Origin of the sequence: Vibrio sp. Vb0598 (genome assembly GCF_033338935.1) — a bacterium.
Classification (GTDB): domain Bacteria; phylum Pseudomonadota; class Gammaproteobacteria; order Enterobacterales; family Vibrionaceae; genus Vibrio; species Vibrio alginolyticus.
This window is the reverse complement of sequence record NZ_JAWOTP010000002.1, coordinates 1-57,671: the sequence shown is the minus strand read 5'-3', so window position 1 is coordinate 57,671 and position 57,671 is coordinate 1. Positions and strand designations below refer to the sequence as shown.

The window sequence follows — 57,671 nt, the reverse complement described above, 5'->3', positions numbered from 1 at the left end:
GCAACAAGGCTTAATCCCTACCTTCCCCTCAATCAATTCGTTTGGGGGGAAGCAACCAAGTTATTAATGAATTAAAACAAGGATATAAAAATGAAAAAGACACTAATCACTCTTGCTCTAGCCCTAACAACAACGACTGCGTTTGCCCAAATGGATCATTCAAACATGGACCACGCGAACATGGATCATGGCAATATGAAGCATGAAAATATGGACCACGGCAGCATGAAGATGGACCACAGTAAAATGGACCATTCAAACATGATGGATATGCCGGGCATGTCGGCAGTAGGTATGCCAGCAAAAGGCGCAAAACCAGACAAGGTGGTACACGTTATCTTGGGTGATGACATGACCATCAAGTTCAAGAAAGACGTAAAGATTGAACCAAGCGATGTGGTGCAATTTGTCGTGATGAACACCGGTAAGATCAACCACGAGTTCACAATCGGTTCGGCTAAAGAGCAGCTAGAACATCGCGAAATGATGAAGACGATGAGCGGCGATCACATGCATGACTCAGGCAACGCAGTTACGGTAGAACCAGGTAAAGCGAAGCAATTACTGTGGCACTTCCACGGTGACAACAAGGTTGAGTTCGCGTGCAACATTCCGGGCCATGCAGAATCGGGCATGGTTAAAAAGATTGAACTGTAAGTAATTATCCAAATAGACAAAGGAGCTGATGATTCAGCTCCTTTTATTTCTGGATCAAACTATTCGTTAGCTCATGATAAGAAATTCTGAGCCAGTGTCTCTCGCTAAGATATTTTTGTGACCGAATCACCGACGTAATATATAAGCCAAACTACAGGCCTTGATAGCAACACTCTTCTCCCCATATTGAGACCGTTTAAGCGTATTGCAAAGAATCCTACATAAAATAGACATAGATTTAACAGTGTTTAGAGTATTGGCTCGTTATAGTTTACGTGACATCGCTACCGTGCGAACTAAAACTAAAATTGAAGAACACGATCCATGAAAAAGTTATTTTTGTTGGCTGGGCTAATGGTTTGCTCAACCCTAAGTTACGCGTCCCAACTGAATGAGGACATTTCTCTCCTCGAGCAACAAACCTCAAGCAGAATTGGGGTGTCAGTTTGGGATACCCAAGCAGACGAGCGTTGGGATTACCGTGGCGACGAACGCTTCCCACTCATGAGCACATTCAAAACCCTAGCTTGTGCCAAAATGCTAAGTGATATGGACAGCGGTAAGCTAAGTAAAAATGCGACCGCAAAAGTCGATGAGCGCAGTATCGTTGTATGGTCTCCAGTGATGGATAAGCTCGCAGGCCAAAACACACGTATAGAGCACGCGTGTGAAGCCGCTATGTTAATGAGTGATAATACCGCAGCCAACTTAGTATTAAATGAAATTGGCGGCCCTAAGGCCGTAACAATGTTTCTGCGAACAATTGGAGATAAAGCAACGCGCCTAGACAGAATAGAACCTCGCTTGAACGAAGCCACACCAGGCGACAGCCGCGACACAACTACACCTAACGCCATACTAAACACTCTTCGAACTTTGGTCGAAGGCGAAACGTTGTCTTATGAGTCTCGTGTACAATTAAAAATCTGGATGCAGGACAACAAAGTTTCAGACTCGTTAATGCGTTCTGTATTACCAACAGGTTGGTCTATTGCAGACCGTTCTGGTGCGGGAGGTCATGGTTCGCGTGGCATTAACGCGATTATATGGAAGGAAAATCATCGACCTGTTTACATTAGTATTTATGTCACAGAAACCGAGCTCTCACTTCAAGCTAGGGACCAACTCGTTGCGCAGATAAGTCAGTTGATTTTACAAAAGTACAAAGACAATTAAGTCTCTACTCACCTGACCCCATTTGTATCCTTTTCTAGCCCTTCTCTTCCAGAAGGGCTCATTCTGTACTTCCATCTTAAAAACACCACTTATTGAGTAATGACTTACTTATAAATAGGTATAAGATTTACTTATTTAGGGTGAGTTAACGCCCACATTAAGCAACCAAACGCACACAAACGGCGATAATTAAACCATACTCTTACCAAGAAGCACATTTTCTACAAAATAGCTTCACGTAATTTATTGTTGGTATTTGCAACATTGCCAAGGAGATGTCTATTGAGACTTGAAAGAACTTTTAACCCTGATGACTTATCGATGCAAAACATGGAAAGTCCGATATGTATGCCGATAGGGTTTGTTCACTTTTTAGCTCAATCGGAAACACTACAGCAAGTACTTGATACGGTGGCAGAATGGATAAATCGTATATTTAATTCTGACCGTGCGAGTATCACACTTTATGAAAACAATGATCATCTAAAGGTCTACTCTTTCTCTGGTAGTAAAGCGATTCCCGCTGAATTTTTAGTGCCCATTCATCAAGCGTTTGTTGGCCGAGTGTTCAAAAAGCAACAACTGATGATCTGCGATGATGTTACGCAATCTGATGAGATCGATTGTATGATGCTCGCATCCAATGGTATGGGTACGTGTATGGACGCGCCGTTAATGCACGGTAAAGTCTGCCTAGGAACGCTTAATGTTGCGCATCATCAAACGCACATTTACACAAACGAACAAGCGGCACAGCTTCAGTGCATCGCTAATTGGATTGCTTTAAACATTGCCCTTCATATACAGATTATGAAGATGGAGCACCTCGCCACGACGGATGATCTAACAGGTATTCCAAACCGCAGAGAGTTCATGCGACAAATCGAAAGCCGCCTAAATGAATACCGAACCCAGGGCATTGACTTCCATGTTGCTATTTTAGATCTCGACAATTTTAAAAGCCTCAATGACCGATTTGGTCATGACGCAGGCGATAAATCACTGATCCATGCAGTTAATACTATTAAAAGTCATCTACTTGATTGTGACTTACTTGCCAGAGTTGGCGGTGAAGAGTTTGCCATCGTATTAAGAAGTCGCTCATCACAGCAAGCTCTAGACACATTAGAAACGATTCGTAATGCACTAGAAACGACGACCGTTCAACATTCAGGTTGTGATATGAGCTTCACCGCGAGTATTGGGGTAACTCAAGTCTGTCGTCTCGACGACTCATTTGAACCATTAGTTAAACGCGCCGACTTAGCACTTTACAAGGCAAAAGAAACTGGAAGAAATCGCGTTGAGTTTCATATTGGTGAAGAAAGGTAGAAAAAATAAAAAAAGGTAGCGACTCATTGCGCTACCTTTTATCGATTCTAACCCGCTTAAAATAACTAATACGAACTTTAAGCCAGTTAAAAATAAGAATGAGCAAATTTAATTATGCTTTCTTAAGATCTTTAGCTGGGTAAGTTAGTGTTTTTTCGCCTGCTTTTACATGTGTGTAAAAACCGCCACTGCTTAAACCTGTAACAACCATTTCGCCAAGATCGATACCTTTAGTCGCTACTACTACGTCACCGATTGAAAACATATTGAATACCTTGTTTGTTTAGATTAAGACACTAAGTCGTTGCGCGGTATTTAATACGATATTAGGCAAAGCACCTAATCGAGTTTTTTATCGTAAAGATTAATTTATATTTGTCGTGAACTCTAAGTTTCCACATTGAAAATCACAGGATATTTTCCAAAAAAAGATGCGCTATTCTTGTGAAATACGGTAATATTTTCTAGCATCAAGTGCGGAGGTATTCTCCGCCCTCATTGGAGAAAAATGATGAAGAAAGGCCTAAAAATGCGTGCATTAGAGCGTTCTGATTTGCGCTTTATTCATGAACTGAATAACAACCGAAATATCATGGCCTACTGGTTCGAAGAACCTTACGAGTCTTATGACGAGCTCGAAGAACTTTATCGAAAACATATACATGATGACGCTGAAAGGCGTTTTGTCGTCGAAGATGAAGGCGGCATCGTAATTGGCTTAGTTGAGCTGATCGAGATTAACTACATTCACCGCAGCGCGGAATTTCAGATAATCATCGCCCCAGAGCATCAAGGCCGAGGTTATGCGACAGAGATGATTAATCGTGCGTTAGATTACTCATTCTCAATTCTTAATCTACGTAAAATCTACTTATTAGTCGCAGTGGATAACGAAGTCGCTATTCACTTATACAAAAAATGCGGCTTTATCGAAGAAGGTCACCTTGTAGAGGAATACTTTATTAACGGCGCTTACAGCGATGTTAAGCGCATGTATATATTAAAACACCAATACCAGAAAAAGATCGAAGAAAACAACTCAATTCACTAGTTCATTCTATCAAAGTAAAAACGCAGCTATTTGGGCTGCGTTTTTATTTATTCAAATTGATATTGATATGATAATACGATGCGCTTGTCTGCTTCATCCAAATAGGTGTTGTTGTCCATGACAAACGTCATTACGTTAAAAGAGTGGCGTTTGATCACGAGGTAACCAAGGCCGATACCACCAAAGAAGCCTTTGTAGTTCTCTCCTTCACTGTTTTCTGAGCCGTAAGTGCCTGCTGCGAAGCTGATTAACGTCAGCTCTTTGGTAAACGATTTCAGCGCAAATGCACCAACGTAACCGCTACTGCCTGAAGAGCTCATCATATTGAAGCCATTCTCTGCACTTGGCGTACCCGTAAAGTTAGGCTCGCTACAGAGACTACTTTCTGCACCGTCACAAACAGGAACATCACCAGTGTTGTACGTATAGCCTGCCATTGGGAAAATTTGGAAGCCTGCTGGCTCAATCCCGAAATAACTTAGCGGCATAAAGGTACCAACGCTGTAGTTGGTTTGATCCGCGCCGTTTACGTATTCATTTTTACCGAAGTTGAAGTTCACGATACCGACCGGAAACAGCCACGAGCCACCAATACGCCACTCGCTCGCATCATCATTGATACGCAGGTTAATTTTGCGCGCTTGGTCAAGCGCAAGTGAGCCCGAGAATGAGATGTTTTGATCATCAAAATCGTAGTTGTTTGCGTAAGACGCGCCAAATTTCGTGATGACTTTTGTTGGGTCATCCGCCAACTTGTTTTTATTGCCTTTTACTCGATGCTCGGCACCATCAGCCAACGTACTGACCAACAAAGTCGTACACACTAACGCTAGTTTGTTTTTCATTTTTTAGTCCTTTGAGATGTTGAATACCCGCACTTAGCTGCGCAGATATTTTTTGAATCATCACTCACTGGATGTGACAGAAGCGCCCTAACTACCTTAGATGGCGTGACAGCATCCAGTGCAGGTAGTTAGGGTAGAATGGCCTGTAAGGAAGGCGTTTTAGCGATTAGGAATGATTAGTTTTTCCAGTTGTAGCTCATGCTCATGAAGTACAGCGCAGGCTCATCAAAACCAGCTTGTAAGCGTGGCGTTTCTGACGATTCCATCAAGATCGCTTCAAACGCGAAACCAATTGAGTTTTCTGAATCCAATTTGTAATCAATGCCTGTACCAATGCGGTACGCCTTGCCAGTAGGAACGGTAATGTCACCGTTTGATTGACTTTCATACATGCTGGTATCGAATGCAAAACCTGCATTCCACATCATTTTTTCATTCAGTTTGTACTGAGTACCCAATGCGATTTGGTAAGTGTCTTGTGTCTCTACGTTCAGCGTGGTTGTATATTCGCTCCAGTCTTGCCAGTTCACGTTCCACATCACCGCTAGGTCATCATTCACTTCGTGGTAAGCACTGAAGATCAGTTGTTGTGGAGCAATGGAGTTACTATTGTCGAATTCAAATTCGGTTTCAGAAGAGTAAGACAGGCCAAGACGCGTGCCTGGTGTTGCCTCATAAAGCACACCTACTCGGCCGTTGACCTGAGTATCTTGGTCTTCGTCATTGAAGTTCAAGACTCCCTTCGTTTCCACTTCATACATACCGTACTGAATACCAAGCGCCGCACCCACAGACCAGTGATCATTGATGCGGTAAGAAGCGGAAGGTTGAATGGTTAAGGCTTGCGTCGTTGCTGTAGGAATATCTAAATGATTATCCAAAAGACCTTCGTACTCGAGGCCAAGGCCGTAGTTGCCATACAGACCAATACCCAGCGTCCATTTGTCGTTTACTTGTTGGCTGTAAAATGCCGACGCCATAGGAACAAAACCAATCACGTTGCCCGCATCGCCAGTCATCGTGTCTAGTTGCGCGTCACCGTAAAGGCCAATCAGGTTACCAGAGAAAGATTTACCAGAAACATTCGCCAGACCAGCCGGGTTTGCTGCCATTACTGAGGCATCTTGCGCACGAGCCGCCATACCAGCGGATGCCAAACCAATGTCCGATGCAGTTGTTTCGTAAAGGTATAACCCACCCGCTTGCGCAGCAGCACACGTCAGTAGAGAGCTCGCTACGACGATTTTTGAAAGATTTTTCATGCTAAAACCTATTATTGTTTGGGGAACCCACGCTGCGACGGTGGTTGTATATCAATGAAAGGCATTGGCCAATCGCACACAGCGTGGGGGTGTTGTGGAGTCAGTCAGTTGAAATCAGCGTTATTGCTCGCTCACCTCAAGTTCAGTGGGTTTCTTTCGCTTAAACTTCTCGCGCAGAGATTGCATCATCACGAAGAACACTGGCGTCAGTAACGTGCCTACAAACGTAGAGAGAATCATGCCGCCGAATACTGCAAAGCCCAGTGAGTGACGAGATGCCGCACCGGCACCCGATGCAATCACCAACGGGAATACCCCCCAAATGAAGGCGAATGCGGTCATCTGTACTGCACGGAAACGAATTCGAGCAGCTTCTTTGGCAGCATCAATGATGGATAAGCCCTTTTCTTCTCGCAGAACTTTGGCAAATTCCACGATAAGAATCGCCACTTTGGCGGACATACCGATCAAGATGACCACACCAATCTGCACGTACAAATCGAACGGTTGTCCCACCAGCAGTAGCGTGCCCATTGCGCCGAGAATCGCGACTGGAACCGCCATCATTACCGCAGCAGGAATAGTCCAGCTTTCGTACTGAGCCACCAAGAACAAGTAGGTGAACAGCAAAGACAATGCGAACGCGATTGGCGCCATGTTGCCTGCTTTCATCTCTTGGTAAGTCATGCCTGACCACTCGTACGAGTAACCACTTGGCAAAGATTCCGCAGCCAGTTTTTCAATGGCTTTTACAACATCACCCGAGCTGTAACCTGGCGCTGGCGCACCGTTCACGGTTGCAGAACTGAACATGTTGTAGTTCGATAAGGTATCAGGGCCGAAGATCGGCTTCACTTTCACTAGCGTTGCCAGTGACACCATTTTTCCAGAGCTTGAGCGAACAAACAGATGGTTGATGTCGTCGATATTGTCACGGTATTGCTCTTCTGCTTGCACTTTCACTTGGTACGAACGACCAAACAAGTTGAAGTCAGAAATGTAGGCGCCGCCCAACTGTGCTTGCAGTGTGCTGAAGATTTCATTCAACGGTACGCCCATCGAAATCGCTTTATCGCGATCAATATCGATGTAACGTTGCGGAATATTCGCACGGAAAATCGAGAACGCACGTGCCACTTCAGGCAGTTGGTTGATTTGGGCAACAAAATCAGCGGTTGTTTTTGCCAACTCTTGTGGAGAACGGCCCAAGTTGTCTTGCAGCACAAGGTTGAAACCATCTACCGCACCCATACCTTTGATTGCCGGCGTCGCGAAAACGAACGAAGCGGCATCTGGCATTGAGTTCAGCATTTGGTTAACTTTATTCATCAATGCGCGTTGGTGTAGCTCAGGGTCTTTACGTTTGCTCCAGTTATCCAGTTTGATGATCAACATGCCCGAGTTTGGAATCGACGCCATGTTAATTACCGAGAAGCCCGCAACCGAAACCACGTTCTCCACACCTTCCATCTGTTTTAGTTCATCAACGTACTTCTTCATTAATGGTGCAGTACGCTGCAATGCTGCTGCGTCTGGCAAACGCATTTCGACCATGAACACGCCTTTATCTTCGTTCGGTACGAAAGAGGAAGGTACGGTCATGAACGCAAACGCCAGCACCGCAATAAGCGCGCCATACACACCGATACTCAGCACAATACGACGGCTCAAGAGGCCAACTAAACCTTGGTATTTGCGCGTTATTGCTTCAAAACCTCGGTTAAACGCACGCAAAGGCGCAATAGGTTGCGAGTGAGTAGATTTCAACATCAACGCACAAAGCGCTGGCGTTAACGTTAATGCGTTGATCGCAGAGATCAGCACCGACACACAGATGGTGACTGCGAACTGGTTGAACATTCGACCGGAAATACCCGGCAATAGCGCAACCGGTACGAATACCGCCAACAAAATAAGCGTTGTTGCCAATACTGGCCCCGTCACTTCTTTCATAGCTTGGATCGTGGCCGGAATCGGGTCTAAATGCTCTTCATGGATAACCCGCTCCACGTTCTCTACCACGATGATCGCATCGTCCACCACGATACCGATGGCGAGGATCAAGCCAAACAACGAGATCGTGTTAATGGTCATGCCCATCACGCCCATGATTGCGAACGTCGCAATGATGGAAACCGGAATCGCTAAGGTTGGAATGATGGTCGCTCGCCAGTTCTGCAAGAAAACGTACACAACGAAGGTGACAAGAAGTACCGCAATCACCAGCGTCTCGTAAACTTCATCAATCGACGTCTCTACGTATTCAGTAGAGTCATAAGCGATGTCATAGACCAAATCATCAGGAAACGATTTTTCGTACTCCGTCATGGCCTCTTTCACGCGTTCCATCACGTCTAGCGCGTTCGCGGTCGGTAACTGGTACAAGGCCAGAACGGCGGCTGGTTCGTTATTCATACGACCATCAGCTTCGTAACCTTGTGCGCCAACTTCCACACGAGCCACATCTTTCAAGCGAATCAAAGAACCTTTCTTGCTCGCACGAATGATGATGTTCTCGAACTCTTCCGCAGAAGTGAGTCGACCTTTGGTTTGCAAAACATATTGATATTGCTGATCACCTGGAGCTGGCATACCACCGATCTTACCCGCCGCCACTTGGATGTTTTGCGTTTTAATTGCGCCAATAACATCGCTAGCAGAAAGCTTCAAGGTAGCCAGTTTATTTGGGTTCAACCAAATTCGCATTGAGTAGTCTTTCTTACCCAGAAGCGTAATGTCACTCATACCTTCGATACGTTTTAGACGCTCGACAATATTGAGATCCGCGTAGTTAGAAAGGTAGATACTGTCGTGAGACTGTTTCGGAGAACGCAGTGTGATAACGCCCAGCATGTCGGAAGATTTCTTCTTAACCGTCACACCGATTTGGTTTACTTCTTGTGGTAGAGACGACGTCGCCTGTGCCACCAAGTTGTTCACACGAACCTGCGCCATATCGCCATCTGCGCCCACTCGGAAGTAAATACGCAATGTGTATGAGCCATCGTTACCAATCACAGAAGACATGTAAATCATGTCTTCAACGCCGTTGACTTTGGCTTCTATCGGTTGTGCTACGGTCTTTTTAACCACGTCCGCGTTTGCACCCGGATACATGGTGCTCACCGTAATTACCGTTGGAGAGATTTGAGGATACTCAGAAATTGGCAAGACTTTCAGGGCGATCATACCCATCAATGTCATCGCCAGTGAGATCACCAAAGCAAACTTCGGCCGGTGAATGAAAAATTTACTTAACATCAGTACTCACTCAGCCTTGTTCACTCTGTAGTTCAACGTCTTTCACCGTTGCACCCGGACGCACTTTTTGTAGACCATTGACGATGACTTTTTCGTTAGCCGCCAAGCCAGTCAGCACAGCACGTTTCACACCGTAGGTCTGACCGAGTTCAACGTTACGACGTGACACCACGTGATCATCACCAACCACCATGACGTAGTCACCCGCTTGGTCTTGCTGAACAGCCGCCGATGGGATAAGCAAACCATCAATGGTTTTGTTGCGCAGCTTGATGGTCAAGTTGCCATATTCACCCGGCATAAGCGCGTAAGTTGGATTATCGAATTGTGCTTCTGCTCGAATTGAGCCTGTTTCTAAATCGATCTTATTGCCAACGGCGTAGATCTTGCCATCAAGCGGATACAATGAACCGTCTGAAAGGGTCAGTGTTAAATCAACATCCAGTTTGTCATCGTTACGATGAGCCACATCAATCGCACTTCTTACGCGGCGGTAGAGCTTCTCATCCACATCAAAGCCAAAGCGAATTGGGTCTACTTGAGTGATCGAAACAAGAGGAACGAGTTGAATTTTCGAAATACGGTCACCTACTCGGAAGTTGCTGAAACCCACACGACCAGAGAAAGGAGCACGCACAGAGCTAAATTCAAGATCGAGCCTTGCTGAAACCAGCGTCGCTTTCGCCTCTTCTACCGAAGCAATCGCTGCGGCGTGCGCAGCAATGGCGTCATCGTATCGCTGCTCACTGATGCTTTTATCTTTGATGAGTTTCTTCACACGTTCTGCATCACGCGTAGTTTGAACGAGTTGTGCTTTTGCTTTTTGCAACGACGCTTTTGCATACGCCAGTGCCGCTTTGTAAGGACGGTCGTCGATTTCAAACAGCAATTGGCCTTTTTCGACCATATCGCCATCTTTAAAATGAATCGCGGTTAATTCGCCACCGACTCGCGGCATAATATCAACGTCATTTACCGCTTCAGTTCGACCGATAAAATTATGATAAGGAGTGATTTTTGTTTCGGTTAGGGTAACGGTTTCAACAGAGGGTGCTTGGGCTGTTTTCGTTGCGATATCGCCAGTTTTGCATCCTGATAGTAATGCAGAAGATATAGCAATAGATACCAACGCAAATTTATATTTGGCTTTCATGATAAACCTACTTTATGTAGAAAGTGCTTTGGCCTAAATATTTAAATATATGGATAAACACACTTTCTATTCTGGAAATAAACGAGGGAGTTAGAATTGGTAGTTAAATTCGATGCGGTGATCACCATCACCGAAATTAACGTGATCATTCCAGTTTGCAAAGTAACGAATATTTGCGCGAGGATTAATTTGATAAGACAACGCAAACTCATGAGCCAAGATATTATCTTCACCCGCATAATAAGTATCTTTATATTGACTAGACCCTGACAACGTATGCATATACATTGGGTTGTAGTTAATCCAGATTTTATCGGTTAATTCAATTTTTGAGTACATACCCACAACAGTGAAAGTACCTGGAATTTCATAACCTTTGTCATCACCACTAAAATCATTAGCAATAGTGACACCCGCACCAGCTAAAGGAAATAGCTGCAACATACCAAACTTAGGTAGACCTTGAATAAAGCTATAAGATGCATCTAATTTATCGTTATCAACGTCGTAGTTTACATCTAATTGACGGCCTAGACCTTTTGCGACTTCTACTTGGAAATTACGTAGTCGGAAAGAGTCAATGCTGTCATCAACGTTGCCATATATTGGATCGTCATTGTCGCGAATGCCAAATAGCTCACCACCAATGCCTTTCATTTCAATGATGTTCATCGCCATGGTACCAGGCTGGCTAGATTGGTAAGTTTGACCGATTTTGATGTTCGCGCCTTTATCAGTAATACCAAAGCCAGCTTGGGTGTATACCGCAAGTGGGTCAGACATATCTTGTAGTTCTTCGTTATTGTTTGTCTGCGCATAGGCAGAAGACGCGAGTTGTAGGGCTGCAACCATAATGGCAACAGACGGTTTCACTAAATTCATAAAACTGTATCCATTTTAATGATTATAAAATTATTCACGTCATGAGGTCATCATAAATAGCAAGCAACACAACTCGCTTTGGATAACATAAATTATCAAAGCAAATTCAATAATGACGAAACATTCGACGCTTTAATTAAAATAAAATAAAGCATCGTAAAAGTTCAATCACCGCTACTTATATCTTATATAACTTGAAATTTGGTAATGCTAACGAAGAAGGAAATATTAAAACTTATTAAAATTCAATTATCATTAGAACAAATGATTAATTAATCTTACCATATAAATAGAGAGTGCAATGGATTTATGTGATCACGTTCAATGTTTCATTTCGATCGTACAACACTCTTCATATTAATTAGAAAATTATAATAATTTAAAAAAACCTTAGTTTGATTAGCCCCGCATCAGATTAGAATAGTAGCCCTATAATAAATAAAAAGGGAATCACTCTCTGTGATTCCCTTTTATTATCGAGCGATAAAGCGCCGATGCATTTCGATAACTAAAACGCAAACAATTCGCACTATTGCAGTTTCTCTATTCCCATATTGAACAGTGCAAAACTATAAATATCTGCATTTGTCTCAATTATTTTACGCGTTGGTGTGCCTGCACCATGTCCTGCATTGGTTTCGATGCGAATTAAGGTCGGATTTGAACCCGCTTGCTTCGATTGCAACTCAGCAGCAAATTTGTATGAGTGAGCAGGAACAACACGGTCATCATGATCACCGGTTGTAATCAATGTTGCTGGGTATTCCACCCCCGCCTTTACATTGTGCACCGGCGAATAACTTTTCAGATATTGGAACATCTCTTTACTTTGCTCTGCCGTGCCGTAGTCATACGCCCAACCAGCACCTGCGGTAAAAGTATGGTAACGCAGCATATCCAGTACGCCGACTGCTGGCAGCGCCACTTTAAACAGCTCTGGACGTTGCGTCATAACGGCCCCTACTAACAAGCCACCATTCGATCCACCGTTAATGGCTAACTTGTTTGATGACGTTACCTTTTCATCAATTAGGAATTCAGCCGCAGCAATAAAGTCATCAAACACATTTTGCTTTTGCATTTGAATGCCAGCGTTGTGCCATTCTTTGCCATATTCCCCACCACCACGAATGTTCGCTACCGCGTAAACACCACCAAGCTCTAACCAAGCCGCACGTGTCGGGCTAAAAGATGGCGTGAGGCTAATGTTGAAACCGCCATAACCATATAGGATGGTTGGTGCACTGCCGTCCATCGGTGTCCCTTTTTTATAGGTGATGATCATCGGCACTTTTGTTCCGTCTTTTGAGGTGTAAAACACCTGGCGAGATTCATACAAAGCAGGATCAAATGGCGCTTTAGATTTGTAGTACACCTCGCTATCACCGTCTTTGATGTTCAGACGATAGGTCGTGCTTGGCATCTTGTAGTTGGTGAAAGAATAGTAGACTTCGGTTTCTTCTTTTTTCCCCGAGAAACCGTATGCGCTGCCAATATCAGGCAATTTGATTTCTCGGATGAGTTTGCCGTTCATGTCGTATTGCTTCACCATCGAGATCGCATCAACAATATAGCTCGCAAACAAATTGCCACCCGCGGTAGAAACACGTAACACGTTCTTTGTTTCAGGAATCACATCTTTCCAGTTTTTGGGCTGCGGCTGACTCGCATCCACCGTCACGACGCGTTTGTTCGGCGCATTAAGGTTCGTAACCAAGTACAGTTTCGTGCCTTGGTTGTCTATCACCCAAGTATCAGAACTGGTGTTATCTAAAATGGTTTTCAGCGGGCTATTTGGCTTACTCAGGTCTTTGAAGAACAGTTTGTTACCCGACGTCGATACGCTGGCTGAGATAAACAAGTAGCGTTCATCTTCCGACGTGTAACCCCCAACGTAGCGATACTTTTCGTCCTTTACACCACCGAAAATTAATTGGTCTTCACTTTGTTTCGTTCCAAGTTTATGAAAGTAGAGCTTGTGTTGGTCTGTCTTCGCGGAAAGTTCACTCCCTTTTGGCTTGTCATAACTTGAGTAATAGAAACCTTGATTGCCGAGCCAACTGATGCCACTGAACTTAATATCCACCAGCGTTTCGCCGACGGGCTTTTTGGTTTCTGTGTCTAACACAATGACTTTGCGCCAATCGCTACCGCCTTCCGAAATGCTGTATGCAACCAAAGAACCATCACGTGAAAAGCTCACTCCCGCTAACGATGTGGTGCCATCTTCACTAAAAGTATTTGGATCGAGGAAAATTTCTGCTTCGCCATCACCTAACTTCCGATAAAGCACATCTTGGTTTTGTAGCCCGTCATTTTTGTAGAAATAAGTGAACTTACCCTCTTTGAACGGTTGGCTTTGCTTTTCGTAATCCATGAGCTTAGTAATGCGCTCTTCAATCTGCTCGCGGTAAGGGATTTTCGACAGATAATCAAACGTCACTGCATTTTGTGCCTTAACCCATTCTGCGGTTTCTGGGCTGAGATCGTCTTCCAACCAGCGATAAGGATCACTCACTTTTGTACCAAAGTAGTCATCGACAACATCCACTTTTTGTGTGGTTGGATACGTGATGGTTTTCGGGGTTACCTGTTCAACCGACGATTGCGCCGCTTCATTTGCATACGCCACAGACAACACACTTCCGAGTGCGAGAGCCGTTGTGAGTGCTAGGGTGTTCTTTTTCATGAAATTCCTTTTTATTTTTCTGTTGTCTTTTTGTGCAATACATCAGAACTCTACTATATATCGACAAAATGAATCTAATTTCATTAAACGAGTTGTGAAAGCCATCCTAACTCCCTCATTTCCTTCCAGTTCTACAAACTAGTAAGTGGAAGTGTAGAACTTGGGAACAATACTGAAGAGCCACGATGGCGTTTACTCTCTTTCGTCTAAGTCAGCTCGATTTGGCGCAAAACCCCAGACTCGGAAGCGAAATCTTGGTCGTGACTAATCAGAACAAATCCACCTTTGTATACATTTAACGCCTGACTAAGCATTATTTTTGACTCGAGGTCGAGATGGTTATCTGGTTCATCAAGCAGCAGCAAAGGCTGAGAATTTTGGTGGCTGACTATCAGCATCGCGAGCTTCATCTTCTCGCCACCGCTCAGTAGGCGCCCCAATCGAAACACTGCATCTCGACGAAAACCGATCCCGGCCAATAAGGTCCTCGCTTCACTTTCCGTCATCTCTTGGCAGCTCTCCATTACGTTCTCAAGTAACGAAAGATTTGGATTCACTGCACCAAAATGTTGGTCGAGATAATACAAAGGCGTATTCACTTGCAACTCACCACTCTGCAACGATAACTCGCCAAGCAACGTCTTTAACAAGGTTGATTTTCCGCAGCCATTTCTCCCTTTGAGATGGACTTTGTCGTTCGCAAAAATCTGCAACGTGATAGGCGTAGAATTCCCAAAAGGTAATATACCTTCTTGTATCGACAACACTTTTCGCGAACGGTTCGGATTATCTGTAAGATAAAGCTTTTGCGCCTTGAGTTGCTCATGTCGCGATTGCAACGCCTGTTCTTTGGCTTGTAAATGCGCTTGTCTGAGTTGCTCATTCTTATTGCGATTTGAAGCGCTGGCGGTCGCGCTATCCTTTTTTCCATCAAGCAAAATTTTGGGCTGACTGCCGTCTTTGCGCAGTTTGTTCCCTTGCGCGGCGCGTTGGTCTGCTTTTTCGCGATTTTTCTGGGCTTGCTCGGCTAACCGTTTTTTCTGTTTATCGACTTGCGCTAACTGCCTCTCGACCGCTTGCAGTTCAGTGCGTTTTTTCTCGGCGTACACATCGTAATTTCCACCAAAAGCCTGTAAACCTAGGCCCGATAGCTCCCAAATTTCCTCCATCTCTCGCAGCAGCTCACGATCGTGACTGATGAGTAAAATCGCACCGCTGAAATGCGTCATAGACTCTATCAGCCATTGTTTCGCCTCGGTATCGAGGTGATTGGATGGCTCATCGAGAATCAAAAGATCCGTTTCGTTTTCAAATAACTGCCATAACTGCAAACGCGCCAACTGACCACCACTGAGCCGAGCACAAGAGAAATCAGGGTCTTGCGGCAAGCCCATCGCAGCAAGCTGCTGTTTGAGTTTCAGTTCAATATCCCACTGTTCGCCAACCAGTTCGAACCAATGTTCAGAAACATCACCTTGTTCAATCTGCTTCAAAGCATGTAAGGCCGAGTCTGTTCCCAGAAATTGGGCGATCGATTGCTGACCTGAAAGCAGATCAGACGGCTGCTGGCGATACATCATGAAAGAAGAGGGAGCAGTCACAACACCGCTGGCAGGCTGAATTTCTCCCGCTAAAATGGAAGCCAAAAGCGACTTGCCGATGCCATTGCGCCCAACCAAACCAACACGTCGTTTAGTCATGGAACAAGAAATAGACTGGAATAGCGTATCGCCATTATCAAACTGATGGCTAACATTAAAAGCTTGTAAAACTGGCATAATTTGCCTCCTGTATGACAGGGACAACAGCCGTAGCTATGATTTGAAATGGCAACAAAACGCGTGCACAAACGCATTAAGCTCTATGTAAAGCTCGACGATATACGTCAAATCAAAAAGTCGTCTTGTTGCAAAGAAATATCGGAAAGTGAGCTACGCCTACTAACCCTGCAGATCCAAAAAATAAGTAAAAATATGGATGACAGGTTTAGTTCTTCATGTTGGCGTAATCTCCTAGAGAAATGATGCACAGAGTGTAGCCGCTTTTTTGTTCAAAAAGCAAGCTTTCTAACCAAATGTGAACAAAAAGAAAGTTTCACAGTAAGTTGTTATATCACATTAACTTTTTAACAAGTCTTTGAACAATTTCGAGATCTTAGCAACACAATTTTTATCCAAGCCATACTATGCTTAGAGTAAAGATAATCCACATAAGGGCGTGGTTATGAAATACAAACATATCCTTGTTGCACTCGAACTGTCAGATGAAAGCACCGTGCTTATCGACAGAGCGGTATCAATGGCAAACTATCTCGACTCCGATATATCCTTTATTCATATTGATGGTACGCACGGAGAAATCTATCGTGAGCTTGTAGACATCAAAGAAAACCCGGATCAAAGGCCGTTGAATGAGCATTCAATGGAATGTTTAAAAACATTTAGTGATTACATGGATTACCCACTTAAACATTTCTTCGTAGGTACTGGCGACTTGGCTGATAAATTAGAGGTCACCATTAAAGAGCAAGAAGTGGATCTTCTGATTTGTGGTCACCACCAAGATTTCTGGAGCAAGATTATTTCTTACTCCAGACACTTAATTAACAAGTCACCGGTGGATATTCTAGTCGTCCCTATTCATGATTAGTAAAACGTAACGCTTCCCAAAACCACCAATTTATTTGGTGGTTTTTTATTGATATTGAAACAGCTTAAACCGTTTTCCAAACTAGCTTGGCGATCATTTATGAGTTACATTTTCTAACCAACCCGCGCTCCTACTGGGCATGGTTATTTAGATAGCAAGGATCCCTATGGCAAATAAAAAAGTACTCATTCTCTTTGCTCATCCTTCCCAGCATCGTTCAGAAGTGAATACTCCACTTTTCAAAGAAGCTCAAAAAATTGAAGGCGTGACATGTGTTGATCTCTATGGCGAATACCCTCGTTTCGATATTAATATCGACCGTGAGCAGCAACGCTTACGTGAGCATGACGTGGTGATTTTCCAATTCCCACTATATTGGTATTCAACGCCTGCGATTTTAAAAGAGTGGCAAGATCTGGTTTTGGAATATGGCTTTGCTTACGGTACAGATGGCACAGCACTGCAAGGTAAGACCATGCTTTGTGTGCTGTCTGCAGGGGGTAAAGAAGAAGCTTATAAGGCAGAAGGCTACAACCACTTTACGATTCGTCAACTGCTTGCGCCTATTGAACAAATGTCCGCACTGACAGGCATGAACTACATTGCCCCTCTCGCGATGTTTGGCGCACGTACAGCAGATGAAGAAGGGCGAATCCCTCGTCATGTTGAGCGGTACAAGAGCCTGCTAACAGCTTTAGTCGAAGATAGGTTGGATGTTGAAGCTGCGGCGTCATTAATCAAGCTTAACAGCGCATTGCCAGAGCTCATTAAGGAGGCTTCATGACAGGGATATTCTTACAAGCCTTCGTATATTTGATTGCTGCTGTAATTGCAGTCCCACTTGCTAAGCGTTTGGGACTTGGGTCCGTTTTAGGCTATCTCATCGCAGGTGTGGTCATTGGCCCAATTATCGGTTTAGTCGGTGAAGAAACAACAACAATCCAGCACTTTGCCGAGTTTGGCGTGGTGATGATGCTGTTTCTCGTTGGTTTAGAGCTCGAACCCAAAATGTTGTGGGCGATGCGCAATCGCTTAATGGGTTTAGGAGGTCTGCAAGTCGGTGGTACCGTCGCGGCGATTATGGGTATTGCCTTGTACTTTGACCAGCCTTGGACCATAGCCTTAGCCATAGGTTTGATCTTCGCCCTCTCTTCTACTGCGATTGTTTTGCAAACTTTTAGCGAAAAAGGATTAACGAAGACGGAAGGTGGACAAAACGCTTTCTCCGTGTTGCTTTTTCAAGATATTGCAGTGATACCAATGTTGGCGTTCATTCCTCTATTGGCCTTACCTGAATTAATTGAACAGGCACAGTCCGCGGCTCAAACAGCCGCAGCGCACCATGAAGAATTAAGCCTCGTTGCGGGATTGCCAGGCTGGGCATACGGCATCGTAATCACAGCATCGATTGCAATCGTCGTCGTTGGTGGACACTTTTTAAGTCGACCTCTGCTCAATTATGTGGCTAGCTCTGGTTTGCGAGAAATCTTTACCGCAACTGCACTCATGCTTGTCATTGGTATCGCTGCACTAATGAGTTTAGTGGGCTTATCTCCTGCCTTAGGAACCTTCTTGGCTGGCGTTGTATTGGCGAACAGTGAATTCCGCCACGAGTTAGAATCCAATATCGAACCATTTAAAGGTCTATTGTTAGGTCTGTTCTTTATTACCGTTGGCGCAGGGATCAACTTCTCGGTCCTTTTTGGTGATTTCTGGTTGGTCATGGCATTGACCATTGGCGTGATGGTTTTGAAAGCCTTGGTGCTGTTTATTCTTGCACTGATATTTAGGGTGAAAGGCAGCAACCGCTGGCTGTTTACCCTAAGCTTGGCTCAAGCAGGTGAATTCGGCTTTGTGCTTCTAAGCTTTTCAGTGCAAAACCACGTCATCCCATTTGAACTCTCACAAACTCTTGCGTTAGTGGTTGCGATTTCGATGTTCCTGACACCAGGTTTGTTTATTCTGTTTGATAGAGTGATTCTGCCGCGCTTTGAAAGCCAGTCAAATGAACGCGAAAGCGATACGATTGAGGAAACAGGCACGGTGATCATCGCCGGCATCGGCCGCTTTGGACAAATAGTGAATCGCCTATTGGTATCAAACGGCGTGACTACCGTGGTACTTGACCATCAATCTGACCAAGTCGATAACATGCGCCAGATTGGCACTCGCGCCTATTTTGGCGACGCGACTCGACCAGATATGCTACATACAGCCGGCATTGAGCACGCCGCTGCGTTGGTTGTGGCGATTGATAACCAAGAATCGAGTGTAGAACTGGTGAAGTACGTTAAGCACACGTACCCAAAAGTAACAGTGATTGCACGTGCCTTTGACCGTGGACATGGCTATCTTTTGCGTCAAGCGGGGGCTGATATTATTGAATCAGAGACCTACCATTCTGCATTGGAGATGGGCGGTCACACAATGAAAGCCCTTGGCATTCACCCCTTCTTTGTTGAACAACAGAAGGCGACATATAAGCGTGTTGAAGCACGTAAGTCAGAAATACTTTACAAAGCTTGGGAAGATGATTCTGAAGGTGAACGCTATGACAACAATTTCCGACAACTGTTTATTCAGTTAGAGGAGAAAATGGCGGAAGAGATGCAAAAAGATCGTCATGACAAACTATCGCGGTCAGAACGTGGTTGGACACCGCCACCTAAAGGTTACGCAGATGACTTTAATGAAGATAACGTCCAAGAGCTAACACCACCAAGAGAAGAGCCTATCCAACGATAACGCACTCCATATTAAAAACCTCCCGCTTGGGAGGTTTTTATTTTTTCAGTACAGAGCCACACGCCGTGCAGGATAAAATGATCTTCTCGATATTACATAAGATCATTCATTAAAATCTCATACTCTTCGTTTGCTTCTTCCACTAAATGAGAAAGCTCTAACGCATCAGTAACTGCAAGATTGAACTGCCACGGAGTTGTGTCTTCTTTACCACAGATTCGAGTTTCACACCCACGACTCTCAAAAGACAAATCATCAAACTCTGTGGTGTGGCGCTCTTGAAGTTCAACAATCTCAACTTCTAATTTACCGACAGGATTGACTTTAACGTGGGCATGTAACTCCGAACTGTTAGACAAACAATAATCTCTATGAACCGCAATCATGGCCGCCTCCTTGGTCTGCCAACTGACAACTCAACATTGAGTGTAGACGAGGGATTTTGAACGTGGCGTGAAATAATAATGAAGATTGATCTGTCTCATTAGAACAGACAATTGTTGCCATGAAGGCATGAGCCAGTATGAATCTCATCTGATTTAAATTGTTCTGAGATCGTAATAGTTGGCATTTACCGAGACTTTCCCTATTATCGAAACAAAATTACTGTGGTCATTCTTTAGAGGTCAGTATGGAGCTTGAAGCCGTTGCTAAAGCACTAAAAGAGTTAGGGCATCCGACTCGTTTAAGTATTTACAAAGAAGTCGTCAAAGCGGGATACAAAGGTATCGCGGTAGGCGGCGTACAAGAAAAGCTTGGCATTCCAGCATCCACTCTCTCTCATCATATCTCTAGCCTTGCTTCAGCCGGTCTTCTCACCCAGCGCCGTGAGGGTAGAACCCTTTTTTGTGTTGCAGAATATCAGTGCTTAGATGACGTAATTGGTTTTTTAAAAGCAGAATGTTGCGTTAACGAGTGCTCATAAATTTCTAGCAAAAACGAGAGAGTTTGAGTTTATATTGAATTTCAGCAGAACGTGAATGACGATGAAAAACATACACACCGAAATTGCTAACCTCGGTGTGTACATCTTCTAGTTCGCGACGAGTAACATTGACGACTTAGATGGTACGATTAACTTACCGTCAGTTGGAATGATTTGTTCTGTCATCAAATCAACCCAATTACCATCGATTTTTAATGTCAAAGACTGTTGACGCTGTGATTTATTAAGCACCACAATACCTTTGTCACCTCGCTTAAGTACGAGCATGTCATCGTTACCTTCAAGAACACTCATCGGCTCGCCATGCGTCATATTATGGAACTGGATCATTTTTGCCATACTCGGATCGCTCCATGCACCCTGCCATCTTGGCTGACCATTTTTGCCTTTAATACCGCTGGTGTTTAAGTCGGTATAAATCAACGGCACACCACCATCTCGGCCTAGAATATAGGCATAAGCTAACCATTCGTTTTCCTCGTCCATGATGAGATCAAGAAAGACATCATTGTTAGGAATATCATGTGTGATAGCAAATGTAATCGCACGACCGGGGGACAAAGCCTGACCAAAACAATAGGGATCAATCAGAGACTTGAAGCTGCCCTTTTTAGCAAACGCCTTAAACATGGTTGAGAACAAAGGGAAATCGTACGCACCTAGGCGAGTTTCCTGTAGATACGGCTCAAGAAACAGCTGATACTCTTCTTCCGTCGCACCGCCATCGGTAATAATTTCACCAAATATATGCACATCCCGCGTGATGTCGTCTGTCCAAACACGCTTAAGATGCTCTAACGTCATGTGTTTCGCAGCGTCAATACGAAAACCTTTCACACCAATAGCTTTCAGCGCTTTTAGGTACGCTCGCTGCTGCTCAACGACATGGTCACAAACACGAAGAGTTGGCAAGCCAGGATCGGTTGGTCCACCTGTGATACGTCCGTTTTGAACCTGCCACTTATCTTTCCAGTCTTTGATGCCGAATGCTTCAACAAAGTCCTCTTCATCAAAAAGTGGTTGAGATAGATCGCCAAACAACGCTAGCGACTGATATTTCTGCTTGTTGTTCTGGTATTCCTCCAAGACCTCTTGTCTTGGGTACTGAAGGTCTCTGCGAAGGTGGGCCTCATTTGCCATATGGTTAAACACTACGTCGGCATAAACCCACACACCAACTTGCTCCAGTTCACGAACCATATGAATAAAATCTTTGGTATCACCCAAGGCATTATCGATAACACGATAATCTTGTGGTTGATAACGCTGCCACCAGCGCTCATCGTGTGCGCTTTTCATTGGTGGCGAAACCAACACAGAGCCATAACCAAGCTTGCGGATTTCTTTTGCTCGTTGGGCAATGTCAGCATACTTCCAATCAAACGCATGTAAGATAACGTTTGCACCGAATGATTGTGTTTCCTGTGAGCCACTCATGTTGTTCTCCTGCTCGTTTCCACTCACGATTACTTGTTTGCATTTTTTTGTGAGTGAATTCAATAATCGAAATTATAAAAGCTATTCATCAGAGGCACTCACCCTTTTAGCACTAACTCAAGGCTGAAATCGAAGGCGTAGCGACTCATCCATTGCACAGCGATAAATCGTTCTGAGTGAATAACGGGCACACAACATACAACCCAAATAGCCCAACACAGACCTAAAACATTGTTTTGCTTAGCAAAAACTTCAATTTAAAAAGATAGAACATAAGACCTATGTACGCCCTAAAATAGGCCCAAAGGATAAAAATAGCCAAGCCAACCCGTTGAGTAATCAATTGTTAATAAAACGAAACTGGCAGGTGGATCACGTTTGGCGCGTTTCAAAAATCCAGTAAATCACCATACCTAGTGTTAAAAGACTAAAGATTTCTGTTTGTATCTGTCCCGAAATGACTTCAAAATGCGAAACTTAGCTTATCTCTATGGGGGTATGCTCTACCTTGGAGGATAATATTGAATATCAAAGAATTTTCTGACCTCGTCGGGCTATCTGCTCATACTCTTCGATACTATGAAAAAATCGGTTTACTTAAACATGTCCATAGAAACGCGAGTGGACATCGAATGTATAGTTCGAAAGATCTAAACTGGATAAGCTTTGTTAAACGTTTAAAAGAAACTGCAATGCCACTTGAAGAGATTCTAGAATATGCCAAATTAAGGGAAGTCGGCTCTCAATCTGTACCACAACGTCAAGCCCTGTTAGAACAACACCAAGAAAACCTCAAACGCCACATTGAGCAACAGAAAAAGCACTTATCGGCTCTAGAAGAAAAAATTGCCTTGTATAAAAGCGGAAAAGTTCGTTGACTTAGAGTTAACTCTAACGATTAAGGTGTGTTTACGTTTATTCACTAGGAACATACCGATGGAACAATCACGCTTTAACAAAGGATTAGAACTACTCTCTCAAATTGATGGCGACGCTGGTCATAATGTCATCGAAACCTTACAAGATATTTGTCCAAATTTAGCTCAGTACACCATTGAGTATCCGTTTGGCGATATTTATGCTCGCCCGGGCTTAGACCTAAAATCGAGAGAAATCGCAACCGTCGCCGCGCTAACGGCAATGGGGAATTGCGCGCCGCAACTAAAAGTGCACTTAAATGCAGCGCTGAATGTAGGCTGTAGCGAGGATGAGATTAAAGAGATCATTTTGCAGATGTCCGTCTACGCAGGTTTTCCCGCGGCATTAAACGGCATGTTTGCATTCAAAGAAGTGCTAGCGGAAAGAGCAGAGTAATAACGACGTTGAAATCAATTTAACCGCAATTAAAAACGGCCCTTGGGGTTCGGGCCGTGATTAAAACAACGAGTGAATTAGCGCTCAGGAGTTTCAAGCAGTTTAACCGCGCAATCTACCGCGTTGTTAATGCCTTGACTGCTCTCCAACTTGCCTGAACTTGCAGGACCAAGGGCACAAGAATACAAAGCCAGCTGCTTATTGAACGGCAGATCCAACTGTTCATAGAGATTTTGTCGGATTCTTGCATGTTGTTCTGGTTCTTGGTTAGCAAGGCTAATCAACGTTTCATAAATAAGCGTTTTCATGTCTTTCCCTTTTCACTTTATTGCACGGGGTGCATATATATTGTATCCATTTGGGAAGCACAAATCAGAAGCTAGGTCACAGAACGCGTCGCTAAAAAAGTTTATGTGCGCGGTAAATTGCAATACAAACCTAAAGCCGTTTAGAAAAAGGGCAACTGATAACTCGATAGATCAGCCGATTAACTAGCATTCGCCGCTGTTTGTTTATAATCGTGTCCGATATAAACAAAAACGTCGCTGTATCAGCGACGTTTTATCTCGACTTTAGTCAATCGAATTTTTTAGTTGAAGTGCACTAGCATTTCAACGTCATCGCCTTGCTCTGGAGCCTGAAGAGCGAAGTGCACGTACCCTGCTTCAGTAACAGGAATCGCAAGGTATTCATTGCTGCCTGCATAGTTGGACGCATACTCGTGCTGCTCTACTGTAGGCCAATGCTCCCTACTCGCGTATAGATCGACATTACCAGTTTGAGAGTGAGCCGTTAGCCATACACGAACCTCTTCAACACCTTCAGGCACATAAACTGCTGCATAACGCTGCTTGTGAACGGTAAGCATTTTGGCTTCACCAGACTCTAATACCACAGGTGCTAAATCATCTTGCACCTGGGTTGGCGGTGTTTGCGCTTCCACTTCTAACGCAGCCACAAGATTCACTGAGTCATAGCTATCACGTCCAGTTAAGCTGATGTAGTAACGACCCGCTTTAACGTAACCATCTTGCTCTGGTTCAAACACAATCTCTTCATTGCTGCCATCAGCATATTGACTCATTTCGAAATCATAGTAATGCGCGACTTTGTTGTAGCTCATGTAAAGATCCGCATCACCCGCACCCTCAATAGATACATTGAAGTTAACGGTGTTGGCTGGAACATCAACGTAGAACAGTTTTTCGCTGTATGCTTCGCCACTGAGCTGAAGGCTTTGGTTCGCCGTCAATTCAGTCACTTGTGCTTCAGGGCTTGTTGGTTCTGTTGGCTCTTCTGGGTCTGTATCAGGTTGCTCAGGTTCCACTTTTAATGTGTCCAACCAACGTTCAAACTCAGCATCGTATTGTTGACCTAAAGACGTCACCTGCTGTGCCCATTGTTCGAACTGGCCAGAGCGCGACAATGCCAACAAGCTTTCGACGTCTTGTGGATGATTTTCTAACATGAATCGAACAGCTAGATAACCCCAACGATAGATACGATTGGTATCGTGAGAGTACGTGGTATCAAACACAGTGGAAAGGCTCAGTTTACCATCTGCAATCAGCTCAATCGCAGCTTGGTAACCTTGCTTGTAATGCATGTATTCAGCAAAACCTTCTAGCCACCAAACAATATGACCATGAGCCAAGTTATCGCTGAACGAACCGTATTGGTTAAATCGTGCATCTAAATAGTGCGTGTATTCATGTTCTAGGTTCAAGATAGAGAGATCTTCACCATTCGCGTAGCGATAAGCGACGAAACGCGCAGTATTGTCCGCTTTTGAAGGGTCACCTTCTAGGTACTGACCACCGTTGTCCGTTGTATTACCAAATAGGAATGAAGAGTAATCAACGTAACTAGTGTTACTCGCGAATACCGCCACTTCAACACGATCATTCAAATCATCAGCGACAGGTTGATTACCCGTATTCGCAACTCGATGGAAGTCGGCTTCTTTTGCCGCTAGCACTTCACACGCTTTCGCTGCTTGAGCATCGGTCAGATCCTCAGAGCGAATAATGGCAGGTCCCTGACATTCAAAACGATTTGGCATTACACGTGCAGCTAAATCTTGCTTGGCTTGCTCAATATTCAGACCATTTAGGCCTTCTGGTGCGTAGTAGCTCATCATTTCAACGGCAGCAAGCCATAGTTTGTCATGCTCACTACCCAGTGGATAACGCTGCATCACCTGTTGCATTACTGCCAATGCTTTGCGTTTGGTCTCCTGATCTGGGCTCGCGAGCAAACGACCAGTTTCACGTAATGCATTGAAAACGATAAAGCTTGCATCCGTATCTAATGCCCAAGCATTATCAGATGCGAATTTCACCAACGTATCAATATGGTGAGTATTGTTTGCCATGTATCGGTAGAACGCATCGTTCGCCGCATGGCCTGCCATAGAGCGGAACAAGTTGTTTAAACCATCGACCCATTGCGTGTCCTGCGCGGTTTCACGATTAAAGTGCATCAACGCGGCCATCATGCTATCCATGGTCAGCGGCAACTGCTTAACGTTATCAACCATCAAAGTCAGGCTCTTCATTGCACCAACTTGTTCACGACCTTGATCCAAAGCATGAGGATTGTTTAGGAATAGGTTCGTCGACTGAGCAAAACGCTGACTCAACGCTTGCGAAAACTCAGGTGTACCAGTACCAGCGTTGTAGCGAACGTAGTAGGCCGCTCGAATAAATTCGCCTAGGTTCTCTAGAATACGAGCTTGATCTGCTTCACCACGATAGCGAGCGATTTCTTGATCCAGCGCGACTTGGATACGGCTTAGGCTCGCTTCACTATAGATATCATTCAGCGTTTCTGAAGGTGCTGAAAACCAAGCGTGGTAGCAATCATACTCAGCACCAGAAACGGCAGTAGCCAGATCTCGCGATTGTTGTAAATCAGCAACAGCACACTGATTTTGTGCAAAAGAGAAGCCAGACACACTCGCTAGCATACAAGCAAGCGCCAAACGATGGCGCGGGAAAAAACGGATATGAGACATAACAACACTCATTGATTATTAACATACATTGAGTGGGGGTTTATATTCTTTACAGCTCAAACAGTGAAATCAGTGTCATAAAATTTATGAAACCGCTCCCAAAAATAGGTCTTTTACTCTAATTAAATGGGAGCAATCCCACTCCAAAAAAACTCACAATTACCAATAAAAACATTAATTTACCTTTTTCTAAATAACGACTTTATGAGGAAAATTGCCCTTAAACGCCCCCCTTAACTCTTCCAGATAGAGTTCACGACAATCAAAGGTTCTAAATTAAATTTTGATGCTTGATACCATCTATTTTTATTTGTGACTCATTCCCAATAAGTCACAGAGTGCATATCAAAAGGTTGGCATTAATGGTAAATTCTCCGCCAAATCAAACACATTTACTCCTCCAGTCATTGATGAGTGAATAAAGCAGATATTTGGCTAGGGATAATACATGTCACTTTGGGGATTTTGGGGAGCGGGGATTGCCTACTTCATGACAACGTTTGCCTTTGTTTTTGGCGGCATTTTTTGGTTATGTTCTGAAGGTAATACATTAAGAGAAACAAAGCGCCAATCATCAATAATGTCCGGGGTTATTGCTTGTACTATTGGAACTTGGGTGCTTGCTTTTGGTGTTTACGTTTACGGTTACTTTTGGGATAACTCTTCTCACTATTATTTTTATTTGCTCGCTCCATGGGGACTTGCCATTTTTGGGGTAAAACTTCGTAACCGCTGGGTTAAGCGATACGCGCGTGTAAAACACGCAAAAGAAGAACAGTGGCAAAAGCACTGGCGAGAATTATTAGGGGAAGATACTGAAGAGCTTCCACCATATACACATGATTACGAGCTCTACTCGGGCATTTGGCAAGCCAATGAAGCGCTCCAAGAACAGTGTTTTGCAGCCCTTCCTCACGGGAAAGCAGTCTACGAGAGAGTGAAAGCCTTCCAAACGATGGCCTCCCCCGCTGGTGACATAAACAATCAAGTTTTGCTGAGTAAACTCGATCAACTAGAGGATGAAATCATTCAAGTTCTTGAGCAACACTCGCAAAAGAAAGTAAGCATTGAAACTGGCGCAGGTACTTTACACAAAGAGTCAAAACGCAATGTTTATCACCATGAGAATGGCCCAACAGAAGAGCAACTGTACGACTCAATCAACCTCCAACATGATTTGGATCGAGAGCTACGCAACATTATCTATGATCGGCTCGGTTACGATGGCGAAGATGAGTACTTTTTCCTCCAAGCGCCACTCGAAGAGCTTACCGAGAATGAAACCGCAATCAACTGGATGCTCTGGGGGTTAGTAAGCAACCATTTTGCTGTTGACCCATACCAAACGGCGTTGGATCTCAGCCTAATGAATGCGGAACCAAGATGGGGGCAAAATGAACGGTTTGTAATGATTACGGCTCAATAAACGCAAGTACTAAGTCTAATTTTAATACAACCTATTCTGAGACCACCCTCGCGTTGGTTAACTTAGCCAGTAAGCGGCCAACGCGATCGCGCATTTCACGTCTATCGACAATCATATCTAGCGCACCATGCGCTAGTAAAAATTCACTTCGCTGAAACTCGTCTGGTAACTTTTCACGTACCGTTTGCTCAATGACCCGTCTTCCCGCAAAGCCAATACTTGCTTTAGGTTCACCAATATTGATGTCTCCTAACATGGCTAAACTCGCCGAGACGCCACCATAAGTTTGGTCCGTCAATACTGAGATATAGGGTAATCTGTGCTCAGATAAGTGGTTTAACGCGGCGCTGGTTTTTGACATTTGCATTAGTGCCACCAAAGACTCTTGCATGCGCGCCCCTCCGCAAGCGGAAAAACATACTAACCCAGATTTTGTATTAATTGCGCTTTCAATTGCTCGGACAAACTTCTCGCCAACCACTGCGCCCATCGAGCCTGCCATGAAAGAGAATTCGAATGCACACGCAACAACAGGCAGCCCCAATAACTTGCCCTGCATCACCACCAACGCATCTTTTTCTCCAGTCGTTTTCTGCGCTAAAGCAATTCGCTCTTTATATCGCTTTAAGTCTTTAAAACCCAAAATATCTTGTGGCTCCAACTCACTTGCCAACTCTTGTTGTGTTCCATGGTCCAGAAAAGAGAGCAACCTTTGACGCGCAGCCATTCTCATGTGATATGAGCATTTAGGGCATACTTCCAAATTTTCTTTTAACGCGGCACGATAAAGTATTTGTTCACACTCAGGACACTTTGTCCAAACGCCCTCAGGGATAGACGCTTTGCGCGAACCTATTATATTTTTATTCTCAAATAACCGTTCTAACCAGCTCATAAATTCACCACTATTGATTACGTTCTAGCGCGATATCTCGTTGTTTGTTCGCTTAAACTTGTAAATAAAATTGTATGTAACTTAGTACAGGGATAAAGTGCGATATGCTGGCTTGATAATCCAATAAAGTGGGATAATGAAATGTTTGATAACGTTGACCAAATCTGGTTAAAAAGTTTTCACTGTGTTTATGAGAACAACAGCTTTAAGCGAGCCGCTGAATGTTTGAATATACCAACATCAAATATCAGCCGACACATTGCCCTGCTTGAAGAAAAGTTAAACATTAGGTTGTTCAATAGAACAACAAGGCGAATGACGCCTACCGAGGCTGGAGAAGAGCTCTATAGCAGCACTCGTCCGTTATTGGAGCAACTCAACGCTGCACTAGAAACGGTAACGCGCCACTCGCACACGGTAACAGGGGAACTGCGAATTCTTATGCCAGACACACCTGTACTGGCCAAAGCGGTTGTCACCTTTTGCACGCAATACCCGTCAATCTCTTTGTCTTGCGATACAACGCTAAACCCTAAAGATGATGTTATTGACAGCTTTGATGTCATTTTGAGTTTTCATAGAGGGACTTTGTCAGACAGTAACTGGGTGGCGAGAGAGATAAAACGCTGGCCCAGTGCCATTTTAGCCGCGCCTCAACTAATTGAGAAATACGCCACCCCTTACAAAATTACGGATCTAAGTCATGTTCCCTGCATCACGACGCTTACCGCAGTAAATGGTGCACCATGGGTATTCAGAAACCCTGTTGGGGGCCATATTACTCAAACTGTGCAATCTTCATTCAAAGTAAACAGCGGTCATCTCGCCAGATATGGCGCGTTATTAGGGCTTGGATACGCAATATTGCCAATTGAGTCATGCCAAAATGAGATCAAAAATGGTGAGCTAGAAATCGTCACTCTAGAGTACGAACCTGAGGATTTAGTGCTTTACGCCTTTTACTCGTCAAGAAAACATGTAGCTAAGAAAATATCTATGTTTGTTGAACATTTAAAGCAAAACGCAAAACTCAACGCCTAGCTAAGCTTTACTCAACTAATTTATCGTATTCTGTTTTATCGTCTAGAAAGGACAAACACCGCTAAGCGATTTGAGACTCGATTTTTTCAAATAAAAAAGCCAGCAATTAACATTTACTGGCTTTTATTAAAGAGGGTCAGTTGGCGTTTAGATTCTAAACGCTCCTACGTGACGATCGAGTGTTCGCGATAGCTCCGCGAGTTGTTGACTTGATTCTTCTAGTTGCTCACTCGCTGTTAGCGCACTTTTCACTGAGTGGCTGACGGTATCCATGTTCATATTAATTTCGTTTGCTACCGTTGATTGCTGTTCTGTTGCGGTTGCTACTTGAGTATTGATATCTGAAATAGTCGTCACTTGTGCAGCTATTGCTTCTAAAGCCTGTCGAGCTAACTCAGTTTCTGCCGTTCCTTCTTCAATAAGAGTCTTACTATTACTCATTGAATTCACCGCACTTTGAGCTTCAGTTTGTAGCTGGTGAATCATATTGTCAATTTCATCGGTAGAATGAGCCGTTTTAGTCGCTAGGTTGCGAACTTCATCAGCTACGACTGCAAAACCTCGGCCGGCATCACCAGCGCGTGCCGCTTCGATAGCCGCATTGAGAGCCAATAGATTGGTTTGCTCCGAAATACCTCTAATCACCTCTAGAATACTACCAATCGACTGAGTATTTTCAGCAAGACTCACGATAATGTTGGAAGTGCTGTTCATCTCGTTTTCAAGATTAGTCATCGCCGTTTTGGTTCTTTCTAGCGTCGTGTAGCCATCTTGCGCTTCATTACTTGCTGCACTCGCAGCATTTGCCGCTCCGGCAGCATTGGAGGCAATTTCATTGACCGTCGCAATCATTTCGTTCATGGATGTGACAACCAGCATGGTTTGCTCGTTCTGCTCTTGCCCTCTTGTGAGCGCTTGTTGAGATTGCCCACGCAAAGCGACAGCTGAACTATTAAGCTCCACACCAGTATTTACAACTTGTGTAATAATCTCATGTACTTTCCCAACAAAAACGTTGAAAGCAGAAGAAATTTGCGCGACTTCGTCATTACCTTTCGCTGGCAAACGAACGGTTAAGTCTCCGTCTCCTTTTGAGATGTCTTGTAGAGCGTCTTTAAGCGCAGAAAGCGGTCTCATCAGTTTATTTAGCAGAAGTGACAGAATCAAAACACACATAACGAAGATCGCCACCATAGAGATCAACTGGTAAGTAATAATTCCATTCGTCGCTTGGCTCACTTCAGTAATAGGAATACCGATATCAAAAGTACCGTATAACTGACCATCCACATAAATTGGTGCCATGATGTCAAACACCCATACTTTCTGGACATCGGCATACCACTTTGAGTACTGTTGAACACCTCTCGTCGCGCCTTCAACAGTATATTCATCGTTATAGGTTTTGTTCAGCTTGTGCTTATCACTGTGGGCTACTGCCGTTACGTTACGGTCAATTACAACGGCATAACTCACGTCTGAACGTTGTTTCAGCCCCTCAACAAGCGATTGTAAATCTTGCATTGGATTGGCTGAGTTCTCCAAAATATAACTCGCATTTCCCGCTAGAAACTCAGCTTGAACTTGGGATTTGTTTAAGATGATGTCATCGATTTTCTGACTCGAAATTAGGTACGTTGATGCCATACTCGCCACGACAGCAATACCAAACATGGCGCAGACTGCTAATAAGATGATTCTTTTCATTATAATTGTCTCAATACAATTCAATTGATGCTCATTAATCGAGCGCTAAGCCTTTCTTCTCCAAAACCAACCAAACTGCATTTTGGGTCTGTTTGGCAGAGCAAGACATAACTTTATAACTATGTATCTGCTTGGTTCCCGATTACTTTAGACAGAAGGAAAAAAAGTCTTCAAAACGTCACATTTCTACGAGGTTTGGCGAAGGGACGAGTACGCAAAAGGAAACGTTTGCATAGTTAAATTTAACTATGCGACCAAATTGGTATCGAACATTAAAGAAAAGAGTTCTAATTAGCGTTTTGCCGTCGGGAGCGCTGTGGTCAGTGCTCCCGTTTTATCATTTAGTATCTCAGGTTCAGATATTAGAGCCACAATTGCAGCGGTTGTAATCCGAGATGCTTGGTGAAGCGAGAATGACTTGGTTTGTAGATATGGCAGCGATGTCAGATCGAGTGATTCTCAATCAAGAATCGGCAGCAAAATATGCAAACCAAGGCATGAAGCCATTGCCCATAAAAAAAGAAAGGAAAAAATCTTTACCACAGAGTTTAACTCGTCAGCGATATGTATCCATGCATACCCATGTATAAACCAACTGCACTGATCAAGACGCCCGATAAGTAGGGAGCTCGACGTGCAACATCATTCAAACCGCTCCATTTAGATGTCGCTTTTTGCACGCCCACTGCTGCCACAACGCCAACAGCAACCAGAGTCAAGGCTAAGCCAATACTGAATGACACAACTAAAGTCGCACCAAGAGTCATTGCCTTAAGCTGCAAACAGATAAGCAAAACCGTTACCGCAGCAGGGCATGGAATCAAACCGCCCGTTAATCCAAACAGCAGAATTTGCCCATTCGTCACGTCTCGATTCTCAAAGCGCTTTTGAATGTCTAAAGCGTGAGCGCGCTCGTGAGCATCTTGATATTCCTTATCTTCGCTTTCTAAATGAGAACCAGGACGGAAATGCACATCAAAGTCATGGGTATGATCATGGTGCCCGATGATCAAAGTGACAGAAAGTCCATTAGAGACTTCAATGCAAGACGCCGATTCCAAGTATCCATCACGCTCTATAAAGTGATAGATATCAGCAGGTTGATAACAATCACTCGATACCGAAACCTTGATACCTTCCGCAGTTAAAGGTTTACCGCTGAGTGTTCGCAACTGGAAACGGTGATGGTCCCCTTCCTGTGTAATCGAAAGCGAAACATGCCCATGTCCTGTATCCACAACTTGCGTCGTCCAGTCGCGAGCATGATCCTGAGCTTTGTTCCAAGCTCGCTCATCGCTCCATGTCCGCCAAAACATCCATACGCCGGTTGTCACGATAATGACCCCAGAGATAAGTTGCATCCATGGTTCAGCCGCTTCAGCGGTGAATTTCTGGCTAATATACATCCCACCAACAGCGATTAACCATACAATTGCAGTGTGAGAAAGTGTGGCAGCTAAACCCAGCATCACGGCTTGTTTGACCGTTCCTTTCACCGCGACAATGAACGCCGCCATCATCGTTTTAGAGTGCCCAGGTTCTAAACCATGCAAAGCGCCAAGAAAAATGGCACTGGGAATAAAGAACCACCCATTACCTTGTTGTAGTAACGCGACAAAATCCATTGTTGTTCTCTGTTGTTGATTCTAATTTATCGCAAACTATACTCCCCCCTAGTATTAAATACTACCCCCAGTATAAATTGAATGCTACATTATCAGTTAGAATAACTCGGCCCGTAACTTAAAGAAGATAAGACATGTCGCATACAACCAGAGATCAAAAGAAGCTCAACACTCGAGTCAGTAAAATACAGGGTCAGGTGAATGGACTTAAAAAAATGCTGGAAGAAGAGCATGAATGCCAAGATGTGTTGCAGCAGATTGCCGCTATTCGGGGAGCAGTAAATGGTTTGATGCGAGAAGTAATTAAAGGTCACTTACTTGAACACGTCGTACTTGAGGAAGACAAAACTCAACGTGAAAAAGATATGGAAGTCGTATTAAAAGTACTGGACTCTTATATAAAGTAACCCTACTTCGCTAGAGTAAAGTCACTAGGGTTAAACTCTAATATATCCTTTATAGGTAATCGCTTACTAAGCGGGAAATAACAATGGCAGAGATAGACTATACTACCTGCCATTTACATAACAATATATTCCGTAACAACCTCACTTAGTGCCGTAAATTCCCTAATAATGCTCACATCAATCATTCTGGCTGCAACTTTAACCAGAACCGACTTGATACACATAGGGGCAAAATCTATTCAGGTTGGAAAGTACTTATATCCATCAGATGGATAACTTTAACTCACACAAATTGAAAAAAGCCAGCTATCTAGCTGGCAAAAGGCATTGTGAAAATTTGAAAAGGCTTTTCTTGGGACTCAAACTTTATTTGTGAGCTCTTTTAATGTTTTACGCAATGTATTGATACCGAGAGCACCCGGTACAACCCACCCTTTATTGATAACCAACGTTGGCGTAGAAGTGATGTCATATTCTTGAGCCAACTTTCTATCACGCTGTATCTCAGCTTGTCGCTCCGGAGAAGCAAAGTCCTCAAGAAAATGAGCCTTATTCAGCCCAACCTCACCAGCAATTTCTGTAAGCTCGTCCAAATCACCAATATTTCTGTTTTCACTCATATGTGCATGTGTAACAGCATCAAAATAGTCCCAGTAAGCACTGGATCCTCCCTGTTGTTCAGCCGCCTTACATGCCACCAAACCTGGCGTTGAAAATGGGTATTCAAACGTCTGCTGACGCATCCCTTCTACGTTTACGCGCTTTTTATCGTCGGCACGCGCACATTGCTCCCAGTGTCCCAAAATAATTTGCTTCGCTTGTTTCATTGAGCCAAACTTGCCAATCATTTCTTCCCGTGAGGCAGACAAAGCAAATGCATGATGATGGATATCTAAATTAAACTCTTTTTCAAGCTGGCGTAGTCGAGGTGACAAAACATAACACCACCCACAAATGACGTCGTGAAAAAAATCGACTCTAATTTTTTTGCTCATTACTTTTCTCCAAGATTGAAAGTATTACTGGCTTACCAACTAATGACCGGTCCTGCTGGAACAATTCCATAAGGGTTAATGTGCTTGTGCGAGAAGTAGTAATGCAACTTCATGTACTCGATATCGATCGTTTTTCTGATGCTCTCATGACTGAGTAAATCCAGCATATACTGGTAAAGGTTATCGAAGGCTTTTAGTGGCTTTTTATTGGCCTTAAAGTGAACTTCATAAACGGCTTCAAACCTGACAAGTGTGGGTAACAGAAACAGATCCGATAGTGTGATATTCGAACCATACAGATAACGAGTTTGACTTAGCCTGTTGTTCAACTGCTCCATAGCATCAAATAAGGTGTCACTGGCTAGATCATATTCTGCCTGCTCTGTGGCAAAACCAACGTGGTAGACCTTTCGATTCACATTGACGTGTAACCACTCGTTGAGCTTTTCTATTCCTTCTCGCAGACTATCTGGAACCAACTCAACTTTGTTCTTAGCTAAAGGTAGCCAGTTGGTAGCAAGCTCCATTGCTATCGCAGAGGAATCATTACCTACAATTGCATGATCTTGTCTGTCCCATAGTATCGGTACTGTTACTCTTCCCGTGTAATTTGGATTTGCTCGTTGGTAAAGCTCTATCAAGTTTTGAGAGCCGTACAAAGGATCTGAGTTAGCATCGTCAAATAACCATCCGTCGGAATATCGCTTTGCTGCAACAGAAGAAACAGTTATTGCGTCATTCAATCCTAGGTAATTGATCACCAGATAAGGCCGATGGGCAAAAGGGCAAGCAAACGACATGTACAAGTGATAACGCCCTTGCTCAGCGACTTTTGGCAATTCAAAGCTGTCCTCATGAGACAGGTCTTTTACTTCTTTATTTGGATACCAAATCCCTTTTTCTAAAACAGCCATGGGGTGCACCTACATACTTAAATTAAGGAAACATATGTAATAACGCGAGCTTTCGCTCAACGTTACATTGTTAAGGTATACAGCGACGAATTTGACTCACAGCATTGAACGTAACATCCAGGCTGTTTTTTCATGCTCTCGCATTCGATCAGAAACCAATGAAGCAGAAGATTCATCATCCCCATCCTGAGCCAATTTCAGAACGTCTCGGCAAGTCTTGACCACTTGCTCATGAGAACGAACAAGAATAGACACCATTTGTTCTGCTGAGGGCACGCCATCTACTTCAGAAACTGAGCTAAGGTCGGCGAACGCTTTGTAAGTCCCTGGCGCAACTTCACCTAGTGTTCGTATTCGCTCAGCAATGTCATCGACGGCGATTGCCAATGCGTTGTATTGCTCTTCAAACATAAGATGTAGCTCGCGAAATTGGGGGCCAGTAACGTTCCAATGAAAATTATGCGTTTGCAAATACAAAGTGTAGGAGTCTGCCAGAAGGCGTTTAAGCGCTTCTCCAATCACAACACGATCCTGTTCGTTTATACCAATATCCACTTTCATACCTACGCTCCTATAGTGCGTTTTCAAAGGAAGACATCAGCGCTTCCAGTTCAACTTTAGTCGCTACGTCAAACTCACCATCGTGAATTTTCTCCTGATAACTCCCTAAACTGTAGATTCCTTTAACGTCGCCACCCCACCATGGCATTAGCTCCGCCATCGTTCTGAGATTGGTCGCACCGCCATTCGGTCCAGGAGAAGTACTGACTAAAAGAACGGGTTTCTTATCGTCACCAAAGAAGGATTTACCTGATTCAGCAACACGTGAAAGCCAGTCAATGACATTCTTTAAAAATGCGGGCATAGAGCCGTTGTGCTCAGGAGAAGCAATAATCAGCGCATCGTGTTCATTCATCATTTGTCTCAATGTGATGGCGTCGGCTGGTATACCTTTTGACTCTGCATCAATGCCATACATTGGCAAATCGAAATCTTTCAATTCGATGATGGTCACTTTAGTTTGGGTGGCTTTTTCAGCCAAGGAACGAATCAGAGTATTATGGATTGACTGACTGTGATTACTTCCCGAGAGCGCGAGTATCTTTTTCATGAGTTAGTCCTGTTAGGTATTTAAGGTCAACACCTCAGTGTTGGTGATTACAACAAATACTAATTGACTAGCATTGGTGAATAAACTATATGTTAGTAACTAAATAGTTTACTTTTGGTAAACAATAAGAGTTTAAATGAGGTCGAAGTGGATAAAATAAGGGCGCTAACCGTTTTCAGAAGGGTTGTGGAACTGGGAAGCTTCAAAGCAGCAGCTGAAGATTTAAGTCTGTCAAAAGCAGCCGTTAGTAAGAATATCAATGAGTTGGAAGACTATCTTAAAAGCCCTCTGATAAACCGAACTACGCGTAACATGCACATAACGGATAATGGTCAACTTTACTACAATCAGGTTTGCAACATATTAGATGATTTGAAACATGCTGATTTGTCAGTCATCGAGTCGTCTCATACGTTAAAAGGATCACTGAAAATAAGCGTTCCTATGTCGTTAGGAATTTTAGAAATTAACCCCATCATTTGTGAATTCATGCACCAATATCCTGATTTGTCTATTGAAGTTGTCATGAGTGACCAATATGTCGATCTCATCGACTCAGGCATTGATATAGCGATTCGAGGAGGGGGAGAATTAAGCAATTCTAGTTTAAGATCCCGAAAGCTTATCGATATGAGACGAGTGCTTTGCGCTTCTCCTGAATATCTTTCAAAATCCAGCGAGATTCTTAAGCCAGAAGATCTCGCTCATCATAAGTGCCTCATATACAGTTTTTCTTCGTCAGCAAGACGTTGGCTATTCAGAAATGAGGATGAAGTCAAAGAGATCGAGCTTCAATCAAGTTCTTATGTCGTAAACAATGGATTAGCGCTCAAGCAAACAGCGTGCTCAGGCCATGGTATTTTATTGCTGCCGGATTTATTCGTTAAAGGCGAGTTAGAATCTGGGGAATTAGTTGAGGTTTTATCGATGTGGCAAGCTGATAGGCATTCACTGTATGTTGTTTATCCTTTCCATAAAGAGCAATCTCAAAAAGTCAGAACTTTTATTGATTTTGTCGTTAAACACTTCGAAAACAAACAGCACTAGCCTTCATCTTCTCCTGTCAAATTGATTACCTGAGCATGAAAACGCAACCTTTGTGAGAAGGTGGCCAGATGTGAGAAGGTGGCCAGATTTTTCAACAGACTTGATTTCGCTCGGCCTGACTATTCGACACTTGCAATACCACAGTAGAAAGAATGGATAGTGCAATACCAGGATATACAGCTGTGGGTATACTCTTTCCATCAAATAACAACATGATAAAAGCAACAAATACAGGACTTAGATAAATATAAGCCATCACTTTTGCAGGCCCCAGTACAACGGTGGCTTTGTGGATGATAAAGGTTGAGAGCAATGTCGCAAACAAAGCGAGGTATAGCATGTGCAAGGTAAGCTCGGCATTTAATGCAAACCAGTCTAGTGGTTGATGGAATACAAACAATGCCAGCAACATCCAGAAGGCACCGCCAATCAGAGTACAAAACACGGTAACAATGGTTTCTTCTCCACGATGAAAAACTTTCATCGAGACAGAAAAACACACCATAGACATACACCCGAGCAAAAACAAAATATCTCCTTTGTTGAGGTTTAGTTTCAATAATGTCTCTAAATCTCCTTTCACAACCACCCAACATGTCCCGACAGTCCCTACCAAATAAACGCCAAGCATCTGAATAGATAATTTTTCCTTAAAGAGGAAAACACTAACAATGGCAGTAATAAATGGCACTAATGTATACAGTGTGCCTGTGTTTAATGCCGTGGTTGTCTGCAAAGCCCTGAACATACATATAAAAAAGATCGCAAAGAAAAGGCTCATGATAAGACTTCTTGGAAACACATCTTTTGCCATTTTGATGCGATGTTTCTTTGTCAGAATAAAAGGAAACAATACCAGTGCTGCAAGCAGGAATCTCAATAACGTTAAGGAGAATGGATTGATTACACCGGATAGTTTTTCTGAAGATAAAAAAGATCCTGCAACCAGCGCTGTCACTAATAAGGACAAAAGGTGATATTTAATATTTTTCACATCAAGGCCATCTATTTTAAGGGGATAAATACTCTACTAGTGCTCAAGCACTAAAGACTTAACCATAACAGCCGCATTGAGTAATTAAAGCTCCATTTAGTAACTTAACTGTTTACCAAAGAGAAATAGTTTGTAGTAATTGACTCCTTATTAATACACCTCCACATCGTCAGTTCACTATTGGTAAACAATTTGTTTACCTGAGTGCTGTTTATCTGATTTAGCGCGACTTCTACACTTAGGCCTGAAAACACAACTCATCGTCCTATAATCAAGCAGGAGACCGAATGATGAAAAAATGGATCAATTTAGTATTAGTGAGCATGATTGCCACTATGCCGATCGCACAAAGCGTAGCAAAAACAATGTCAACAGAGGGTCAGCTGACTCTGTCTTACAGTGATGGTAGAGCGCCAACTCAAGGCGTTGAGAAGGTCAACGAAGTGCTCAAAACTATTGGTGTGCGAGTTAGTACCGTTTCGCTGCCTGAAGAAGCCAAACCTATTCTGGAAATATCCAAAAAAAGAGCTATTACAAAGGAAGAAAGTGAAAAACTAATCTCACTATTTTCTATGCACCGTGGTGACTTACTGGATCAAATCGAAAAAGCTGGCCGATTACCAGAGGCACACAGAGGCGGTTTCCTATCGACGTCTGAAGTAGGCGTTGCTCCATATCCAAAGGTTTATGATATGAAAGCAATGACTCCAGAAGTTATGCACTTTCTACAAGAAAAATTCGGCAAGTTACATGTTAATAGCTCAGAGAATGGCGTAGGTATCGATGAAGTGATGACCATCGTGTCTGGTGGGCCATGGACTTGGTTCTTTGTATTACCAGACAATGTGATTGGTAAACTGACGCTGAGTCACGTCTCACTAGATGGTGATGCGTGGCGAATCAGCTACCCAGGTCTCGTACCTCATGGTGGGTTCTTAGATGCACCTTATGGCTTGGTTGTCGCTTATGCACACGGCCCTAAGAACTTTGTTATGCGTTATGAAGAGCCGAGTGTTGAAGGTACGGAAACGCTGGGTACTAACTCATGGATCGACTTCAGCGGCGATATTCCAAAGCTACTGGATTAATATCAAAAGTACGACAAACCAAGACTAACGAAAAAAATAACTCGGCTTACTTGCTGAGTCTTTTTTCATTTTTAGGGGATATCACTCCTTTGGTTAACGAAGTGTCCTTGGTAAGTATAACTTTTCTTTAACTAGCAACAGCTTAGCGATAGAAAAGCCAACTGTATAGGTAATAAGTGGGGATTGAGCGCTTCCAATATACATAGACCGTGCTGTGTACTTTCTGGCAGAAAACACATCCTTTTGTTTTCTAAATTACCAAATCACTGATTACATCTGGATATGGAAGCTCACTTCACTTTATCGCTGCTCGTCACTTGTCATCAAAAATCAAATTCACCGCAATTGCCATCAAAACTAAGCCTGAGATTGGTAGCAAGACACCCAATGGTGAGCGCTCTATGTAAGGCAAGTTTTCAGCAATCAATAAGCCCCACTCAGGTTCTGGCGGCTTAACGCCAAGTCCGATAAAACTCAGAGAAGTCAGGCTGAGCGTAATGTAAGGCAAACGCAGAAACGCATGACGAATCAATGGCGGCAGCACATAAGGTAACAAGTAGTAACGGAGTACTCGCCACTGACTGGTTCCCCAAATGGGCGCAAGATGCGTGTAAGGCTGCGCTTTGGCTTCCATCAACAAACTTGCACAGTGCGCCGCTAATGGTGCCCATGACACCATAACAATCGCAATCAAGGCACTGTTTGGGTTCATCCCCGTTAGACCAGCAATCAGCAGACCCGCCACAATGTATGGCACACCTTTGGTGATCTCAATTAAGCCTTGGCTATAACGAGTCACGAAGCCGAGCAACAAACCAATCACCAAACTTAGGAACGTTGCGATGATGCCCATTTTGATTGTCGACATCATACCGCCGCCAACGCGAGCAAGCAGATCTCGCCCGACCGCATCGGCACCAAACGGGGCTGCTAAGCTTGGCGATTCAAGGCGAGTAAATTGGATGGTGTAAGGATCGCGCATTAACGCCCATCCCGCACAACCAATCAGCAAGGCAAAGATTGTGGCACTGACGATGCGTTTGGTAGTGCTTTGGGTAAAACGGAACGTGCTGTGACTGCTGATCAGCTTGCCACTTGTGACACTGTGCCCGAGTAACCAACGTTGCAATAAGATGCTCGCACTGCTGATCAACATCGAGAACACCAGCAACACCAACAAGCCACCTTGCAGCATCGGCAGATCTTGTGACTTCGCCGCGCCTAAAATTAGTCGTCCGATACCTGGAATGGAGAACACCTGTTCCACAGCAACCGCACCGCCGGTTAAACCAATCACCGTCATTGCGATTTGAGGAATCAAGTTACTAACGGCACGCCACAAGGCAAAGCGTAAGATTTGAAACTGACTGACGTTAGCCGATAGCCAAGTGATCACCCAAGGCTCATCTAGTACACGCTTGAGGCTGTCATTGAGCAAGCGCCCGAACAAGCCAGCAGCAGGCAATGCCATTGCCAAACTGGGTAGCCAGAGGTTTTGCACACCTTGCCAACCATAAGGCGGGAACCAGCCCAACCAGATGGAAAACACCATGATCAGCAACGAAGCAATCACGTATTCAGGCAATGAAACCAACACCGAACTGAGCGTGTCATGATGCTTGTCTAAACGATTCTGTTGCCAACGACGCACAGTGTAAAGCACGCTCGCCATGCACATTACAAATGCCATGCCTAGCGCTGTAAGCATCAGTAATAGTGACGTTTTTGCAGTTTGTTGAACGCTCTCCATCACGGATGCGCCACTCACCCAAGAGACACCTAAGTCACCTTGCATGGCAAGCGTCAACCAATCCCACAGTCGCTCAGCAGCGCTGCGGTCAAGTCGAAGATCTTCTCGAATTGCTTGCAGAGCTTCTGCCGTCAGCAATTGTTGAGCACCCGCACGAGCACGGAGGATTGATTGGCTTGGATCGATACCGGCAATATCCGGCATCAAACCCACCAGCACAACCACTACCCCGAGAGACAGGAAGCGCGACAAAAAACGCGTAAACCATTCAGGCATACAAGCGCTCCAACGAGAGCGCATGTTGGCAACAGACGACATCGAGTTAGTTCACCTCAGTAAACTGGTCGATCAGGCGACGCTCACGTGGGTCACGTTGTGCGTTCTTCACGCGAACACTCTCACCTTGGATTACACGCTCGTGAAGCAGTGGAATCACAGCGTATTGCTCAAGGATTTTGCTTTCTGCTTCGATGATCGCTTGTTGGCGTTTCTCACCCAAAGGCTGACGATCAGCGTGTTTCAATGCTGCGTCCACTTCTTCAGAGCAGAACTGACCTAGGTTGTAAGAACCTTTACAGCTAAAGTCACTTTGCATGTACGCCACTGGGTCACCAGAATCCAGCACCGTTGCACGTGACAACAAGAATGCATCGAACTTACCTGCTAGTGCATCGTTTTCGATTTGTGCGTATTCACGAACATCTAGTTCAACCACAAAGCCAGCCGCTTCAAGTTGTTGCTTTAGTAGCACCGCCACTTCTGGCAACTCTGCACGGTCGGTAAACGTACCAATGGTGATCTTCTCACCATTCGCGTGGCGCATTTCCATGGTTTCCATACGAGGGTTCGCGTCACGAATTGGTTGAGCCCATGCCAATGCAGGACCTAACAAACCTTTCGCTGAGTCGGCGTGGTTCTCGTAAACCGTTTTGATGATTTGCTCACGGTTAACCGCTTGAGCCGCTGCTTTACGCAAACCGAACTGGCTAAACACATCTGATTTATTGTTTAGGTAAAGCGTGTTGGTACGTGGCATTGCGACTTCGTGCAGCTGTGAAGATTCCATCATCGCTATTTGCGATACAGGAACGGCTTCAACTACATCCGCCTCACCGGTACGTAGTGCCGCAGCACGAGCAAAACCGTTTGGTACGTATTCAGCAAAGATACTGTCTACTTTTGCTTTTTCGCCCCAGTAACCGTCAAAACGCTTCAATTTAGCGCTGGTTGTACCGTTGATTTCTGTCAGAACGAATGGACCCGTACCCGCATTAATTGGCACAACGCGACCGTTTTCTTGATATGCAGCACCAGAAAGGATCGCTAGCTGTGGGCTAGATAGACGGCTTGGCAACAATGGATCGTTAAAGGTCGTTTTGATTTCAACAGTGAAGTCGTCCAGTGCGCTAACTTGCCATTCGATACCATCCAAAATGCGTGGTTTTGGTGCAGCATCTAATGCTTTTTGTAGAGAGTTCACAACCGCATTGGCATCAAGGTCAGAACCATCGTGGAATTTCACGCCTTTACGTACCGTAAACTGCCACGTCATCGGGTCAACTTGTTCCCACTCTGTTGCCAGCATAGGTTCTGCTACCGACTGATCGTTTAGGTTCACTAGCGTTTCTGCCGTGCTCCAACGTGACAGTTTGAACGCGTCATCTGAAAGTGGCGATAAACCTGTGCGTGGTGGTTGCATCATGGCAACGCGAATTTCCGTTGCTTGCGGTGCAGCTGCTTTTTCCGCTTCTGGCTTGCTTTCGCCAGAGTCAAAACAACCCGTCAGCAATGCGCTTAAAGCCAGCGACAAAGCTAACTTGGGAGTACTAAGGTGCATAAGAAACCTCTCCAATGGTTTTTGTGAATTCATTACTTTTGTGTTGAGCGCTCATCAAGGCTCTCGTGATCAAGTGTGATGGGTTATTTGTCACGTTCTGTGCTGTGCCGTGCTCGACAACGCGTCCTTTGTCTAACACTAGGATTTCATCGCATAGGGTTTGTGCCGCATCGAGGTCATGAGTCACCAAAATCAGGCGCATCTGACGACTCTTTTGAATGCCTGCCAACAATTCGAGAATCTGTTTACGACTGACGGGATCTAGGCTGCTGGTTGGCTCATCGGCAACCAACACACAAGGCTCGACAATCAAAGCTCTAGCGATAGCCACGCGTTGGGCTTGCCCAACTGATAATTGCTGCGGGTTACGATCCAACAATGTGAGATCCAAACCGACATCCGCCAACACCTTTTCCACCTTCTCGTTGAGCTCTTGCGTCAAACCAATGTTGCTTAGCGGCTCCAGTAAGATCTGGCGAACGGTGTAGTACGGATTCAAGCTCGATTGCGGCTCTTGCGGAATCAATTGAATGTGCTGACACAACTCTTGGCGCTGCTTAGCCGAACTACGCGATAGCGGATAACCACACACATACACTTCACCAGATGTGGGTTTACGAAGACCAAACAGAAGTTCAATCAAGGTCGATTTACCCGCACCAGACGGACCAACAATCGCAATGTTCTTTGTGTCGATGGCAAGATCCAATTGTTCGAGCGCTTTGAACGGTTTGCCCCCTAACCAACTTGGTTTGGAGTAATAGTGAACACTGGCTTGCTCAAAGCGAACTTCCGCCGATTTAGGCTGCGTGTGCCCGCTCAAGTTGTGCTTAGTCAAAATAGGCTCCAGAGATGAGGTTAAGGCAGCAGTTTCGCAAGTTGTTGGCAGAAAGGATGCGAACTTTGCTGAATGGCTTGCCATGGTGCGCCATAAGCCACCATGGTGTTGTCCGCAATCACCAAGACTTTGTCACACGCCAAAGCCGCAGATAGATCGTGCGTGATCAACAAACCACTGATGTTGCGTTGCTGAACACTACTGCGAAACAACTCAAGGATCTCCGCTTCGGTGATTGGATCGAGCGCACTGGTGGGCTCATCAGCGATGATCAAGTTGGCACTACCAAGCAACGCAATCGCAATACAAATACGCTGGCGCTGACCACCAGATAACTGGCTTGGATGCTGCGCCAATGCTGCTTTTGGATCTGCAAATCCGAGTTGAGACAACAAGGTCGTCACCGTTTCTCGGTTTGCTGAAGACAAGCGTGTTTTGTTGCCCGTCAATGCCAAACACAGTTGTTGCTCGACAGACGCCAATGGATTCAGCGCTTTAAGTGCATCTTGGAAAATGACCGCGGGACGCTGGGATTGACTCCGTTGCAGCATGGCAGTTTGTGCGACTTCACTGCTGTTAAGCTGGATACTTCCGTCTACCCAAATATCTGACGGCAAAAAACCTGCGACGGCTTTCGACAACATGGATTTACCAATGCCGGAAGGTCCCATAATGGCAAGAGCTTCACCTTGAAACAGCTCAAAAGAAATGTCTTTGAAGAGTGTGCGTTCTGAGTCTGTAAGGCTGAGATTATTAACGGAGAGTATTGGTTGAGAAATCACGGCATCAAACTAAATGTAATAATATAACATCACAAATAATATCATGCGGGTTAAAGCAAGGAAACCAGTCGGAAAGGTTATTTCATCACCTTTTTCAGATTTATCAGCAAGGGCAGATGGCTCCACCCTTGTCATAAGAACATCTAAATTAGGTCGTTTGTGACAGTGTGAATTAAAGACACTTTTGTTTAACTTGACCGAGGTATGGGAACAAGAAGACAAAACGCCCAACGTAGAACAAAGTGAATGCCAGCCACAAACCGTGATTGCCCCAATATTGCACCGCAATAAATTGGGTCACTAAGAACAACACCATGGTTAGAAAGGTAGAGTTACGCACTGGTCGCGTCGTCCCTGTACCGGTAAAGATGCCGTAAAACGTAAGACCAAAACCAGCAACCAACGGAAATGCCAATAACCAAGGGCTCATGTCTAGATACAGCTCAACAAGGTTTGGCAAAGTGGTAAATAACGACACCACTTGATGTTTGAACAGCACTAACAGCAAGGTCAAGACAACAACGAACGCCGCGGTCCATTGCGTGTTTAGCTTAATCACGTTATCAAGCAATGTCGGATTCTTCTGGCCTACGGCTTTACCTGCGAAGACGCTCGACGCATTCGCCACACCATCGAACATGTAGCTGACGATAAAGGTCACTTGCATCAAGATTGCGTTCGCAGCAAGCACATCAGAACCAAGCTGAGAGCCTACACGCGCCATCATGTTGAAGAACACCAATAGACACACAGTGCGAAGCAGCAGATCCATATTGGAAGACGCGATAACTTTGAGATCTTTACGCGTCATTTTCTCGGTCTGAATGTAATCAAACAGCGGGAAGCGACAGGTTTTCAACACCAGCACCGCACCAATAACAAACGTCGAAATTTGCGCGATAAGTGTCGCTACCGCAACGCCAGCAATGCCCATATCGAAGTACAACACAAAGACGATATCCAGCACGATGTTCAGCACGTTACCAAACACTTGCGTGAACAAGGTTTCTTTGGCTTTCGCCTGTCCCATCAACCAACCAATCACGGTGTAGTTCAGCAGTACAAACGGCGCACCAAAGATCATGATATCGAAGTAAGTCTTAGCGTTTTCTGCCACGACTGCATCAGGGGAGATAATCAGCTCTGCTCCCATCCAAATCACGGACTGCAACGCAATGAAAATCAAGCCAAGGCAGAGCGAAAGCACGAAAGGACGGAATAAGCTGCTCGCTTGATCTTCTGGGCTATTTTTACCTAATGCGATTGCACTTTGCCCGGTAGTACTGACGCGGAAGAAGCCAAACAGCCAATACAAGGTATTCATGATGACGGTGCCGATCGCTACACCACCAATCATCTCAGCCACACCGAGTTTACCGATCACCGCGGTGTCCACCGCCCCCAATAATGGTTGGGTTACCGTAGAAACGATGAAAGGAAATGCGATTTTAAAATAGTCTTTATGAGTCAGGGACATCTTAAATTATGAACAGGATTAATTTTTATAAGGTCGCTATCATATGCGAATGGCGCCCGAACATGAACCAAAGTTCACCAGCAAGGAATAGCATTGATAATTGATACAACCAGCCAACGTATTCTCATACCAAAGCTTGAAATAGGATAACGACTTATGAGAAAAGCCAAGTTAACTGCATATAAATGAGTTTCTAGTTTGGAAAGATTAGCGTTTGGTTGAGCATGGCAGATCAGAATGTATCTGCCATGTCATAACGGTAGTGATTGGTGAAAAGAGACCGTACAGATGATATTTAATGCTTGTGGGTTTCATCTGACAATGTTTAGGTCGATACCAAGCCTTATGTTCTGTAAAGCACCTTTACAACATGCCAACCGAACTTGGTTTTAACTAGATGCGGCGTTAACACTTCGCCAGAAAAGCACACTTTGTCGAATTGAGGTACCATTTGACCACGGCGGAATTCACCAAGGTCACCACCGCGTTTGCCTGACGGGCAAGTTGAATACTTCTTCGCTAATGTCTGAAACTTTGCGCCTTTTTTCAGTTGCTTGATTATGTCTTCCGCTTGCTCTTTGTGCTTCACAAGAATATGTAATGCGGCTGCTGTATTTGCCATTGATCTATCTCTCACTATTCTGGTCGCGCAAGTGTACCCAATCCTTTTTAACAGACCAAACATTTCTTAATAATAGCTCAGCGGTAAAGGCCCAAATACACGAGGAATATAAAATCGTCTACATAATGAGTTTAAAATACAAACAAGTTTTGCTCAGTTAATCACTATGTCTCTAAAAGATTGTCTAAAAAGCTCACATTTGTCTCTCCGATGGTTGAAGCCTTCGTCTGATAAGATTAGATTAGACACAATTCGGTGGTGTTTATAAGGTTATTTTCATGGCAAAAGTCATTAGCAAAGCGAATCAATCTCAGGGCATGTTGATGTTTAAGCTCACCCTGCAACAGAGTTTCGCTATCGGTACGCTAAAAGTCCGTGAAATCGTCCCGTACATGCCAACGACAAAGATCCCTTACTCGCATCATCACGTCATTGGAACCGTTACGATACGTAACTTAACAGTACCAGTGATCGATATGTCAGCGGCTGTTGGCTTTCGTCCTATAAGTGAAGAAGAATATAAAAGCTGCTACTTGATCGTGACAGATTGCTTGCGAACCGTGGTAGCTTTTATGGTTCGTAGTATAGAGAAGATCATTGAGTGCGATTGGAAAGCTATTGAAACGCCACCTCCGAGCGCTGGAAAAAATATTTTCGTGACTGGAATTACTCGCTACGAGGACAAAACTGTTCAAATGCTGGATGTGGAGCTGCTACTTTCCAAAATTTATCCGCAGTACGAGAATTCAAAGATCCCAATGCTGACAGATATTGAGCGAGAACGCCTAAAAGCACTCAGTATTCTATTGGTGGATGACTCTTCCATCGCTCGTAAACAGCTGTGTGACGCACTCGATAGCATCAATATTGGGTATCAAATCTGTAAAAATGGTTTAGATGCATTGGAACTGATGAAAAGTGACGCTGCGGCTCATCGCCCAATTGATATTCTGGTCAGCGATATTGAAATGCCCGGATTAGACGGTTATGAATTAGCATTTGAAGTTCAGAATAATTCCTCTCTGAACCATTCATACCGCATTTTACATACATCGTTATCGAGCGAAATCTGTGTAGACAGAGCTCACCAAGTTGGCGCGCATGAGGCACTTGAGAAATTCAATGCAGGAGAACTAATCGAAGCGATGCTTCGCGGAGCAAAAGAGCTAGAAGCCAAAGCTATGACTTCTTAACTCTTATTGGACGAGTTGATTTGAGAATATAATGCAGTACTTGTCCTATCCCTGATGCTCACATCCGCTAATTTCTCAGCTCACTTCTTTGGCATCGCGTAACTACGAGAAACGAATTCCGTCTCTTTGACTTGGTGAGCATGATTAATATAAGAAGCTAGGCTGTAAAGTACATTCGCTAATAAGTTCGCGTAACGAAACAAAATAGGTGCGGGCTGCTTCTTACCTGTATGTTCAACGGCAACTAATGCTCGTACCGTTTTTTTAGCTTGGCAACGGCACAAATGCAATTGACTGGCTGCCGGGTGCCCTCCGGGTAGAACAAAGCCTTTGAAGCCGCCATCAATACGTTGCTTGAGCAAAGCATAATCGGCCTTTAACTCTTCAACTTCCGTCTCTGTAATCGCTAATTTTCCGCGAACCGAACCATTTAGATGATAAACATTAGGCTGCATTCTTGTCAGTATATCGCGGCTAAACTCGTCCAACTCCATAGCGAGAACAAGGCCAATACGACTACAAAGTTCATCTGCTGTAATTTCAAAGTCACAAACCGGACTGTCCTCGTAAATAAACGGATAGCAAATCTCGCTCAATTCCTTGCTTACAGGTTTCATGCTTTTGTTCCAATATAAAAAAGGGAGTCAGTATAACCTAACTCCCTTTAAACGTTCATTATGCCAAATGATCGACATTCATATGATCGGTTTACAATCAGGCACTTTCGACTTTCTTGTGACCTTCTTGAAGGTGAACAAAATCTACTAAATCATCACCAGACACTTGATACGCCTGACCAAAACCTTTAACAAATAGCCCCGATTCTGGCTTTAAGTTGAACAAAACGAAATCCTCTAGCTGGCTTAGACCATCAATAATCTCACCAAAACGCTCTTTCATTTGTCCAACAACTTGTTGCCACATCTCTGTGTCTCGCTCAACTACATTTGCTACCGCATCAAAAGTTAAGCGCTTACGAGCAAACAGCTGCTTTGAAGACTCTTCATCTTCGATCATCATCAATGAAACATTTGGATTTTCTAAAAGGTTACGGGCATGACGAGCGATTTTAGAAATGAGAACGAAATAACCTTCCTGGTTTTGGACATAAGGCGCGTAGCTTACATTCGGGCGACCTTCTGCATCGACAGTTGCAAGCTGAAGTGTACGACGATCCTGACGGAACTCTTTGATCTCTGGCCCTAAACGACCTTGCAAACGCTCTTGTTTAACTTGTTGATCCATATTGATACCTGACTTTACTAATTAGTATTCGAGTTAAGCCTCGATTATGTTTGTGATTACTTTTTTAATTCGGCTTGTAGGGCGCGAAATGCGGTGACTTGCTCTTCAATCAACTCGCGCTTTTCGTTACGGCCTAAATAAACCTTGAAAATATTGCTTCCGCACTCCGAGAAAAAACCAAAATAGTGACTCTCTCTACCCATAAACGGTTTACTGACTAATGCGACATTTTTAACGTTATCTAATTTAAGGTGGCCGTGCAGTTCACCTTCTCTACCCATTAAATTGTAATAGCCACGCGCCACTTTTCCTTTTGGAAACGGCGCTTTAACTTCAAAGATAGAACCAAAAGAGTGGACGATGGTCGTCACCGGGCCAAAACCAACCAAACTTTCTAAGATGCTTTGCGCTTGCTCTCCTGGTGCAATAGCCACCATTTCCTGAGGTAGAGCCGCAACAACCTCAAACTCGGAAATGCCAAGACGCTCTGCCATCGCAGCTGGCAATAATTGTGGTTCTTGCTCTAGTAATACTTCAACTTGTTGCTTGATTGATTCCATTGTGTCTTCCGTTTTTGTTCAATTTGTTTTCATTAATTATTGGATGCTTTCGGTACGGTTTCGTTCATCTCTGATGTGAGTACCTGAATACAACTTTGAGCCAATGACACTGCCCAGAAGCTGCCTGCAAGAGTAAGGACTGCGCTACGTTCATGTAGTTGTACTAAGCCTTTCGCTTGCCACACTTTAAATAGAGGCAATAAAAACCCGAACGCGTCCTCTCCCATAAATGATGGAAGTTGATTTGCTTGAACAATGCCACGGTCAAACGCAGATTTGAGTGCAGAAAAAAGTGGTTCTAGAGGGCTTTGCTTCATCATCATCGCGATGGTGCTTTGACCTTCTTTGACCGCTTTAATATAGGTCTCTAGTGTGCGGTGTTGCATCATCCCGTAGCCACCGATATTACCTCCAGCACCACAGCCAATTGGCAATACCTCTGCATAAGTCTTGGCTAAACTATTGTATAAACTACGCTCGCGGTTATCGATTGCCCAATGGTTCACGCTAAGTTGCTTCATATGGTGTTTGGCCATAAAGTTCACACCGAGCTCGTACATTCCCGCTTTTTCTGGTGTGGTCGCAGGTGGCGGGATTTTTCCCTTTTCTACGAGGTTGAGCATGGGAGCTGACCCACCAACCACTAACTGATACAAATCCAGTCCGTGTGCGCCAGTCGAGAGGAAATCATTTAAATCTTGCTCTAACACTTCTTTGGTTTGATAAGGTAAGCCATAGAGTAAATCGATAATGACCGGAATTTTGTCTTCTTTGGCGATCTCGCTCACTCGTTTGAGGACATCTTCTCTATCATCTAAACGTTTTGCGCTGCGGCGCACTTGTGTATTAAAACTTTGCACACCAAAAGAGAAACGATTAAACCCACCCTCTAAAGCGCCTTGATACAACTCATCAGAAAAGCGATTGATGCGGCCTTCTAAGGTGATTTCGCAGTCTGCGGCCAAAGGAAAGTGGTCTCGGATAGCCTGGCCTAACACACGAATCTGTACTGGAGATAAATCCGTTGGCGTTCCGCCCCCGATATATACGGCGTGAAAAATACCATTTTGTGTCCAAGGTAATGCCGCTTTCTCTCTAAGCTCCTGCATTAATGCTTCAAAGTACTCATCAACCAGTGTGCGACTTGCAGCATTTTGAAAGAAGTTACAAAAAGTGCAACGAACGCGACAAAACGGAACATGAATATAAAGACAGCGTTTATTGGTCGCTTTAATTGAGTTAGCCGTAATACTCGAAAAAATCGCCTGTTGTTGAGACGAGGGCACAGGTACGCTCGCTCCCCCGGCATGTGCAGAATGCTTCTTAACAAAAGCAAATCGCAATGGATCAGGACTATCACTGCCCAACACTGATTCATCAAGCTTATCGATATCGACGCTCATATATACTCGCTTAACTCCCATCATGTAAGGGATGGAAGCTGATCTTAAAAATTCTGCAAGAATCATAATTTGAGCGTAATGATAATGCAATTGATAATTGATCTTATTTCCATTGTAAGTAATAATCTGCCCAAGTTTTCATAGTTTCCCGAGATATTCCGTGAACGTACAAAGATATGTCATTGCAGGAGGTGCTTCCCTTGCCATCCATGCCGCACTTCTTTTTGTTTCTCAAGAGACAAAGGTGTTCGCGATGCCGGCTGGAAACCCAGCAAGTTCGGTAAGTCTAAATCTTGTGTCTGCTCCTCCAGCTGTCGAAAAATCTACACCAGAAAATGTAGCACCACCAAAAGAGCAGCAGCCTCAAGACCAACCTGAACCAGAAAAGAAGATTGTAAAAAAACAGGTCGTCAAGAAAGACGCTGTTAAGAAGAAGGTAGTAGAGAAAAAACCTGAACCGGTTAAACAATCTAAACCTAAAGCGGTCGAGCCCACCAAAACCGTAACAAAGCAAAAGGTTCAGCCCGAAGCGAAACCAAAGAAAAAAACGGAACCAGTGAAGAAAGAGACGGTAGCTCAACAATCCGCACCTGCGAGCCAATCCAAAGGGGCAACGTCTCAGCCTGTCTTGGTAGACAAACCAACGTTTGTGAGTCAACCAACACAACCCCGTTACCCAAGGTCTGCACAAAGACGCGGTATTGAAGGTGTAGCCTTGTATGAGATATGGCTAGATGAGAATGGTAACCAGATTAAACAGGTTTTGATTGAGTCTTCCGGCACAGAGTCGCTAGATGCCTCAGCACTTCGTGCGATCAAACAGTGGCAATTTACACCACATATTTCAGGTGGGCTAAAAGTCGCTCACCGAGTACAAGTACCTGTTCGTTTTAAGTTGGATGGATAATGGAACAACTACAAGAATTACAAACTCAATTTGGGCTGATGACATGGCCTTTGATCATTTGCTCAGCTCTAACCGTGATGATCATCGCCGAGCGATTATTCCATGTGTTAATTAGCCTTGGTGTAGGAAAACGAGCCATTCGCCAAAAGCTCACAGGATTAGACCCAACAAATGGGAGCGCGCTTGAAGCACTTGCTGAAGAGTTGTCGAATAAGCGGCCGCTTCTGTACCGTGGTGTTGCGATGTTGCTTGCTCATCATTCTTTCTCGAAATCTTTAAGAGAAGATGCCGCAGGTATTTGGCTGCAAGAAAAACGCCATCAGCTGCATTCCGGCCTTCGTTTGCTGACGCTGATTGGTGTCATCAGTCCTTTAATTGGCTTGCTTGGTACGGTACTTGGCCTAATTGACATGTTCAAAGGCATCGCGGTTTCAACGGGGAATATCACTCCGAATGATTTGGCTGACGGCCTAGGTCTTGCTATGCGCACCACTGCCGCGGGTCTCATTATCGCACTTCCTGCTATTTCAGGAGCGCAGATCATTGGTTTGTGGGCGGATCGTGTAATCGCCAAGCTTGAGCACACTTTAAACTACGTCAACTTATGGCTTGAAGGTATATCGTTACAGCATGTCTCGCCAGACCACTCAAAAGTAACACTGCGCTCTTCTGGGAAGATTGAGGCCGCAACTCAATGATTAAAACACCACAAGAAAATAGTCGTAACGGTTTAACCCCCGATTTAACACCGCTGTTAGACATTATTTTTATCGTCATGGTTTTCCTGATGTTAACCGCGGCGGTCAAACTCGATTCATTAGACGTCAATTTACCGAGCACAGAATCTCAGGCTGTTGCAGATGTCGATAAGCAATCCATCACGGTAAATATTCTTAAAGACGAGCCTTACTGGGCTATTAACGGCAAGACATACATCGATTGGGACAACTTTACCCTCGCGCTGTTAGAAGAGAGTAAATCAAGCGATAAACCAATTGTAATTGGAGCAGAAAAAACCGCGAATATTCAGTCGCTAGTACAACTTCTCGGCTTTTTACAAGAAAACGGAATTCAAGCTACTCAGTTACTCACTGAAGAGCCATCATAAAAATAAGTAAGATAGAGATCCTTTCAAAATGAAGAACACACGCATCACTATTCATGCTGTTGTCACGGCAGCTATTTCCCTACTTGCGAGTAGTCAACTTTTTGCCAATGAAACGCCATCCTCAGAGCGCGTTGTTAGCGCAGGCAGCGCCGTCACTGAACTCTTGCTTGAACTCGACGCTAAAGATAGCTTGGTTGCTATCGACGTCACCAGTCAATTACCAAAAGGAATGGAACTGCCTAAAGTGGGCTACCATCGTCGTCTTTCAGCGGAGGGGTTGCTCGCCTTACGTCCGACAAAAGTCATTGGTTCTGATGAGATGGGGCCGAAAACAACATTGAGCCAATTGAAATCGGCTGGCGTAGATGTAGAAATCGTTAATACTGATGCAAATGTCGAGGGCCTTTATCAACGTATTGATCAAATTGCGAACCTTATGGATCGCAAAGCTCAAGCTGAAAGCTTAAAGCAAGATGTCCAGGCGCAAGTACAAGCACTCAATGCAAACCAGCCTGATCAAGCAAAGAAAAAGAAAGTGCTCTTTCTGCTGATCCATGAAGGGCGACCTGCAAATGTTGCGGGCTCACAAACGACACCCGATGCAATTATTCAACTCGCCGGCGGACAAAACCCAGCCGCTACACAACTCTCGTCTTACAAGCCTCTATCCACAGAAGCGATGGTAGAGATGCAGCCTGACGTGATTCTTGTTAGTGGTCGCAGCTATGAAACGTTGGGTGGTGCCGATGCAATTTTAAAAGCAATGCCGCTTCTTGCTGCAACACCCGCTGGAAAGAACAAAGACATCATAACGATTGATGGCCATGCTCTGGTAGGTGGTTTGGGCCTTAAAAGCCTTGCAGAAGCTAAACGCTTGAATGCACTGCTTTACCCATAGAGACATGACATGTTGTTAAGACGCATCCCCCTTTCAACGACGTTATCAGTGCTTAGTGGATTTTTAGCATTTATTGCTATCGCCTCTATTACCGTGGGCCCAATGAACATTAGCTTTGCTGACAGTTTGCGTAGCCTAACGGGAGGCAGTTCTGATCTCGCTCCTCACATTCAGTTGGTCATTAACGAAATCCGATTGCCTCGCACCATTTTGTGTATGTTCATCGGCGCCATTTTGGCAATTTGTGGTGTGGTTATGCAGGGCTTGTTCCGTAACCCATTAGCCGAGCCAGGTATCATTGGTGTGTCTGCTGGCGCTGCTCTTGGTGGTGCATTCGCTATTGTTGTATTTGCTGAATTTAGCCAAAACTATCCGCAACTAATGAACTTAGCGGCTCTGCCTCTTTTTGCTTTCCTTGGCGGTGCACTAACGACTATTCTCGTTTATAAACTCGGCACAAGTAAGTTTGGTACCTCAGTTACAATTATGTTGTTAGCCGGCGTTGCCATCAGCGCGCTCTCGGGTGCTGCGATTGGCTACATGAACTTTATCGCAGATGATCAGATGCTGCGAGACTTGACGCTTTGGTCGATGGGCTCATTAGCTGGTGCAAATTGGTCAGGGATTGCTCTATCTGCTGTAACACTCGTCATCCTATTACTCTGGTTCCAGAAGAAGTCGATGGCGCTGAATGCTCTGTTGTTAGGGGAATCAGAAGCAAGACACTTAGGAGTTCCGGTTCAAAAACTCAAACGTCAGCTTATTTTACTTTCTGCACTGGGTGTTGGTATTACGGTGAGCATCAGTGGTGCAATTGGCTTTATTGGGCTCGTGATTCCTCACTTAGGGCGCATGCTCGCTGGGCCTGACCATCGAACGCTATTACCAATATCTGCCTTAATGGGAGCACTGCTTCTTACTGCCGCAGATATGTTTGCTCGTGTTGCCGTGGCACCAGCTGAATTACCAGTTGGAATCGTGACCGCATTGATTGGCGCGCCCTTTTTCATCTACTTATTGTTCCAGCAAAAAGGGAAGATTTTGTAATGAACCAGATCGTTTTATCGGGGAAAAACATTTCGATGACGTATGGCAACCGTGTGGTGCTCGATGACATCAACATTGATATCCGAGCTGGTGAAGTGACCGCCCTACTCGGCCCCAATGGCGCAGGTAAAAGTACTTTGCTCAAGCTTCTATGCGGTGAGATCTCTTCGAATCATCACATCACCTACTTCGGTAAACAAAAGCATGATTGGGAGCCTGAAAAAAGCGCCAAACATATTGCAATGCTCCCGCAGCACAGCACCTTAACCTTCCCATTTCTAGCCAGAGAAGTAGTAGAGCTGGGGGCAATACCGCTATCACTGTCCAATAAAGAAACCACTAAACTGGCTTTACATTACATGGAACAAACCGACGTATTGCATTTAGCAGAAAGCCTGTACCCGTCTTTATCTGGTGGAGAAAAGCAACGACTGCATCTAGCACGAGTGATGACACAACTACATCAATCTGGCGAAAAACGAATCTTAATGCTTGATGAACCTACCTCAGCGTTGGATCTCGCCCACCAACACAACACGTTAAAGATTGCTCGTGAAACGGCAAAAGCACAAAACGCAGCGGTGGTTGTGGTGTTACATGACTTGAATCTAGCCTCTCAGTACGCAGACCGCCTTGTACTCTTGCATAACGGGAAACTAGTTTGTGATGACACGCCATGGAATGCACTAACGTCAGAGCGCATTGAGCAAGTTTATGGCTATCGATCTATTGTGACAAAACATCCGACGCTAGACTTCCCTCAAGTGCATGCCGCAGCATAAAGCGTATCTCCTCTAAGCCGTCTCTAAAACACTTCGATACGACAAAGGCCCGCAATATGAGAGTTGCGGGCCTTTGCTTTGATAGTGGCAGAATTTGGTGCTTTAAAGGCTATTACTTGCTCATTTGGATCAATGATCGACCAATCAACCACTCAAGCTCTTTGTCACCACCCGCACCAAACTGGCTTTCAACCATTTTGTATAAGCGGTCAATACCATTAGCAGCAAATTCTTGCGCATTTTCAGCGGTGACAATGTGATGGAATAGCAGTCGTAAAATCGCGAGAAACTCAGCATCTTCCAGCGCTTTAATCCAACTTTGTGAAAATGCATTTAATCCTTTATCAAACTCTAAGTGTTCAATAAACATTTTAAAGATACGGCCATCCAGTGCGGCGGTGAAGTCCGTTTTCTTAGGGAAGTGATGGCTAATACCGGTACGCGATATACCTGTCTGCTGGCTTAGCGTCGTGTACGACATTTTGTCGTAACCTAATCTGAGTAGCTGATCAATAACGGCATCCATGATCTTTTGGATAGTGATTTCGGTATCTTCTTTACTACGCTTTGGCATATTTTAAGCTCTTCTCTTTGTAAATCCATCTAACTCACTATTAAATGAGGCCAGAATGAAATCATTCTTAGCATTATACCCGGCTCGCCGATGCGGTTCGATTAGCGAAAACCTAGAAATCAGGTTGCTAAGCGCTGCACTTGAAAGCGCTTTGGGTATATGTATTGCGACTATTTAATATCATGTCGAGTTCCAAACCATAACGTCTTTACACTGCGTAATGTGTAATTTTCAGTTATGTTTTTGTCAATACATGCTACTCAAAATAAGGCGAAAAGTTAGTCTCATCAAAACCTTGCGCCAATTATTCATCGAAACTATTCAAAGACCAAGAATGATAATTATTAAAAATAATCAATCAAGAAATAGTCTTATAAATTAACCATTAGTTCAACTGGACTGAGCAAAATCTCGTCACTATGTTCGTTAATTGATTTTAAATGTTGATATATATCACATTAACGTTCTTGATGATTTAGTAATCCAATCTTTAACCCTTACTTAACAAGTGCCTATTCTGTTCCTTTTTTACGCAAAAGTCGTCATTTTTGTAGATACAGATCAAATACCTGATAGAATACCCTTAGTATTTACAAGAGGATTCGTTATGAGTGTCGAATTAGAAAAAAACCAAGTATGTGAGGCCTGCGGCTGTGCTGGCGAGATTGGCTTTATCATCAAAGAAGGTGACGAAGTTGCCGACGTAACGGTTTTCGCACAGACAAAAACAGAGCTAGAGTCTGAACTACAAAAATACATCGAGCTCGCTAAATCAGTATGTGCTGATGTTGAATACAATGTTTCAGAAATAACCGAAGAATCGAACCAAGCGACGGCTCGATTCAAATTTGAAGTAAGTGCTGAAAAACTTATCTTTGAATTAAAAACTCGCTCACTCGCGCGTTAGTAAATTACCACCTTCTAAAGAAGGTGGCTTTGTGTGAGCCCCCTAAAAGGGGGCCTTTGTTTAGTCCAGCGCCAAT

55 protein-coding genes (1 of these 55 running past the window's edge) are annotated in these 57,671 nt (G+C 44.2%); 24 read left to right on the top strand and 31 right to left on the bottom strand.

Going from position 1 to position 57,671, the window contains the following annotated elements; all coding sequences use genetic code 11:
- The 4 genes from R7Q38_RS02825 to R7Q38_RS02810 all read left to right on the top strand — a co-directional run.
- Positions 1–14, top strand: partial view of an efflux RND transporter permease subunit gene (locus R7Q38_RS02825; RefSeq protein ID WP_318114030.1) — the end only. 3,157 nt of this gene lie to the left of the window's left edge; 14 of the gene's 3,171 nt are visible here — the last part of the coding sequence; the start codon falls outside the window, past its left edge; the stop codon is at positions 12–14.
- A gap of 76 nt (positions 15–90) precedes the next feature.
- Positions 91–657, top strand: a complete 567-nt coding sequence (copI, locus tag R7Q38_RS02820) for a copper-resistant cuproprotein CopI (RefSeq protein WP_318114027.1) — start codon at positions 91–93, stop codon at positions 655–657.
- A 324-nt stretch (positions 658–981) separates the two neighbouring features.
- Positions 982–1,833: a carbenicillin-hydrolyzing class A beta-lactamase CARB-42 gene (locus R7Q38_RS02815; protein WP_005375420.1), complete on the top strand. Its 852-nt coding sequence runs from the start codon at positions 982–984 to the stop codon at positions 1,831–1,833.
- A 282-nt stretch (positions 1,834–2,115) separates the two neighbouring features.
- Entirely contained in the window at positions 2,116–3,165 is a 1,050-nt protein-coding gene (locus R7Q38_RS02810) for a sensor domain-containing diguanylate cyclase (RefSeq protein WP_021707655.1), read from the top strand.
- 112 nt (positions 3,166–3,277) lie between these two features.
- On the opposite strand, the gene R7Q38_RS02805 is transcribed toward R7Q38_RS02810, so the two are convergent.
- Positions 3,278–3,430 carry a hypothetical protein gene (locus tag R7Q38_RS02805; protein WP_005375418.1) on the bottom strand — a complete coding sequence of 51 codons (153 nt, stop codon included), beginning with the start codon at positions 3,428–3,430 and terminating at the stop codon, positions 3,278–3,280.
- Positions 3,431–3,676: 246 nt separating this feature from the next.
- Between R7Q38_RS02805 and speG the strand changes: the two genes are divergently transcribed.
- Entirely contained in the window at positions 3,677–4,216 is a 540-nt protein-coding gene (gene speG, locus R7Q38_RS02800; protein WP_318114094.1) for a spermidine N1-acetyltransferase, read from the top strand.
- 47 nt (positions 4,217–4,263) lie between these two features.
- Here the strand turns inward: speG and R7Q38_RS02795 are convergent, their stop codons facing one another.
- From R7Q38_RS02795 to R7Q38_RS02765, 7 genes are all read right to left on the bottom strand, one after another.
- Positions 4,264–5,061: a hypothetical protein gene (locus R7Q38_RS02795; protein ID WP_318114025.1), complete on the bottom strand. Its 798-nt coding sequence runs from the start codon at positions 5,059–5,061 to the stop codon at positions 4,264–4,266.
- Positions 5,062–5,237: 176 nt separating this feature from the next.
- The gene (locus R7Q38_RS02790; protein ID WP_024701438.1) at positions 5,238–6,323 is read right to left on the bottom strand and encodes an OmpP1/FadL family transporter; all 1,086 of its coding nucleotides are present in this window, start codon (positions 6,321–6,323) and stop codon (positions 5,238–5,240) included.
- Positions 6,324–6,443: 120 nt separating this feature from the next.
- Positions 6,444–9,584, bottom strand: coding sequence for an efflux RND transporter permease subunit VmeQ (vmeQ, locus tag R7Q38_RS02785; RefSeq protein ID WP_225473252.1), 3,141 nt, complete (start codon positions 9,582–9,584; stop codon positions 6,444–6,446).
- Positions 9,585–9,594: 10 nt separating this feature from the next.
- Positions 9,595–10,737 (bottom strand): efflux RND transporter periplasmic adaptor subunit, encoded by a 1,143-nt coding sequence (vmeP, locus tag R7Q38_RS02780; RefSeq protein ID WP_213893308.1) that lies wholly within the window; start codon positions 10,735–10,737, stop codon positions 9,595–9,597.
- A 90-nt stretch (positions 10,738–10,827) separates the two neighbouring features.
- A complete protein-coding gene (locus R7Q38_RS02775; protein WP_213873891.1) occupies positions 10,828–11,619 on the bottom strand; it encodes a hypothetical protein in 792 nt (263 codons plus the stop codon).
- Between the two features lie 529 nt (positions 11,620–12,148).
- The gene (locus tag R7Q38_RS02770) at positions 12,149–14,308 is read right to left on the bottom strand and encodes a prolyl oligopeptidase family serine peptidase (protein ID WP_054577082.1); all 2,160 of its coding nucleotides are present in this window, start codon (positions 14,306–14,308) and stop codon (positions 12,149–12,151) included.
- Positions 14,309–14,514: 206 nt separating this feature from the next.
- Positions 14,515–16,086, bottom strand: coding sequence for an ATP-binding cassette domain-containing protein (locus R7Q38_RS02765; protein WP_033906795.1), 1,572 nt, complete (start codon positions 16,084–16,086; stop codon positions 14,515–14,517).
- Positions 16,087–16,531: 445 nt separating this feature from the next.
- Between R7Q38_RS02765 and R7Q38_RS02760 the strand changes: the two genes are divergently transcribed.
- The 3 genes from R7Q38_RS02760 (at position 16,532) to R7Q38_RS02750 (ending at position 19,702) form a co-directional block, all read left to right on the top strand.
- A complete protein-coding gene (locus R7Q38_RS02760; protein WP_005375398.1) occupies positions 16,532–16,957 on the top strand; it encodes a universal stress protein in 426 nt (141 codons plus the stop codon).
- A 166-nt stretch (positions 16,958–17,123) separates the two neighbouring features.
- Positions 17,124–17,741: an NAD(P)H-dependent oxidoreductase gene (locus tag R7Q38_RS02755; RefSeq protein WP_005375391.1), complete on the top strand. Its 618-nt coding sequence runs from the start codon at positions 17,124–17,126 to the stop codon at positions 17,739–17,741.
- Positions 17,738–19,702 (top strand): monovalent cation:proton antiporter-2 (CPA2) family protein, encoded by a 1,965-nt coding sequence (locus R7Q38_RS02750; protein ID WP_005375390.1) that lies wholly within the window; start codon positions 17,738–17,740, stop codon positions 19,700–19,702. Before R7Q38_RS02755 ends, R7Q38_RS02750 begins: the two co-directional genes overlap by 4 nt.
- A gap of 92 nt (positions 19,703–19,794) precedes the next feature.
- Here the strand turns inward: R7Q38_RS02750 and R7Q38_RS02745 are convergent, their stop codons facing one another.
- On the bottom strand, positions 19,795–20,088 hold the full coding sequence (locus R7Q38_RS02745) for a hypothetical protein (RefSeq protein WP_005375389.1): 294 nt from the start codon (positions 20,086–20,088) through the stop codon (positions 19,795–19,797).
- 245 nt (positions 20,089–20,333) lie between these two features.
- Here R7Q38_RS02745 and R7Q38_RS02740 point away from each other — a divergent pair, with 245 nt between their 5' ends.
- A complete protein-coding gene (locus tag R7Q38_RS02740; protein WP_005375388.1) occupies positions 20,334–20,627 on the top strand; it encodes an ArsR/SmtB family transcription factor in 294 nt (97 codons plus the stop codon).
- Between the two features lie 108 nt (positions 20,628–20,735).
- Here the strand turns inward: R7Q38_RS02740 and R7Q38_RS02735 are convergent, their stop codons facing one another.
- Positions 20,736–22,085 carry an alpha-amylase family protein gene (locus R7Q38_RS02735; RefSeq protein ID WP_213906041.1) on the bottom strand — a complete coding sequence of 450 codons (1,350 nt, stop codon included), beginning with the start codon at positions 22,083–22,085 and terminating at the stop codon, positions 20,736–20,738.
- Between the two features lie 521 nt (positions 22,086–22,606).
- On the opposite strand from R7Q38_RS02735, the gene R7Q38_RS02730 reads away from it, so the two are divergent.
- The gene (locus R7Q38_RS02730) at positions 22,607–22,963 is read left to right on the top strand and encodes a MerR family transcriptional regulator (RefSeq protein ID WP_005375386.1); all 357 of its coding nucleotides are present in this window, start codon (positions 22,607–22,609) and stop codon (positions 22,961–22,963) included.
- A 58-nt stretch (positions 22,964–23,021) separates the two neighbouring features.
- A complete protein-coding gene (locus R7Q38_RS02725) occupies positions 23,022–23,399 on the top strand; it encodes a carboxymuconolactone decarboxylase family protein (RefSeq protein ID WP_318114024.1) in 378 nt (125 codons plus the stop codon).
- Between the two features lie 77 nt (positions 23,400–23,476).
- On the opposite strand, the gene R7Q38_RS02720 is transcribed toward R7Q38_RS02725, so the two are convergent.
- Both R7Q38_RS02720 and R7Q38_RS02715 read right to left on the bottom strand, forming a co-directional pair.
- The gene (locus tag R7Q38_RS02720) at positions 23,477–23,707 is read right to left on the bottom strand and encodes a PAS factor family protein (protein WP_318114022.1); all 231 of its coding nucleotides are present in this window, start codon (positions 23,705–23,707) and stop codon (positions 23,477–23,479) included.
- 281 nt (positions 23,708–23,988) lie between these two features.
- A complete protein-coding gene (locus tag R7Q38_RS02715) occupies positions 23,989–26,415 on the bottom strand; it encodes a M9 family metallopeptidase (protein WP_005375382.1) in 2,427 nt (808 codons plus the stop codon).
- A gap of 448 nt (positions 26,416–26,863) precedes the next feature.
- Here R7Q38_RS02715 and R7Q38_RS02710 point away from each other — a divergent pair, with 448 nt between their 5' ends.
- Positions 26,864–27,841, top strand: coding sequence for a hypothetical protein (locus R7Q38_RS02710; RefSeq protein ID WP_318114020.1), 978 nt, complete (start codon positions 26,864–26,866; stop codon positions 27,839–27,841).
- Between the two features lie 31 nt (positions 27,842–27,872).
- On the opposite strand, the gene accD is transcribed toward R7Q38_RS02710, so the two are convergent.
- Positions 27,873–28,736: an acetyl-CoA carboxylase, carboxyltransferase subunit beta gene (accD, locus tag R7Q38_RS02705; protein WP_239939339.1), complete on the bottom strand. Its 864-nt coding sequence runs from the start codon at positions 28,734–28,736 to the stop codon at positions 27,873–27,875.
- Between the two features lie 141 nt (positions 28,737–28,877).
- Between accD and R7Q38_RS02700 the strand changes: the two genes are divergently transcribed.
- Positions 28,878–29,777 carry a LysR family transcriptional regulator gene (locus R7Q38_RS02700; protein WP_005375376.1) on the top strand — a complete coding sequence of 300 codons (900 nt, stop codon included), beginning with the start codon at positions 28,878–28,880 and terminating at the stop codon, positions 29,775–29,777.
- Positions 29,778–29,924: 147 nt separating this feature from the next.
- Here R7Q38_RS02700 and R7Q38_RS02695 read toward each other — a convergent pair whose 3' ends face one another.
- Positions 29,925–31,484, bottom strand: coding sequence for a methyl-accepting chemotaxis protein (locus R7Q38_RS02695; RefSeq protein WP_017635256.1), 1,560 nt, complete (start codon positions 31,482–31,484; stop codon positions 29,925–29,927).
- Positions 31,485–32,032: 548 nt separating this feature from the next.
- A complete protein-coding gene (locus tag R7Q38_RS02690; protein WP_239938535.1) occupies positions 32,033–33,109 on the bottom strand; it encodes a nickel/cobalt efflux protein RcnA in 1,077 nt (358 codons plus the stop codon).
- Positions 33,110–33,243: 134 nt separating this feature from the next.
- On the opposite strand from R7Q38_RS02690, the gene rcnR reads away from it, so the two are divergent.
- Complete coding sequence (gene rcnR / locus R7Q38_RS02685; RefSeq protein ID WP_005375370.1) at positions 33,244–33,516, top strand: Ni(II)/Co(II)-binding transcriptional repressor RcnR; 273 nt, start codon at positions 33,244–33,246, stop codon at positions 33,514–33,516.
- Between the two features lie 359 nt (positions 33,517–33,875).
- Here the strand turns inward: rcnR and R7Q38_RS02680 are convergent, their stop codons facing one another.
- The 4 genes from R7Q38_RS02680 to R7Q38_RS02665 all read right to left on the bottom strand — a co-directional run bounded on the left by R7Q38_RS02680 (position 33,876) and on the right by R7Q38_RS02665 (position 36,536).
- Entirely contained in the window at positions 33,876–34,511 is a 636-nt protein-coding gene (locus tag R7Q38_RS02680) for a DsbA family protein (RefSeq protein ID WP_213970895.1), read from the bottom strand.
- Between the two features lie 32 nt (positions 34,512–34,543).
- A complete protein-coding gene (locus tag R7Q38_RS02675; RefSeq protein WP_213970894.1) occupies positions 34,544–35,425 on the bottom strand; it encodes a glutathione S-transferase C-terminal domain-containing protein in 882 nt (293 codons plus the stop codon).
- A gap of 96 nt (positions 35,426–35,521) precedes the next feature.
- Entirely contained in the window at positions 35,522–35,986 is a 465-nt protein-coding gene (locus R7Q38_RS02670; protein ID WP_053303808.1) for a Dps family protein, read from the bottom strand.
- A gap of 10 nt (positions 35,987–35,996) precedes the next feature.
- Positions 35,997–36,536: an NADPH-dependent FMN reductase gene (locus R7Q38_RS02665; protein WP_053303809.1), complete on the bottom strand. Its 540-nt coding sequence runs from the start codon at positions 36,534–36,536 to the stop codon at positions 35,997–35,999.
- A 147-nt stretch (positions 36,537–36,683) separates the two neighbouring features.
- Between R7Q38_RS02665 and R7Q38_RS02660 the strand changes: the two genes are divergently transcribed.
- A complete protein-coding gene (locus R7Q38_RS02660; RefSeq protein ID WP_053303810.1) occupies positions 36,684–37,583 on the top strand; it encodes a LysR family transcriptional regulator in 900 nt (299 codons plus the stop codon).
- A 91-nt stretch (positions 37,584–37,674) separates the two neighbouring features.
- On the opposite strand, the gene R7Q38_RS02655 is transcribed toward R7Q38_RS02660, so the two are convergent.
- Positions 37,675–38,577, bottom strand: coding sequence for a DMT family transporter (locus R7Q38_RS02655; RefSeq protein WP_053303811.1), 903 nt, complete (start codon positions 38,575–38,577; stop codon positions 37,675–37,677).
- A gap of 287 nt (positions 38,578–38,864) precedes the next feature.
- On the opposite strand from R7Q38_RS02655, the gene R7Q38_RS02650 reads away from it, so the two are divergent.
- A complete protein-coding gene (locus R7Q38_RS02650; protein ID WP_202599865.1) occupies positions 38,865–39,665 on the top strand; it encodes a hypothetical protein in 801 nt (266 codons plus the stop codon).
- A gap of 313 nt (positions 39,666–39,978) precedes the next feature.
- On the opposite strand, the gene R7Q38_RS02645 is transcribed toward R7Q38_RS02650, so the two are convergent.
- The 6 genes from R7Q38_RS02645 to ppiC form a co-directional block, all read right to left on the bottom strand.
- Complete coding sequence (locus R7Q38_RS02645; protein ID WP_411913398.1) at positions 39,979–41,733, bottom strand: ABC transporter permease subunit; 1,755 nt, start codon at positions 41,731–41,733, stop codon at positions 39,979–39,981.
- A gap of 4 nt (positions 41,734–41,737) precedes the next feature.
- Positions 41,738–43,252, bottom strand: coding sequence for an ABC transporter substrate-binding protein (locus tag R7Q38_RS02640; protein ID WP_239938533.1), 1,515 nt, complete (start codon positions 43,250–43,252; stop codon positions 41,738–41,740).
- Complete coding sequence (locus R7Q38_RS02635; protein WP_021036047.1) at positions 43,242–44,090, bottom strand: ABC transporter ATP-binding protein; 849 nt, start codon at positions 44,088–44,090, stop codon at positions 43,242–43,244. Before R7Q38_RS02635 ends, R7Q38_RS02640 begins: the two co-directional genes overlap by 11 nt.
- Positions 44,091–44,110: 20 nt before the next feature.
- Positions 44,111–44,872 (bottom strand): ATP-binding cassette domain-containing protein, encoded by a 762-nt coding sequence (locus R7Q38_RS02630; protein WP_239932410.1) that lies wholly within the window; start codon positions 44,870–44,872, stop codon positions 44,111–44,113.
- A 172-nt stretch (positions 44,873–45,044) separates the two neighbouring features.
- The gene (locus tag R7Q38_RS02625; RefSeq protein WP_318114012.1) at positions 45,045–46,349 is read right to left on the bottom strand and encodes an MATE family efflux transporter; all 1,305 of its coding nucleotides are present in this window, start codon (positions 46,347–46,349) and stop codon (positions 45,045–45,047) included.
- A gap of 343 nt (positions 46,350–46,692) precedes the next feature.
- Positions 46,693–47,034, bottom strand: a complete 342-nt coding sequence (gene ppiC / locus R7Q38_RS02620) for a peptidylprolyl isomerase PpiC (protein WP_080276970.1) — start codon at positions 47,032–47,034, stop codon at positions 46,693–46,695.
- Between the two features lie 215 nt (positions 47,035–47,249).
- On the opposite strand from ppiC, the gene R7Q38_RS02615 reads away from it, so the two are divergent.
- Positions 47,250–48,164 (top strand): chemotaxis protein, encoded by a 915-nt coding sequence (locus R7Q38_RS02615; protein ID WP_033906782.1) that lies wholly within the window; start codon positions 47,250–47,252, stop codon positions 48,162–48,164.
- Positions 48,165–48,244: 80 nt separating this feature from the next.
- Here R7Q38_RS02615 and R7Q38_RS02610 read toward each other — a convergent pair whose 3' ends face one another.
- The 4 genes from R7Q38_RS02610 to hutW form a co-directional block, all read right to left on the bottom strand.
- Positions 48,245–48,781, bottom strand: a complete 537-nt coding sequence (locus tag R7Q38_RS02610) for an ATP:cob(I)alamin adenosyltransferase (RefSeq protein ID WP_005375333.1) — start codon at positions 48,779–48,781, stop codon at positions 48,245–48,247.
- A gap of 97 nt (positions 48,782–48,878) precedes the next feature.
- The gene (gene hutZ / locus R7Q38_RS02605; protein WP_213873868.1) at positions 48,879–49,409 is read right to left on the bottom strand and encodes a heme utilization protein HutZ; all 531 of its coding nucleotides are present in this window, start codon (positions 49,407–49,409) and stop codon (positions 48,879–48,881) included.
- Between the two features lie 56 nt (positions 49,410–49,465).
- Positions 49,466–49,969, bottom strand: coding sequence for a heme utilization cystosolic carrier protein HutX (gene hutX / locus R7Q38_RS02600; RefSeq protein ID WP_005385051.1), 504 nt, complete (start codon positions 49,967–49,969; stop codon positions 49,466–49,468).
- A 32-nt stretch (positions 49,970–50,001) separates the two neighbouring features.
- Complete coding sequence (gene hutW / locus R7Q38_RS02595; protein WP_239938532.1) at positions 50,002–51,372, bottom strand: heme anaerobic degradation radical SAM methyltransferase ChuW/HutW; 1,371 nt, start codon at positions 51,370–51,372, stop codon at positions 50,002–50,004.
- Positions 51,373–51,532: 160 nt separating this feature from the next.
- On the opposite strand from hutW, the gene R7Q38_RS02590 reads away from it, so the two are divergent.
- The 6 genes from R7Q38_RS02590 to R7Q38_RS02565 are packed head-to-tail and all read left to right on the top strand — an operon-like array spanning position 51,533 to position 56,114.
- Entirely contained in the window at positions 51,533–52,279 is a 747-nt protein-coding gene (locus R7Q38_RS02590) for an energy transducer TonB (RefSeq protein WP_064354554.1), read from the top strand.
- Positions 52,279–52,977 (top strand): MotA/TolQ/ExbB proton channel family protein, encoded by a 699-nt coding sequence (locus R7Q38_RS02585; RefSeq protein ID WP_239938531.1) that lies wholly within the window; start codon positions 52,279–52,281, stop codon positions 52,975–52,977. The genes R7Q38_RS02590 and R7Q38_RS02585 overlap by 1 nt, the downstream gene beginning before the upstream one ends.
- Entirely contained in the window at positions 52,974–53,387 is a 414-nt protein-coding gene (locus tag R7Q38_RS02580; protein ID WP_005375322.1) for an ExbD/TolR family protein, read from the top strand. The genes R7Q38_RS02585 and R7Q38_RS02580 overlap by 4 nt, the downstream gene beginning before the upstream one ends.
- Before the next feature lie 28 nt (positions 53,388–53,415).
- On the top strand, positions 53,416–54,285 hold the full coding sequence (locus tag R7Q38_RS02575; protein ID WP_005375320.1) for a hemin ABC transporter substrate-binding protein: 870 nt from the start codon (positions 53,416–53,418) through the stop codon (positions 54,283–54,285).
- A gap of 9 nt (positions 54,286–54,294) precedes the next feature.
- Entirely contained in the window at positions 54,295–55,332 is a 1,038-nt protein-coding gene (locus R7Q38_RS02570; protein ID WP_005375318.1) for a FecCD family ABC transporter permease, read from the top strand.
- Positions 55,332–56,114 carry a heme ABC transporter ATP-binding protein gene (locus R7Q38_RS02565; protein ID WP_005385036.1) on the top strand — a complete coding sequence of 261 codons (783 nt, stop codon included), beginning with the start codon at positions 55,332–55,334 and terminating at the stop codon, positions 56,112–56,114. The genes R7Q38_RS02570 and R7Q38_RS02565 overlap by 1 nt, the downstream gene beginning before the upstream one ends.
- A 112-nt stretch (positions 56,115–56,226) precedes the next feature.
- On the opposite strand, the gene R7Q38_RS02560 is transcribed toward R7Q38_RS02565, so the two are convergent.
- Positions 56,227–56,688: a TetR/AcrR family transcriptional regulator gene (locus R7Q38_RS02560; protein WP_005385033.1), complete on the bottom strand. Its 462-nt coding sequence runs from the start codon at positions 56,686–56,688 to the stop codon at positions 56,227–56,229.
- A gap of 607 nt (positions 56,689–57,295) precedes the next feature.
- Between R7Q38_RS02560 and R7Q38_RS02555 the strand changes: the two genes are divergently transcribed.
- Complete coding sequence (locus tag R7Q38_RS02555) at positions 57,296–57,595, top strand: YfcZ/YiiS family protein (RefSeq protein ID WP_005375307.1); 300 nt, start codon at positions 57,296–57,298, stop codon at positions 57,593–57,595.
- Positions 57,596–57,671 lie beyond the last annotated feature (76 nt).

Coding starts and splice junctions, on each gene's coding strand:
- R7Q38_RS02645 (WP_411913398.1), bottom strand. CDS start 41,733: ATGTCGTCTGTTGCCAACATGCGCTCTCGTTGGAGCGCTTGTATGCCT.
- vmeQ (WP_225473252.1), bottom strand. CDS start 9,584: ATGTTAAGTAAATTTTTCATTCACCGGCCGAAGTTTGCTTTGGTGATC.
- copI (WP_318114027.1), top strand. CDS start 91: ATGAAAAAGACACTAATCACTCTTGCTCTAGCCCTAACAACAACGACT.
- vmeP (WP_213893308.1), bottom strand. CDS start 10,737: ATGAAAGCCAAATATAAATTTGCGTTGGTATCTATTGCTATATCTTCT.
- R7Q38_RS02725 (WP_318114024.1), top strand. CDS start 23,022: ATGGAACAATCACGCTTTAACAAAGGATTAGAACTACTCTCTCAAATT.
- R7Q38_RS02650 (WP_202599865.1), top strand. CDS start 38,865: ATGATGAAAAAATGGATCAATTTAGTATTAGTGAGCATGATTGCCACT.
- R7Q38_RS02680 (WP_213970895.1), bottom strand. CDS start 34,511: ATGAGCAAAAAAATTAGAGTCGATTTTTTTCACGACGTCATTTGTGGG.
- R7Q38_RS02805 (WP_005375418.1), bottom strand. CDS start 3,430: ATGTTTTCAATCGGTGACGTAGTAGTAGCGACTAAAGGTATCGATCTT.
- R7Q38_RS02690 (WP_239938535.1), bottom strand. CDS start 33,109: ATGGATTTTGTCGCGTTACTACAACAAGGTAATGGGTGGTTCTTTATT.
- R7Q38_RS02760 (WP_005375398.1), top strand. CDS start 16,532: ATGAAATACAAACATATCCTTGTTGCACTCGAACTGTCAGATGAAAGC.
- R7Q38_RS02570 (WP_005375318.1), top strand. CDS start 54,295: ATGTTGTTAAGACGCATCCCCCTTTCAACGACGTTATCAGTGCTTAGT.
- R7Q38_RS02555 (WP_005375307.1), top strand. CDS start 57,296: ATGAGTGTCGAATTAGAAAAAAACCAAGTATGTGAGGCCTGCGGCTGT.
- R7Q38_RS02710 (WP_318114020.1), top strand. CDS start 26,864: ATGTCACTTTGGGGATTTTGGGGAGCGGGGATTGCCTACTTCATGACA.
- speG (WP_318114094.1), top strand. CDS start 3,677: ATGAAGAAAGGCCTAAAAATGCGTGCATTAGAGCGTTCTGATTTGCGC.
- R7Q38_RS02795 (WP_318114025.1), bottom strand. CDS start 5,061: ATGAAAAACAAACTAGCGTTAGTGTGTACGACTTTGTTGGTCAGTACG.
- R7Q38_RS02615 (WP_033906782.1), top strand. CDS start 47,250: ATGGCAAAAGTCATTAGCAAAGCGAATCAATCTCAGGGCATGTTGATG.
- R7Q38_RS02700 (WP_005375376.1), top strand. CDS start 28,878: ATGTTTGATAACGTTGACCAAATCTGGTTAAAAAGTTTTCACTGTGTT.
- R7Q38_RS02675 (WP_213970894.1), bottom strand. CDS start 35,425: ATGGCTGTTTTAGAAAAAGGGATTTGGTATCCAAATAAAGAAGTAAAA.
- R7Q38_RS02720 (WP_318114022.1), bottom strand. CDS start 23,707: ATGAAAACGCTTATTTATGAAACGTTGATTAGCCTTGCTAACCAAGAA.
- R7Q38_RS02560 (WP_005385033.1), bottom strand. CDS start 56,688: ATGCCAAAGCGTAGTAAAGAAGATACCGAAATCACTATCCAAAAGATC.
- R7Q38_RS02585 (WP_239938531.1), top strand. CDS start 52,279: ATGGAACAACTACAAGAATTACAAACTCAATTTGGGCTGATGACATGG.
- R7Q38_RS02745 (WP_005375389.1), bottom strand. CDS start 20,088: ATGATTGCGGTTCATAGAGATTATTGTTTGTCTAACAGTTCGGAGTTA.
- hutZ (WP_213873868.1), bottom strand. CDS start 49,409: ATGGATCAACAAGTTAAACAAGAGCGTTTGCAAGGTCGTTTAGGGCCA.
- accD (WP_239939339.1), bottom strand. CDS start 28,736: ATGAGCTGGTTAGAACGGTTATTTGAGAATAAAAATATAATAGGTTCG.
- R7Q38_RS02775 (WP_213873891.1), bottom strand. CDS start 11,619: ATGAATTTAGTGAAACCGTCTGTTGCCATTATGGTTGCAGCCCTACAA.
- R7Q38_RS02770 (WP_054577082.1), bottom strand. CDS start 14,308: ATGAAAAAGAACACCCTAGCACTCACAACGGCTCTCGCACTCGGAAGT.
- R7Q38_RS02695 (WP_017635256.1), bottom strand. CDS start 31,484: ATGAAAAGAATCATCTTATTAGCAGTCTGCGCCATGTTTGGTATTGCT.
- ppiC (WP_080276970.1), bottom strand. CDS start 47,034: ATGTTTGGTCTGTTAAAAAGGATTGGGTACACTTGCGCGACCAGAATA.
- R7Q38_RS02575 (WP_005375320.1), top strand. CDS start 53,416: ATGAAGAACACACGCATCACTATTCATGCTGTTGTCACGGCAGCTATT.
- R7Q38_RS02740 (WP_005375388.1), top strand. CDS start 20,334: ATGGAGCTTGAAGCCGTTGCTAAAGCACTAAAAGAGTTAGGGCATCCG.
- R7Q38_RS02735 (WP_213906041.1), bottom strand. CDS start 22,085: ATGAGTGGCTCACAGGAAACACAATCATTCGGTGCAAACGTTATCTTA.
- R7Q38_RS02625 (WP_318114012.1), bottom strand. CDS start 46,349: ATGTCCCTGACTCATAAAGACTATTTTAAAATCGCATTTCCTTTCATC.
- R7Q38_RS02580 (WP_005375322.1), top strand. CDS start 52,974: ATGATTAAAACACCACAAGAAAATAGTCGTAACGGTTTAACCCCCGAT.
- R7Q38_RS02815 (WP_005375420.1), top strand. CDS start 982: ATGAAAAAGTTATTTTTGTTGGCTGGGCTAATGGTTTGCTCAACCCTA.
- R7Q38_RS02790 (WP_024701438.1), bottom strand. CDS start 6,323: ATGAAAAATCTTTCAAAAATCGTCGTAGCGAGCTCTCTACTGACGTGT.
- R7Q38_RS02755 (WP_005375391.1), top strand. CDS start 17,124: ATGGCAAATAAAAAAGTACTCATTCTCTTTGCTCATCCTTCCCAGCAT.
- R7Q38_RS02665 (WP_053303809.1), bottom strand. CDS start 36,536: ATGAAAAAGATACTCGCGCTCTCGGGAAGTAATCACAGTCAGTCAATC.
- R7Q38_RS02610 (WP_005375333.1), bottom strand. CDS start 48,781: ATGAAACCTGTAAGCAAGGAATTGAGCGAGATTTGCTATCCGTTTATT.
- hutX (WP_005385051.1), bottom strand. CDS start 49,969: ATGGAATCAATCAAGCAACAAGTTGAAGTATTACTAGAGCAAGAACCA.
- R7Q38_RS02640 (WP_239938533.1), bottom strand. CDS start 43,252: ATGCACCTTAGTACTCCCAAGTTAGCTTTGTCGCTGGCTTTAAGCGCA.
- R7Q38_RS02715 (WP_005375382.1), bottom strand. CDS start 26,415: ATGTCTCATATCCGTTTTTTCCCGCGCCATCGTTTGGCGCTTGCTTGT.
- hutW (WP_239938532.1), bottom strand. CDS start 51,372: ATGAGCGTCGATATCGATAAGCTTGATGAATCAGTGTTGGGCAGTGAT.
- rcnR (WP_005375370.1), top strand. CDS start 33,244: ATGTCGCATACAACCAGAGATCAAAAGAAGCTCAACACTCGAGTCAGT.
- R7Q38_RS02750 (WP_005375390.1), top strand. CDS start 17,738: ATGACAGGGATATTCTTACAAGCCTTCGTATATTTGATTGCTGCTGTA.
- R7Q38_RS02765 (WP_033906795.1), bottom strand. CDS start 16,086: ATGCCAGTTTTACAAGCTTTTAATGTTAGCCATCAGTTTGATAATGGC.
- R7Q38_RS02565 (WP_005385036.1), top strand. CDS start 55,332: ATGAACCAGATCGTTTTATCGGGGAAAAACATTTCGATGACGTATGGC.
- R7Q38_RS02670 (WP_053303808.1), bottom strand. CDS start 35,986: ATGAAAGTGGATATTGGTATAAACGAACAGGATCGTGTTGTGATTGGA.